Here is a 57,671-nt window from a genome sequence, read left to right on the forward strand (position 1 = left end):
CGACAAACAGTTAAAAACAAAAGTTACTATAGACCTAATTTATAAGATTCAAGAGATTAAACGTTTGTTTTCATAGGGTACGGATTAAAACGGGCTAAGGTTTCTACCTTGGCCTTTCTTATGTGTCTGAAGGTATTTGGTATCATCTGACTGATTTTAAGGATTATTAATACCCTAGGGCAGTTAGCTAACTGCCGCGCAACAGCAACTATTTGGCGACAAGCAGTAACTAAGTGCCGCGCAATAGTAACTAAGTGCCTACAAGCTGCTGCTAGGTAACAAAAATATAAAAATTGCTATATATTGATGGTAAAATGCTGTAATGAGCCAAGATTGCCTTACTGCGGAATCACTTCAAAGCGGTAACCTAATTTGCTAAAATGCGCTAACACTTTTGGTAATGCATAAGCCATGCGCTCATAGGCTTTTTCGCTATCGTGAAATACCACAATACTGCCTTGTTTGGTATTATTCACTACATTTTTTAGGCATTTTTCTTTGCTAAGTGTTATATCAAAATCGCCACTAAGTACCGACCACATAATGATGCTAAAATGTTCGGCAGTTTGTTGCTGTTTGGTAACAGGGTTGGTAAATGATAATTCCCAACCGCTTACAGTCAATTCTTTTATTTGCGTTTTAGACAAGCGGCCATAAGGTGGCCTGAAGAGATTTGTATGGATTTTAGTGGCAGCAAACGATACATCTTTTAAGTACACATATGTGCTTGTAGTACTGCCTTTTACATGGTGGGAGGTATGGTTACCTACGGCATGCCCCCCATCTACTATTTGCTGATAAACAGCTTTGTTAGCCATTACATTTTTACCTATGCAGAAAAAGGTTGCTTTAGCATTGTATTGCTGTAAGGTATTAAGTACAAAAGGAGTGATGGTAGGGTGCGGTCCATCATCAAACGTGAGATAGATGACTTTTTCTGTGGTAGGAATATCCCAGATCAATGTGTTAGGATAATAAGCTCTTAATAATTTAGGGGCAGTAACTAAATACATAAAGATTGTCTAAACTTGGATTTGGAATGATGGCAAAGATTTTATTGAAAACTTGCTGAGATTGAAACCAGTAAGGTTTTAAAAAAACCTCACTGGTCTTGCAATAGTACTAGAAAAATCCTTCAATGGTATTAATCTTATCAAATCCAAGTTTAGACGATGCTATTATTTCTTTTCGGCAATGGTAAGCCTGGTGAGGTTAGCGATGGTTTCGCGTATTTCTTTTACGCTGTAAAAACGGTACACTTCTGGCTCTTTGCCATCTACTTTTTCTAAAGATGTTACTTGGCGAAAGGGCCCTACTATGTAAGCATCTAGGTTGTCGGTAACTTTTACAGCCGTTAATGGTAAAATGAAGAAATTGCGGTTGGCGGCGCTGATATTTTTACCTTGAATAAGTTGCTCTAAAGAATCGATCGATTGTTTTAAGGCTTCTTGCGTAATCACGGTTTTGCTAGTTTTAACTGCACCATATACTTGGTAGCTACCTACAATGGTATCTTGTTTAGCATTTACCACATAATAACCATTGGTGGGTATCTCTATAGCGGCTTTGCCATTGGTGGTTTCTATGTTAATGGTTGTTTTTTCTTTGTCGTTAAGCACTAGTGTTTTTTCGTCGCTACCAGCACCGTCGGTGGTTGTAATGGTTTTGGTACTTTCGTTAATTGTGGCTGTGCCTTTAGCATATACCAATACTTTTTTTTGTGGTTTAGAACAGGCAACTGCCGATACAATAATGGCAAGTACAATTAGTTTTTTCATGATGAGGTGTGTTTATAATAAAAAATCCCGATAGACATTATCGGGATTGAAAGTAGGTATATTTTATTATTTCTTGTTCTTCCCTTTTGGAGAAGCGATGTTGTTATTTTGCTGCCGCAAAACGCTCTGCAACTTTTGCCCAATTGATAACATGCCAAATAGCTGCTAAGTAATCAGGACGTTTGTTTTGATATTTTAGGTAATAAGCATGTTCCCATACATCAACACCTAAAATTGGGGTGCCTTTTACTTCAGCAACATCCATTAAAGGATTGTCTTGGTTGGGTGTAGAACTTACTTCTAGTTTGCCATCTTTTACGATTAACCAAGCCCAGCCACTACCAAAACGTGTAGCACCTGCTGTTGCAAATTTTGTTTTAAACTCATCGAAGCTACCAAAAGCTGCGTCGATAGCTGCTGCTAATTCGCCAGTAGGTAATGCTCCAGAAGCTGCCGCTAAACTATCCCAAAAAAAAGTGTGGTTCCAATGGCCACCACCATTATTGCGTACTGCAGGTGAAATAGAACCAGCAATAGCTACCAATTCCTCGATGGTTTTACCCTCGTTTGGTGTTCCTGCAATGGCATTATTGAGGTTGGTTACATAAGCTTGGTGGTGCTTATCGTGGTGAATAGTCATCGTTTGTGCATCGATGTATGGCTCTAACGCATCGTAAGCGTAAGGCAAAGGCGCTAATGTAAATGACATAGTTTTTATTTTATTTGGTGATTAATTTATGCTTCGCAAATGTAACGCATGCGTTGGTACAACTTTTTTAATAAAAGCATTAATTGTTGTTGAATATTGGAATAAATGATAGTAGAATGCTTGCTGAAAATAAAAAAAATTGGGTCTTGTGTTTAAAAATGTATTAATACGTGGTTATTGTTGAAGCATTGGCTCTACAAAAAAGCAATAGGTGCCTAAATGTCTTACTTTAGCTTACTTCAATAAAAGGCTTTTATGCAACTACAGTATATTCTACTCATTATAGGTCTTTACGTCGTTTTTGGATTATTAGAAAAAAGGTATGCTGCGGAGAAAGGTCATACATTATCTGATAAGCTAACCAATATCTTTTATGGGGTTCTTTTATTATCGAGTGGTATTTTGATAGTGGGCTTTTTATATTCAATAATCCCTTTAAAAGCTCGTCACTTACCTCGTAATGGTACACTCTTTTCAATATGGATAGCCATTGTTTATTTCCTAGCCTCCGACTTTTTGTTTTATTGGTATCATCGTGCGCAGCATTACTTTAAATATTTCTGGGTTATTCACGAATTGCACCATTCTGATAGAGCGGTGAATGTAACAACAAGTATGCGCACTTATTGGTTAGAAAGGCCGCTTCAAACCTTTTTAATAATCGTACCCATTTATTATATTGTAGGCATAGATAGCCTTGCTGTGAAATTATATTTTAGTATATCTACTTTGTGGTTGTTTTTTACACATGCAAATTTAAAATTGCGACTTGGTATTTTAACGCCCATCATTGCTGGGCCTCAAATACATAGAATTCACCATTCTAATCTACCAGAACACCAAGGTAAAAATTTGGCGCAGTTTTTCCCTTTTTTCGACATACTGTTTGGTACCTATTATCACCCCGCTTATAATGAATTTCCTACTACTGGGTTAACAGAAAACGACACTCATAACTCGTTTGTAGATGTTTTATTAAAGCCATTTAAAACTTGGTTGCATGTGCCTTTTGGGAGTAATAAATAGCCAATGTATTTGTTTAATAATGTTGGAATCTGTTTACTTCGTTAATTTTTGTATAGGATATAATTGCATTGCAGATAAATCGCTTAATGGCTAAAACTTTTATAGGTCGCGTAAGTTTAATTGGTAAAATACTTCTAATGCCCGATAATTTCTATTTGGTAATACAGGATTTGTGCTATTTTACACATCATCACTCAAAAAAACTATTTTATTTGAAAAGGTTGCTACTTGTGGTTTTAATTCTAATAAGTGCTATAGCTGGTTTTGCAAGGCATATAAAAGGCGGTTGGGTACAATACGAATACCAAGGTGCAGGTACTACCGCCAATACATCTATTTATAAAATCACCGTTTACGTGTTTAGAGATTGCACCCAAAATGGTCCTATGCCGAGTTCTTTGGGCATTTACGATGCAGCTACCTATCAATCTGTACAAACTATTAGTAATACAAGTTATAGCAATATTAGCACGCCATCAAAAACCACTTTCGATCCTTGTTTAAGTAATCCACCTACTATTTGCTATTCTATTTATACTTATTCAACAACAGTAACACTACCAGATAATGTGAACGGCTATATTATTGCCGCTTCTGATGCCAATAGAGTGACGGGCATTGTTAATGTGTCTAATTCATCGGCTACTGGTATCAGTTTTACAGCTACCATACCGGGTACAATTAATAGTGTTGATTATCATAAAAACTCTAATCCATATTTTGAGTTTAAAGACACGGTGGTTATTTGCTATAATACCAATTTTAGTTACCAGTTTAAAGCAACCGATGTAGATGGTGATTCGCTTTCTTATAGTTTTGGAAATGGTATTAATGGTACACAAACATTAAGTGCGCCGCCTTATAATTCTATTCCTTACAGTGGTAGTTATAGTGGGTCATCGCCTTTAGGTAGCAATGTAACTATTGACCCCGTTACAGGTTTAATTTCTGGTAAAGCCCCAGCAACTACAGGCGAATATGTCATTGCGGTGTATGTATCAGAATGGCGCAATGGCATTATGATTAATTCCACTCGAAAAGAGTTGCAAATTAACGTGGCCAATTGTTCCTTATCAGCAGCAGCTTTAAAGTTATCCTATATCAATTGTGATAATTATGTGTTCACATTTCAAAATGAAGCAACTGCTTCTAACATCAATGCATACCTGTGGGATTTTGGTGTTACCACATCTATCAAAGATACTTCTACTCAAGCCACACCTACGTATACTTATGCCGATACAGGTACTTATGTATTGAAGTTAACAGTAGCCAATACTGGCGGTTGTCAGGATTCGGCAAAATCTATAGTGCGTGTATATCCTGGTTTTACGCCTGCATTCACTGTTGCAGGCAGTTGCTACCAATCGCCGTTTACATTTACAGACATATCTTTTACAAAATATGGGGTTATTAATAGTTGGTCATGGAATTTTGGCGACCCCAATAGTACTACCGATACCTCTGCACAAAAAAACGCAACCTACCAATATGGTGTTTCAGGAACTAATAGCGCTAGTTTAACCGTAACCAATAGCAAAGGTTGTAGTGGTACAGTCACTAAAATTGTGACGGTTAACAATAAGCCACAAATTACCTTGCCATTTAAAGACACGTTGATTTGTAGCATAGATAGCTTACCATTAATAGCGCAAAGCACAGGCACTTATAGTTGGTCACCTAACTATAATATCATTAACCCTACATCCAATAAGCCAATTGTTTTTCCTAAAGATACCACCGTATATACGGTTACCGTAGCCGATCAAGGTTGTATAGATTCTGCAACAATTACAGTGAACGTACTTGATTTTATTACAGTAAAATTACCAGCCGATACAGGAATTTGTAGAACAGATAGCATAACCTTAAGCCCCAAAAGCGATGCATTGAGTTATGTATGGACAGAAAGTGGTGGTGGTAACACATTAAGTAGCAAAACCGTAAAATATCCAAAAGCTGCGCCTTCTGCCGATTCAGTTATTTATTACGTTACAGCCAATCTTGGTTATTGCCAAGATAAAGCACAAATAACCGTGCATACAGCCGTGTATCCCACGGCAACAGTAAGTGCTGATACTAGTATTTGCTTTGGCAGTAGGGCTAATTTAAATGGTAGTTATACGGGTGCATTTTATAGTTGGAGTCCTACCACAACTTTGTACCAGGCCAATTCTTTACACCCAATTGCAGGGCCACAACAAACAACAAGCTATGTTTTAACTGTGGGCGATACGTCTTATTGTAAAAAGCTAGTAACCGATACCGTAGTGGTTACTGTCATCCCCCAATTTAATATTAATGCAGGTAACGATACATCTGTGGTAATAGGTCAGCCATTGCAATTAACAGCATCAGGCGATACAACTAGCTTGCAATATATATGGCAGCCGAGTAGCTATTTAAACAATAACACTATATATAATCCTATCGCAACATTTACAAATTCTGCCGTACCCGATATTATACCATTTACGGTAATTGCATCCACCAAAGAAGGTTGTACATCTACGGATATGGTAAATGTAAAAGTGTATAAAATGTTGCCTGATATTTTGGTACCAAGTGGTTTTACACCAAACGGCGATGGCAAAAACGATATACTAAAACCGATATTAATAGGCATTGCTAAGCTGCACTATTTCAACGTATATAATCGTTATGGGCAATTGGTATTTACCACTAGCGATGGCAGTAAAGGATGGGATGGGGCAATAAATGGTACATTTCAAGGTAGTAATACTTTTGTATTTATGGCAGAAGGTATTGATTACTTGGGCAATATTATTAGCAGAAAAGGGACGACTGTATTAATTAAATAAATAGCTGCTTTTTAGCGATAGATATATAGTAAAATAGGGCGCTTACTTGCAGTGATAATGGGATGTAAAGCTTCCAAAAAAGTGTAGGACACCATTGGGCAACCTAGACTATTGCAAATGGGTAAAGGATAAGACTGATTATTTGGTACACAACTATAGGCATGTAGTACCACATTGCGTTCAAAAGCATTGCTATTAGTGCTGTCTAGGCCAAATAACTTATAAGCTTTACCAAATTTACCATTGTATTGATAGCTTACTTTATACTTACCTAAAGATGTACAACCGCTGCTAATTTCATTTGAAAAAGTTGGTGTTTGGGTAAACTTACTATTGCCACTGCCATGTGCTACTAAGCCAGCTAATTCCACACTATCTTTTTGCATATTGTACACAAAGAATCTATTCTTACCACTTTGAATGCTCATATCTACAAGAAAACAGATGCGACTATTAAAATGGTTTGTATAAGCGAAAGTGCTGATTGTTTTACTTTGCTGCTTTAGCTTTTGTAATAATAAAGTATCGTTGTTGGGTATTGATTTTTCATGAAGCGCCTTGGTAGTTGTTTTTATAAATAATGTTCTGTATTGGTAAGCAATAAATAGTATGCTTAAACCAATCATTATAAATAGGGTGAGCCGTATTTTTTTCATGGTGGCTGAAGTGTTTTTAGTGCTTTAAGATGCAATAATGCATCATTTACACACAAACTATCTAATTGCGTAATGTTAAAAAATAGATAAAAGCAATCATTGTCTTTATGATGTTTTAAGTCTGGTAAGGCGTTTGTTTTGTTCTGAGAAAAAGCAATTCTTAAACACCAAAAACGTCTAACTATGAAAAGAACAATACACGTTTTGACCTTACTATTTACTGTAACCATTTTATTTTCAGGTTGTGTAAAATCGGTAGAAATATACAGTGACCCAATTATAGGTTCTTGGGTTTTAAATGATGCTTCTAAGGGTAACGCAAATGGCTGGCAGCCTTTATACACTGGCTTAGAAAATGGGGTATTTACATTTTATACCAATGGTGGGGCTAGTTACGATGATGGCTATCATTTATACCAAGGTAGTTGGTCTATAACCACAGTTTCTTCAGGCTATTATGATTATTATGGTAATTATTATGCTGATTATCACGATGCCATGCAAGTAATACTTCGCAGCAGTAATGGTGCTAGTATCAGCTTATATTTTGATGATGTGAATTTTAGTGGTGGCAATTATTTTTCGGCTACATATTATCGTAATAATTCAGTTGAGCGTTATGGTTTTAGGCGATATTAATGCGAATGGTAAAATTGAAATACATTTTTCAAGGTTAATACTATTAAAAAGCAAAAACCCCGCAATTGCGGGGCCTTTGTATTTCTCATGTTGCTAAAAAACTATCTTAAGAATAACATTTCTCTGTATTTAGGTAATGTCCATTCTTCATCATCTACCAAATGTTCTAATTTATCTACATGGTAGCGAATTTTATCAAAGTAAACACCTTTTACATCATCGCAATAAGCAATGGCTCTTGCACGTGTATCAGCAATATTATTAGCTACTTTTCTAGCTTCTACCATTGCATTTACTTGTTCGTATACAATGTTAATATGCTCGCTTACTTCATTTAAGATTGCAAGTTGGCTACGGTAAGTAGTTTCTGGTACACCTACAGCTTTAAGACTTTCAATGTTGCCAGCTAATTGCGTTAAGTATTTTACAGCAGCAGGAATAATGTGGTTTAATGCTAAATCGCCCATTACTCTCGCTTCAATTTGTACTTTTTTCAAGTATTTCTCAAGCTCAATTTCGTGTCTTGCTTCAAGCTCGCTGTGGGTATAGATATTATTGCTGGCAAATAAAGCTTTTGCCTTATCAGTTACCAATGCATCTAATGCCACAGGCGTTGTTTTTAAGTTTGGTAAGCCGCGCTTTTCAGCCTCAGCATGCCACTCTTCACTATAACCATCCCCTTCAAATAATACTTTCTTGCTAGCAACAATGTATTGTTGAATGGTTTGCATAATAGCAATTTCTTTCTTTTCGCCTTTTTCAATCAAAGCGTCAACATCTTTCTTAAATGTTTTCAAGGTTTGAGCCATGATGGTATTTAAGATAGTCATTGGGTTAGCACAGTTAGCAGTAGAACCAACAGCACGGAACTCAAATTTGTTACCAGTAAATGCAAATGGAGAAGTACGGTTACGGTCAGTATTGTCCATCAATAATTCAGGAATACTGCGGTGTAAATCTAATTTCAAGATTGCTTCATCTTGTTCGTCGAAGTTATCGCCAACACGTGTTTCAACTTCTTCTAATACTTTAAATAAGTATTGACCAACGAATACAGAAATGATGGCTGGTGGTGCTTCGTTTGCGCCTAAACGGTGGTCGTTTGGTGCAGATGCAATAGATGCTCTTAAAATATCAGCATAATCATGTACCGCCTTAATGGTATTAACAAAAAATGTTAAGAACATTAAGTTAGTCTTTGGCGTTTTACCAGGCGCTAATAAGTTAACACCTGTATCTGTAGCAAGGCTCCAGTTATTGTGTTTACCACTACCGTTTATGCCAGCAAATGGTTTTTCGTGCAATAATACTTTTAGTTTGTGACGTTTTGCTACGCGGTTCATTACGTCCATCAATAAAGTGTTATGATCAACCGCTATATTAATTTCTTCAAATATAGGTGCACACTCAAACTGAGCAGGTGCTACCTCATTGTGACGCGTACGTAAAGGAATACCTAGTTTATAAGCTTCGTTTTCGAAATCTCGCATGAAAGCATACACTCTTTCTGGGATAGTACCAAAGTAATGGTCTTCTAATTGTTGACCCTTAGCTGGCGCAGCACCAAAAACAGTACGACCACTTTGAACTAAGTCAGGACGTGCATTTGCCAATGCCTCATCTATAACAAAATATTCTTGCTCCCAGCCTAAAGTACCAGTTACTTTATTAACGTTTTTGTCGAAGTAATTACATACATCAACAGCCGCTTTGTTTAAAGCTTCTAAAGCTTTTAATAACGGTGCTTTATAGTCAAGAGATTCACCAGTATATGATACGAAGATGGTAGGGATACATAATGTTTTCCCATGGCCAATTTCTATAATAAATGCAGGTGAAGATGGATCCCAAGCAGTGTAGCCACGCGCTTCGAAAGTAGCTCTTAAACCACCGTTAGGGAAAGAAGAAGCATCTGGCTCTTGCTGAACCAATGCAGCGCCATCAAACTCTTCAATTGCTGTGCCATCGCTTTTTAAAGTAAAAAAGCTATCGTGTTTTTCAGCGGTAGTACCAGTTAATGGTTGAAACCAGTGTGTAAAATGCGTAACCCCTTTACTTTCTGCCCAAGCTCTTAAGCCGTTAGCTATTTGGCTAGCATTTGCTCTGTCAATTTTTTTGCCACCTTTAATACTGCCAACAAGACTTTTATAAGCCTCATCGCTTAGGTATTCACGTGCAGTCTTTAAAGTAAAGACACTTTCGCCAAAAATGGCGGTAATTTTAGACGATTTAGCACCTCCTGCTTCTACTTCGTCAGTTAGTTTGGTAATTGCCTCAAATCTTAATGACATGGTACTTTTATATTTAGATTAATAAGATAATTCATCAAAAGAACAATTTTTTTTGTTTTTCTCCAAAAAAATGCTTGCACTTATAATAAAATGTAAAAAAATTAACGCTTTCTGTGAAGAATTTTCCTAATTACGAATTAAAACAAAATATTAAATAAAAAAATATTGCAAAGTTATCTTTCCTAAGTATCTCTTCTTTGACGCAATAAAAAGAAATGCGATATTTTGTAATTGCTATTACTGTATTTCCTAGGCGTTCTTAATGCCTGCTTTTAGTTTTCTTTCCCAGAAATATTACATTGGAATTTTTTCAAACAAAGCCTTAATTTATTGTTGAAATTATCAATTAAATCATGGTTCCTTAATAAAAAATTAACCTTAAAAACATCTCGTTAATAAATTGTAAAATAAAAAATATGAAAAAATATTTTAAAAATTGATTTTTTTGAGTTTACCTTAGCAAAAAATAGGAATAGTTGAATTTTATTTAAAGTAAATGGAATTCTATGAAAAAATATCTTTTTGCTACTTTTTCTTTGTTTTTCAACTTGCTAATTTCCAATATATTTTTTTCTGTTTTAAAATTCAAACCATTCATTTATTAATAGGAAGTAGTAGTAATAGGCGATTGGTAAGTAGTGTAAAGCTAGTTACAAGATCATACAAACTGCCGCCTGCTTTCTAGTAATATTGGCCGATAAATATAACTATTTAAGTATATTATTTTTGCTAGCACCAATTAATATAAATTTTGTTAACCCTTTAAAACTTTAATGCAAAACAGATAAAATAAATCACCAAAACAGCAACCCAAGCAACCAAAACTAACAAGCAACATTTAAGCAACCAAAACTAAACACGATGTTCAAAAAAACAATGCTCTCGAGTATTGCACTTACTGCAATACTGTTTACAAATGCTCAACAGGTTAAAGAAAAATCAACGAGCCTCAATGAATCTACAGCAACAATATTAAAAAGTAGTTCTAATGTTATAGACGAGAAAACTGGTAAAAAAGTTGAAGAAGTATCACCTTCACCTAGCAATGTCTCTACAAATACAAGTGCTAATTTTAGTTTATTAGATAAAGGCTTCAGCGAATTCGCAAAAAATAATAGTATTCCTTTGTCTGCTAAGGGTTTACGAGCAAAGCAAAGAATGGCTACAAAAATGGGGAATGTAGCTGCCTTGGACTCTGTTCCTGCTGTGGCAGAACCTTCTGCTCCGTTCGCTTTTGCCGATTTTACATGGTTAAATGGAAATAATAGGCAAACAACTACTTTAATGGATGGACCTGTTTTTACACCAGATTTTACTGTAGATGTTAATTATACGAGATCAAACCAAAATCCTATTGATAATACTGTATTAGGTTCTACAGCTCTATCTAGAAACAATGAATCTACAGTATCTTTTGTTGGTATTGGTGGTGATTTTCATTGGCAAAATATTCGAGGTAGGCTTATGACCCAATTTGGTACAAGAGCAACCGTAGTACCAAGAAATGACTATAGTGGCTACAAAGGTCAGTACGATTTACCAGATGCATATAGATATTTATCTGAGGCTTATGCTGGTTACCATTTTAATAAATGGCATGGCATAAACGTTGATATGGGTATTTTCATGTCGTATATAGGCATGTTTTCTTATAATAATTTTGAAAATTGGAGTTATCAACCTTCTTACACTTCAGATAACACACCGTGGTTTTTCAACGGTATTCGTGTTCAAATGTTTCCCACCGAGAAAACAAAAATTGAGTTATGGTTTATTAACGGTTGGCAATCATATGCTACGTTCAATAAAATGCCAGGTATAGGTTTTTCTATTTTGCATAGGCCAAATGGTAACAATTCTTTTATTACTAATAATTATTATGGAACAGACGTAGCCGGCATACCTGAAGTTAAAAGATTCCATTCTGACAATACTTGGCAGCATAAATATTATGATAACCCTAAAGCAAAGGGTATTAAAAGAGCCGCATTTACTGTTACGGGTGATTTTGGCTTTCAATGGGGTACTGGTGGCGGTTACACATTTACGCCTTTTGGTGATTCCACAGCTTCAAACTTTATCAGTGGAATGGTTTATAACAGAGTTTGGTTTGGTAAAGATGCAAAATGGGGTTGGACAATAGGTGGTGGCTTTTTGCATAACCCAAGTAGATACCTCGCTTTGGTACCGCCGGGGCAAGCAACAGATAAATTCTTAAATGATGCTGTTCCTGGCGCTAAAATGGATGGTTGGGATGCTTCAACTTGTATTGATTACAGCCCAAACCAATTTATGACTTTAAGATTTGAGCTAGTGCATAGATATATGAGTATTCCGTATTTCAATGGTCCAGGCGGTGTTACTGGTCCTGGAGGCTATTCTGCTCTTCCTTCAACCTCGTTTAATCCCAATTCCTATATTCCTAGCACGTCAACATTTACACCAGATTTAGTAAAAGCAGAAACTAGAGGAATTATTGCTTTTATCGTAAGATTTTAACAGATATAAATTATTTAATATCAAATATGCTAATATAAAATATCAAAAGTGTAACTTTTATAATATATGCTCCTGCGTTTTAAACGTGGGAGTATATATTTAATTATAGCAAAAAATTAAAGTCTAAGTTTTGGCTAAAAGATAAGCCTATATAGGTCATAAGAATAGAATTCATATGTGCATTTAGATTATATATTGTTTAAATCATTTCGGATTGAATTTTTACTGACTGACACACTACTTTATACCTATGACTTATATATCGTAAGTATTTAGTCTAACAAATAGATTTTTAGATTATTTTGTTAATTTAAAATTTTATACATGACAATTGTATTTAACATTTCTGTTTTATTATTCATGATGTCTATTATTAGTTATGAAAAATATTCATCAAAAAAATTGGATACGCTTAAGAAAAAACCAAGAAACGTCAAATAAGTACTTATCAATTGGTTTTTAAAAAGAAGTTATTCATTAAGTATAAAATTATTTTATAAAATCTACTAGTTCTTTTAAGTAAAATTAATGGTAACAACTTTACTCGAATTCTATTTTTTCATAATTAAACCCCTATTCAAATGTTTTCAGCAACTTTAACCTCGCTAAGAGGATTGGGTAAAAGAAAAGCATATGCTGCCCCAACCTTACATCTTACCAAGGCACAGAAAATACGTTATGGTTTAACGTTTTTTGCTGGGAAAATACTTGGTGTGTTAATTATTTTGGCTGCAATGAAGGTATTGCCCGGTTTACTTGGTACAGAAGCACACGCACAAAGCGTTGATTCTTTAACAACCTCATTGGCCGATACAAAAAAGCAACTATTAGCTACCACTACCACTTTAACCAATACCGCCAATACTATCTGGACCTTAGTAGCTGCTTTTCTAGTATTTGGTATGCAAGCGGGTTTCGTGATGTTAGAAGCGGGGTTTGCTCGTCAAAGAGAAACAGTTAACGTTTTAATGGAATGTATTTTTGATACCTGTCTTTGTGGTCTATTATTCTGGGCTGTTGGTTATGCGTTTATGTTTGGCGAAGGCAATGCGTGGATTGGTTATCATGGCTTCTTTTTGCAAGGCGACCCAAATCCTTCAGCAACTGCGTCTGCTATTAAGGCGGGCGCGCCATTGGTAGCTGGTACTTATTTGGCTTATGGCATTCCTGTGATTGCGCATTGGATTTTCCAATATGCTTTTGCAGATACTTGCTCTACCATTGTATCTGGCGCAATGATTGGTCGTACTAGCTTCCGCGGTGATATTCTATATTCTATTGGTATTACAGGATTTATTTATCCAATTGTTGGGCATTGGGCTTGGGGGCCAGACGGGTTTTTAGCATTAATGGGTTCTGCAGGAAATTTCTTGCCATCACTTGGACAGGGTTTCCGTGATTTTGCTGGTTCTACTGTGGTACATACAATTGGTGGTGTTGCTTCTCTTGCTGGCGCAATAGTACTTGGCCCTAGATTGGGTAGAGTATTTAAACGCGACGGCGGTGGGCCAATGAGTGGGCACAATTTAACATTAGGAGCTGTAGGTACTTTTATTCTTTGGTTCGGTTGGTATGGTTTTAACCCAGGCAGTACTTTGTCTGCGGTAGATATGCAAGGTATTGGTCGTGTGGCCACTAATACCACTTTGGCAGCTTGTTCTGGTGGCATGGTTGCTATGTATTTAGCATTATGGTTTGGCGAATCAAAAGGAAAATTTGATTTGGGCTTTACTTGTAATGGTGTGCTTGGCGGATTAGTGGCTATTACCTGCCCTTGTTATTGGGTTGACCCTTTGGGCGCAGTAATATTAGGAGGTGTGGCAGGTCTTGTTGTGTATGTGGGCACACTTGCATTAGAGCATTTTAGAATTGATGATCCAATAGGCGCTGTACCGGTACATGGTTTAGCTGGTATTTGGGGTACACTTTCATTAGGTTTTTTTGGAGCGGGCAAATATGGTGTAACTGGTCCTACTGGCGCTGACAATTCTGCACCAGTAAAAGGATTATTCTATGGTGGTGATTTAAGTGTATTAAAAGCGCAAGCCATTGGTACATTTACTATTGCAATTGCCACATTTGTTATCACTTTTCTAATGATGTGGGTGATTAATAAATTACCAAATCCATGGAAACTACGTGTAGAACCAGAAGGTGAAACTTTAGGTTTAGATGTATTTGAACATGGTAGTGAGGCTTATCCAGCGTAGTTTCACAAGTTGAATAAATTAGTAACAAGGGCTTCTGCATACCAGAAGCCCTTGTTTTTTCACATTTAGTTACAAATCAATATTAAGAAAAAATTAAAAAATGATTAAAATTAGACAATAATAATTTTTGTATAATATGGCGCTTGTTAGCTAGAAAATAGTTTATTCTTATCGCTAGTGAAAGAATTTGTGCCACACAATTCAATAAATAATTTTTCCAGCGTTTTGTACTCAAATTTTGAGGGTTACTTTATTAATAATGAAATATGCCTTTATTATTGAATAATATTCGCCCCTTTTTCTCGTGTTTTGTCACTATTATTTGTATGTATTTACTGTGTTCCTTTGTTTTCTAATTGAATGAAATTAAACATAATAATTAAAAACAAACAATCATGAGTACTTTACAAATCATCGCTGCATTTGCAATCTTAGTAGCTACAATCGTACTTCCAGCTTTCAAACAAAGTCGTACAACTAAAGCATAATTAGTTATAAGTAAAATAAAAAACGGTCTGAATCATTGGTTCAGACCGTTTTTTATTTAAATTCACTCATAATTTATTATGAGCAAGCGCCTAATAGGGTTGACCAAACTGAAAACCCAAATTTTTAGCCCACTTCGAGATTTCTTTGCGGATAGTAGAGCCATCGGTATTGTTTTAATTGCTTGCACTGTTGTATCGCTCACACTATCTAATTATTCGCCTACAAGTCTTATTTATACTAAGTTTTGGGAGAATGAATTTCATTGGTTTGTGCATTTTTTACATCTGCCAGAAACGAACCTGCTGTTTATTAATGATGTTTTAATGACTTTCTTTTTCTTCTTGGTAGGCATGGAAATAAAAAGAGAGTTAACAATTGGCGAGCTAGCATCTTTACAGAGGTCATTATTACCAGTTTTTGCTGCATTTGGTGGCATGCTCTGTCCAGCTATTATATTCATTTTGTTGAATAATGGAACACCGTTTCAAAAGGGTTGGGGTATTCCTATGGCTACCGATATTGCTTTTTCTTTAGGGATATTATCTTTATTAGGCAAACGAGTACCTGTACAACTCAAAATATTTTTAACGGCTTTGGCAATTATCGACGATTTAGGTGCCGTTCTTACCATCGCTGTATTTTATTCTGCCAATATTAATTTCTTATACCTTGGGTTTAGTGCTGTAATAGCGCTAATAGTAATAGGGCTAAATAAATTTAAATTCAATAACTTATTGTTCTATTTAGTACTAGGTATATTGCTTTGGTATTGTATGTTTAATTCTGGCATACATGCAACTTTAGCTGGTGTTATTATGAGCTTCTGTATGCCTTTAAACCAATTGTCAAAACTTGAGCATAGGTTATTTCATCCAGTAAACTTTGTAATCATGCCATTATTTGCCTTGGCAAATACGGCTATTGTTTTACCTAAGAACATAGATTTTATAATTACGTCTACCGTCAGCTTTGGTGTTATTGCTGGTTTGGTTATTGGTAAGCCACTAGGTATTTTTTCTTTTTCATACTTGGCTGTTAAGTTTAAAATGGCAGCTAAGCCAGCTAATATCAATTGGAAGCAATTACTTGGCGTTGGGATGATTGGCGGTATTGGTTTTACAATGAGTATATTTACTGCTGCACTTGCTTATACAACACAAGATTTACAAATTATTGCAAAAGTGGCAATCATTATTGCCTCAATTATTGCAGGTATTTTGGGCTATATCATGTTGAGGTTTTATACGAAAATAGTTGTATTTCCACTTGAAGTAAGTGATCTAGTAGACTAGAATTTTTTATAACTGCTACAATGCGACACTATTGCAGAATTTTGGAAATTAAAGAGCCCGCTATCTAGTAATCTCTTTTATTTTGTTGTTACAAATACATATAATATTAAAAGTTAATACGTTTGTTAATCTTACTTTAATATTTTCGAATATTTTAACATGCTAATTTTATTACACAAAAAAGGAAGCTATAGAGCTTCCTTTTTTGTGTAATCTTGATAGATTTTTAGTATATTTTGTGGCTAATGTGCTGCCTCTTCTCTTAGACCATTGGCTGTTTTTACAAGTAATGTACCTTGTACATAATTTTCATCGTGTTGGCTAGCATCTAAACCTTCTTCTTCATCTTCTTCGCTTACACGAACTGGCACGATAAAATTAATAAATTTGAATATTAAATAAGATACCACAAAGCTGTAACCAACAGCACAAGCCATAGCTTTTAACTGGGTTAAAAAGAAACTAAAATTGCCATAGGCCAAACCATTATTGCCAAGGCTATTGACTGTTTTAGTGGCGAAAACACCTGTTAGTAACATACCTACAATACCGCCCAATCCATGACAAGGAAATACATCTAACGTATCGTCTAAGCTTGTTTTTGATTTAATAGTTACAGCAACATTTGAAATAACGGCTGCTAAAACACCAATAAAAATACTTTGTGGAATCGCTACAAAGCCTGCGCCTGGCGTAATGGCCACAAGACCTACAACCGCACCAACGCAAAAACCTAATACCGATGGTTTCTTACCTTTTAATACATCAAAAAACATCCATGACAAGCCCGCGGCTGCAGCAGCGGTATTGGTAGTGGCAAATGCAGAAACCGATAAGCTATTGGCGGCCAATGCCGAACCCGCATTAAATCCAAACCAGCCAAACCATAATAAGCCAGTACCAATTAATACATAGGGAATATTTGCAGGTACAGTTTCTTTGCTAATAAACCATGATTTTCTTGGTTTTAAAACTAGTGCACCTGCAAGTGCTGCGCAGCCTGCAGAAATATGAACCACTGTGCCGCCTGCAAAGTCAAGAGCACCCATTTTTGATAAGAATCCATCCGGATGCCAACTCCAATGTGCCAATGGTGCATACACCAATAACGCAAATAATACCGTAAATAAGATATAAGCTGTAAAGCGCATTCTTTCAGCAATAGCCCCCACTACTAAGCCAGGTGTAATTACTGCAAACATTAGTTGGAACATTGAAAACAATAACATTGGAATAGTTGGTGCCAAACTCCAAGGCTTGCCAGAAAGTACGCCTTTAAAAAATAAGAAAGTTGTAGGGTTACCAATAAAACCGCCTATCGAATCCCCGAAACATAGGCTAAAGCCTACAATTACCCAAAGCACGCTAACCACGCCTGCCGCTACCACGCTCTTCATCATGGTAGATAACACATTTTTACGATGCACCATACCGCCATAGAAGAATGCTAAACCTGGCGTCATTAAAAATACCAATGCAGTGGCTACAATAATCCAAGCAATATCTGCGGCGTTAAACTTGCCTTCATCATATATAGGTATACTTTTAATAAATAAAGCCGAGACGGCTACAACACATAGTATTAAAAATGGGGCTGCCGTTTTAAAGGTCAATTTTGACATGATATCTTTGTTTTGGTTAATGAAACTTCAAATATTTTTGTAAAAGTATAAAAATTATACAGTAACGTTAAATATTGTATACATTTATTAAATTTTAATTTGTATTTTCAATTCATTTGTTACTCAAAATAGTTTAGAATTCAAGATTTTTTAACTGAATATATATTTATTTTAAAAAATTATATTTTTTTGCCTTGGTGCTGATAATAAAAAAGCCGTTGCAATTTGCAACGGCTTTTGAATGGATTGTATTTAATATTATAAACTCATCATTTCTTTAAACTTTACCGTTTGCCGGCGACTTACTTCTATTTTTTCACCCCCTTTCAAATCTACCAATAAACCGCCATTAAAATAGGGTTCTATTTTTTCTACCCATCTTAAATTAATGATATGCTTTCTGTTGGCCCTAAAAAACATTCGCTCATCCAAGCGTTCTTCAAGTGCGTTGAGTGATTTTAAAATCAGGGGCTTATTGGCACCAAAAAATACTTTGGCATAATTACCCACACTTTCAAATAAGCGAATATCGCCTAGCTTTACGAACCAGCATCTCTCGCCATCTTTTACAAAAACTTGGTCGTTTTCATTGAGTGGTCCACGGTTATAATTGGCATTGCCTTCCGCTTTTTCCTTATTTAATTCGTCGTGAAATTTATTGATCGCATCACTAAGGCGTTTAGGCTCTACAGGCTTTAATAAATAATCCAAAGCATTTACTTCAAATGCTTTGATAGCATATTCATCGTAGGCTGTAGTAAAAATGACCTTCGGGGCTTTATCTAATTCTGATAATAAATCGAAGCCAGTTTTACCGGGCATTTGTATATCTAAAAATATCAACTCAGGATTGTGTTGTTCTATTTTTTCTAAGCCTTCGTCTACATTAGTGGCTTCATCTACCACTTCTATATCACTATGTTCTTGTAATAGTTTTTTTAGCTCGTTTCTAGCTAGTCTTTCATCATCAATAATAATAGCGCTTATTGCCATCGTACTTCTATTTTAGTAGTCAAAATTTGTTAAATAGGTATTGATACCCTTGCTTGTACCAATTTATTACCCGCATCGGTAAGTTCAAAGTTGGCATGTTTGCCGTAAAGTAGTTTCAATCTATCTTGCGTACTTGCAATACCAAAACCTTCCATATTGTAATCGCTGCTAAGTTCGCCAGTGTTCTCTACAATCAGTAAATGTTTTTGATTATATATTGTAGAAGAGATTTTTACCAAACCGCCTTGCTTTTGCTTGCCAATACCATGTTTAATCGCATTTTCAACCAAAGTTTGCAACATCATGGGTGGTACAGGTAAATTTAAAGTATCTTCATTAATATGGTATTCTACACGCAATCTATCTTCAAAACGAATATATTCTAGAGCTAAATAATCTTTCACAATACTTAATTCTCTTTCTAGTGGTGCAATTTCTATTTTTTCTATTTGCATACTGCTGCGCAAAATATTACTTAGTTCTGTAATAGCTGTTCTTGCTCGTTCAGGGTTTTCATCTACCAAAGCGCGAATACTATTTAATGCATTAAAAATAAAATGTGGATTAATGTGCGACTTAATGGTGCGTAGTTCCAAATCTTTTACAGTCGTTTCAAGTTTAATTTTATCAATCTCAGAATTGGTATTCATTTGAATATAATGCCAGAGATAATAAAAGCTTGTCCAAGCAAAAATGATAGGTGAGTCGCTGAATAAGTTGTAATAAGAGCGCTGTAATAATGTGAATTTACGTTTAGGATCGTAAAGTTCAAAAATCTCTACTAATGCACTATTAAATAGACCGTAGAAATAAGCGCCTATAACTGTACAACTTAGAATAAGCCACCATTTTTGTTTGATATGTGGTGGACGTAGTTTTAATTGAATGATTGCTAAACGTAGTAAGTGAGTGATGATTAAGCCAGTAAACAATGAAATGAATAATCTTGGGTAAAATCTAGTTGGTTCAAAGTTTTTCGCGAATTGTGGATTTGAATTTAATTGGCTAAGTGTGAAAAATAAAGAAACTAGACCGTAAAAAAGCCAGCCTCCTATTTGACAACGCCAATATAATCCTGATTTGTTTTTCATCGTAAGTAAAGGTAATATTGCCCTATTCTTAGTAAATGCTAAAAATTATTAAAGGCAATTAGGGTTTGTGTTTGGTAGAAAATAGTTTGCGCAAATAAACAAAGAATACTTCGCCGCGAACTACTTTTTATTAGCAATGAAAACAATAGATGGTAAAAAATTACTGCATAAAATTGACCTTGATATGCTTCAAAGATCATTATCATAGTTTTAAGCCTAATACAACAATTCTTTCTGTATTTTGTCTTCATTGTTTCTTTATGTGAAACCTGTCTAAAACACTAATTTTACAAAAATTACCACTTCATGGAAATTGTACCAGGCGCTTTACTTAAACAAATTAACTCACCCAACGATTTAAAAAACGTTAGCAGAGAACAGTTACACCAAGTTTGCGACGAATTACGTCAGTACATTATTGATGTGGTAAGCGTGCATGGTGGGCATTTTGCTGCAAGCCTTGGCGTGGTAGAACTGTCTGTTGCCCTACATTATGTGTACAATACACCTTATGATCAATTGGTATGGGATGTGGGTCACCAAGCATACGGTCATAAAATTTTAACTGGTAGAAGAGACGCATTTCCAACAAATAGAAAATATGGCGGGCTAAGCGGTTTTCCTAAACGTTCAGAAAGTGAGTACGATACTTTTGGTGTGGGACATTCTTCTACTTCTATTTCTGCGGCTTTGGGCATGGCGATGGCTGCTAAATACAAAGGAGAAAATAGAAAAAGTGTAGCCATTATTGGTGATGGCAGTATGACAGCAGGTATGGCTTTTGAAGCCATGAACCATGCGGGTGTAGCTGATAGTGATGTGCTGATAATATTGAATGACAATTGCATGAGTATCGACCCGAATGTGGGTGCGCTTAAAGAATATTTAACCGACATTACGACAAGCCCTACGTATAATAAATTAAAATCTGACGTTTGGAAAATAATGGGCAAACTGCCTGTGGGCAAAGGTTTTAGTCGTGCTATGGCTCATAAGCTTACCGAAGGTGTGAAAGGCATGGTAAGTAGTAGTAGTAACTTATTTGAAGCATTGAAGTTGCGTTATTTTGGGCCAATAGATGGACATAATATTACCAATTTGGTAGATACCTTAAAAGATTTAAGAGAAATTCCTGGACCTAAAATCCTGCACATTGTTACCGTGAAAGGCAAAGGATATGCATTGGCTGAACAAGATCAAACTAAATGGCACGCGCCAGGTTTGTTCGACAAAATCACTGGTGAAATAGTTAAGAAAACTTATAATGCCCCACAACCACCAAAGTATCAAGATGTATTTGGTCATACAATGATTGAGCTGGCTGAGATGAACGACAAAATCATGGGCGTAACACCTGCAATGCCAAGCGGCTCCTCATTAAAGTTCATGATGGAAAAAATGCCTAATCGTGCTTTTGATGTGGGTATCTGTGAGCAGCATGCTGTAACACTTAGCGCTGGACTGGCTACTCAAGGTATGCGTGTATTTTGCAATATCTATTCTTCGTTTATGCAACGTAGTTTTGATCAAGTGGTGCACGACGTAGCAATTCAGAAATTACCAGTGGTGCTATGTTTAGACAGAGCAGGTTTAGTAGGTGAAGATGGGCCCACACACCACGGCTGTTACGATATAGCGTATTTTAGATGTATACCAAACATGATTATTGTTGCACCGATGAACGAGCAGGAATTACGTAACTTGATGTATACAGCACAGCTAGAAAGTACCAAATATCCTTTTGTTATTCGTTATCCAAGAGGTGAAGGGGTAATGCCAGAGTGGCGAACCAAGTTTGAAGCGATAGAAATAGGAAAAGGTAGAAAGCTCAAAGATGGTGCCGGTATTGCTATTTTATCAATTGGTCATCCTGGCAATTTCGTGCAGGCAGCCATTAGAGAGTTAAGAACAGAAGGCTTAAATCCTGCACATTACGACATGCGATTTGTAAAACCGATTGATGAAGCCATGTTGCATGAGGTATTTTCTAATTACAGTAAAGTAATTACTGTGGAAGATGGTACAGTTGTAGGTGGTTTTGGCTCGGCGGTATTAGAATTTATGGCACAACATGATTATCAAGCATCTGTTAAAATTTTGGGTATTCCTGATAGATTGGTGGAGCATGGTACTTTAAAAGAGTTATATCGAGAATGTAGATATGATGCTGCAGCTATTGTAGATGCTACCAAAAAGATGTTCGAAGTGTCTTCTGAGCTTTCAGTGGGCTAAACAATACTTCTTATTTCGTATATCATTTTATTTAATACTTAAAAAGCGACCCCAATCTAGGGTCGCTTTTGTTTTGTTGTGATAGTTTATATACAAATTTTCTCATTATTTGGCTTAGTTGGTATCAAAAACTTAGCGTTTTTTATGTATTCGGGAAATCTTGTGAAAATGCAAGATGATGCAGCAATTTTTTGTTGCTGATGTCATTTATTTATTAAATTGCAATTTGTTAAAGTTTTATTAATTCCCAAAACATCAGATTTATGAGAAAACTCTGCACACTATTAATGTGCTTTCTAGTAGCTGTCACACAGTTATTAGCGCAAACAAAAACAATCACAGGAAAGATTGTAGATGAGAAAGGTACACCTGTCGTAAACGCTTCGGTTTTAGTAAAGGGTACTACCAAAGGCACTACTACTAGTCAAGATGGTAGTTTTACTTTATCTGTACCATCAACTGCAAAAGCTTTGGTTATTTCTTCGGTTAATTTTACAACACAAGAGGTAACCATTAAAAGTACTTCTGTAAACGTAACCTTACAATCATCTACTTCTAGTTTAGATGAAGTGGTTGTGGTAGGTTATGGTACCCAAAAGAAATCTAACCTTACTGCTTCGGTTGTTAATGTGGGCGGAAAAGTGGTTGAAAACACGCCGATGTCTTCGGTTGACCAAATGCTTCAAGGAAAAGTGGCAGGTTTACAATCTGTAGCGTCTACAGGTCAAGTTGGTGCCAATCAATTGGTAAGAATTAGAGGTGTTGGCTCATTTGGTTTAGGTTCTAGCCAGCCTTTATACATTGTTGACGGTGTTCAGATTAATAGCGGTGATTTGTCTAACGGCAATGGCGGTGGATTTAATATCAATCCAAGTACCAACGTATTAGCTGCTTTAAACTCAGATGATATTGAAAATATTTCTGTGTTAAAGGACGCTGCTGCCACGTCGATTTATGGTTCTAGAGGTTCTAATGGTGTTATCATTATCACTACCAAAAGTGGTAAAGTTGGCAAAACACAGTTTAGATTTGATACTGAAATTGGTAACAATACGGTTATTAAAATGCCTGAAGCTGGTAGACCTTTGGCTGCGGCTGACTGGTTTACTTTGTTAAGAGAGGGTTTGGTGAATTCTGGTGCTAGTCAAGCATCTATTGACGCTACTATGGCAAACTATGGTTATGGCAGTAATATTGATACCCACTGGCTTGACTTGGTAACCCAAACTGGTACCCAAGAACAATATAATTTAAGCGCCAATGGAGGTGATGCTAAAACAAAATTTTATTTATCTGGTGGTCTTTTCAAGCAGCAGGGTACTACCATTGCAACTGATCTTCAAAGAATTACTGGTACGTTAAAAATTACACATAATGCATCAGACAAATTATCATTTACAACCAATGCTAAGGTTGGTGATGTAGTGCAAAATTCTGCATTGGCGTCAAGTGGTATTTCTGGTGGCGGTGGTTATTTTGGTAACCCAGGTTATGTGTCATTGGTATTAAGACCAACACAAAATCCATACAACGCAGATGGTTCTTTCAATATCAGTACTAATAATAACTATGGCTTTCCCGCGCATTACAATCCTTTGTATGTTGCGGCCAATGATAAACGCTATTTAAAACGTTTAAGTTTAATTGGTGGTGAAACAGTTGAATATAAGATTATAAAAGATTTAAAGTTTACTAGTAATATAGGTTTACAATATACTAGTGATGAAGAGTATCAATATAATAACCCTTTTATGGGTGATGGTTCTGGTTCAAGTGGCGCTGCTACATCTATTAATACTAGAAATTTCTTATGGGACTGGTATAATCAATTTGACTATCATTTAGACTTAATAAAAAGTAAGAAGTTTGTCGTTGACTTAAAAGCAGGTTATGAAGCTATCAAAAACAGCAGAAGTCAATTAATAGGTTCCGTAAATAGTTTCCCGCCTAAAGTAGACTTATATTCATCTGAAAATGCGGCCACATCTACTCAGGGTAACCAATATTTATCAGATTATGCTTTTGCATCGATTTATTCTGGTGCAAATTTTAGTCTATTAGATAAATATTCATTATCTGCAAGTTACAGAAGAGACGGTTCTTCAAGATTTGGTAGTAATAATATCTATGGTAATTTCTATTCAGTTGGTGCATCTTGGAATGTGATCAACGAAGATTTTATGAAGAATGTAAAATTCATCACTGGCTTAAAATTGAAAGGATCATACGGTACGCAGGGTAACGCAGAAATTGGTAACTACCAATGGCGTCCTACTTATAGTTATGGTGCTAATTATAATGGCGTAGCAGGTGGTACATTCAATAATATCGGAAATGTTAATCTGACTTGGGAAAAATTAAAACAATCTAATATTGGCATTGAAGTAAGTTTCCTTAAAAGCAGAATTACTGTAAATGCTGATTTGTACAAACGTACTACTGAAGGTGCTTTAATTGGACAAAAAATATCTCCTACAACTGGTTTTAGTAGCTTTATCAATAATGCAGCGGGTATGGAGAATAAAGGGTTTGAAATATCTGTTAATTTAATTCCTGTTCAAGTAAAAGACTTTACATGGCAAATTAATTTCAATATTTCACACAATACTAATACCGTTACTTCTTTGCCAGCGGGTGATCAGGCGAATCCTCAGAGTAGTTCCTATTTACTGCGCCAAGGCCAAGATTTTTATGCATTTTATACAAGAGCTTGGGCGGGTGTAAATCCTGATAATGGTGCGGCACAATGGTATACAGATAGCACAAAAAGTACCATTACAACCAATCGTGCCAATGCTAAATTATTCTTAGTTGGCAAAAGTGCATCACCAAAATATTTTGGTGGCTTAGGTAATACGTTTACATTCAAAAACTTCTCTTTGTCATTTGACTTCTATTACAATTATGGTAATTACATTCAAGAAGGCTATGCACAATATTTCTTAGATGGTACTTACCCTACTCGTGGTAAATATGCTGAAAACCTTAAAAGATGGCAGAATAAAGGTGATATCACAGATGTACCAAAATACGTTTATGGTAATACAACCAACTCTTCTTCAGGTTCAGATAGATTATTGTATAAAGGCGATTATATACGTTTGAGAAATTTACAATTAGCATATAAGCTTGATAATAAAGCCATTTTAAGTAAGCTACACGTCTCAGCAGTTAACTTTTATGTAAGAGGCACCAATCTTTGGACTAAAACCTATGATGATCGATTGTTAAGTGATCCTGAACAAGGTGTATTAGGTCAAAGTAACCAATCGGTTTTGCCTTCTAAATCGGCAACTGTTGGTTTAAATATTACATTTTAATTAAAACGTGTACAATAAAATATATTTATCGATGAAACAAATATTAATAAAACAATTTTCAATATTTATTGCTGCAACAATGCTTCTGAGCGCCTGCAATAAAACTTTTCTAGATAACAAGCCTTACAACTCTGCGGTTTTGGGCGATGCTATTAAAAATGAAGCAGATTTAAGTGCTGCCTTAAACGGTCTTTACGGATCATTAAGGGCTACCGACTTCTATGGTAGAACTTATGTAGTTAAAGGCGATTTAATGTCTGATGATTGTTTTTTGTCAGTAGCAAATTCTGGTAGATACTTAGCATTTAACCAATATAATATGGTGTATAATGATGGTTATGCTACTGCCATTTGGGCAAATGCCTATACAGCTATTAAAAATGCAAGCTTTATTATTAATTCTGGATTTCCTGTTAGTACAGATAATGCCAGCCAAATGATGTCTGAAGCTTATGCTGTTAGAGGTATGGTATTGTTTGACCTTTGCAGAAACTTTGCTAAACCTTATACCGATAATCCAGATGGTTTGGGTGTACCAATCGTTACTACATTTGATCAATCATCAAAACCTGCTAGAAGTACTATTAAACAGGTATATGCACAAGTTTTATCTGATTTAAATCAAGCTTATACCTTGGCAAAATTCAACCAAGGCGCTACTATGGTTCTAGCAGGTTCTGGCGCTAATAGAACATTGAATTCTTCATTTATCTCTAAGTATGCTATAAAATGCTTATTAGCTCGTGTTTATCAAAACATGGGCGATTGGGCAAATGCTAAAGCAGCAGCTTTAGATGTATATACCAATGGCGGCTTCTCTTTAACAGCAAGTACCGCTTTGGTTGGTTATTGGAAAGGTACTACACCAAGAACTGATAAAGTGGAAACAATGTTTGAAGTTACTTCTGATGCTAATAATAGTGTAGCCGATGGTACTTTAGCAAATTTATTCGTTCCAAAAACAAATGGCGGTAGTTATGGTGATATCTTAGCTACACAAAGTTTTTATGATTCTTATGCTGCAAGCGATGTTCGCAAACAATTATACAACCCTTCAATTAGGTCTGGTCAATTAGGCACTGCCATTTATATTACCAAATATCCAATTGATTATGTGAATTATGATGATGTAAAGATTTGCCGTTATGCAGAAATTTTACTGATCCTTGCTGAAAGTTACTATAACACAGGTGATCCTACAAATGCTAATTTGTTCCTTAATATGGTAGCCCAAAAGAGAGATCCATCTTTTGCTGGTTATGCATCTACGGGCACACAAATTTTAGAAGATATTTTAAACGAACGTAAAAAAGAGTTTGCATTTGAAGGCTATCGTTTTTGGGATTTGTTCCGCTTAAAAAGAAGTTTTGTAAAAGTTCAAGCACAAGATGGAACATCTTCAGTTTCTCAAAGCATTACCGTAACGCCGTCAACTTTGAATATCATATTCCCAATTTCATTTGATGAAATGCTGGTAAATCCTAACATGGTTCAAAATCCTGGCTACTAGTAATCTCCTGCTTCATTAAATAAAAAAAGAACGTGCAATGCACGTTCTTTTTTTATTTAATAATTATACATATGAAACAGTAAAATATATGATACTATTTGATTAAAATCTATTTAAATCTTGCTCGTCTCAACTATTTATTAAACATATGTTATTATTGAATGTATTTTTTTAGGGTTTTAATCGCTTTTTAAGGCTTTTTTAATCTTTTTATTCCATGATTGAATTAGATTGCGGGAACTTTAACAATTTAGTAACCCCAAAACATGAGATTATGAGAAAACTGTGCACATTATTACTGTGCCTTCTAATAACTGCTACGCAGCTATTAGCACAAACAAAAACAGTAACCGGAAAGGTTGTAGATGACAAAGGCGCATCTGTTGCAGGTGCAACAATTTTAGAAAAAGGCACTCGAAATGGTGTAAGTGCCGCTTCGGATGGTTCATTTAGCATTAAAACCAAACCTGGCGCTAAATTGGTGGTAAGTGCCATTGGCTTTGAAAGTAAAGATGTTGCTACTACTTCAAGCGAACTTACAATTACCCTTGTTACAGATACTAAATCGTTAAGTGAGGTAGTTGTTACAGGTACAGGTACCGCAACAAGTAAAAAGAAATTAGGTATTTCTGTAGAATCAATAAAAGGCGATAAGCTTCCACAAGTACCTATTGCTTCTATTGATCAGGCATTGGTTGGAAAAATTGCTGGTGCTCAAATTTCATCAGTATCTGGTAACCCAGGCGACCAAGTGAATATCGTTTTAAGAGGTATAAACTCTATACAAGGTGGTACAAGACCAATGATTTTATTAGATGGCGTTGAAATACCATTCGCTAGTTTAACTACTTTAGATTTAAGTCAAGTTGAAAGAGTGGAAGTAGTACAAGGTGCAGCATCTTCTTCTTTGTATGGTGCACAAGGTGCCAATGGTGTTATTCAAATTTTCAGTAAAAAAGGTGTTAAAGGCGCTGCAAGTATCAATTTTACCTCAAGCATCTCTAATAATATTTATACAAACTCTGGCAATTTTGGAAAAGCCAATTTGCACCCTTATTTAACAGATGCTAGTGGTAATATTGTATCAGCAAATGCTTCAGGTGGATTTGCTGCTGGTGCTCCATTATCTATCGATCCAATATTAGGTAATATCCAAGGTTCTGGTTCTATTGCCTATACTTATGGCTCTAATAATGGTGGTACTGCGCCAGGGGAAACGCAAAACTATACGAGATATGGTATTTTGGATCCTAGAAATGTTTCGAATAAACCTTATACAGGTAACTTAAAGTACTATGATCAATTTGCGCAAGTATTTCAAAGTGCGCCATCGTTCAATAATTCGCTTTCTATAAGTGGTGGTGGTGATAAAACTGATTATAGTTTTTCTATATCTAATAACAGAACTTATTCTGCTTTATTGAAAGATAATGGCTTTGTTGACAGAACCAATGTAACAACGAACTTAGGTTTTGAGGTATTTAAAAATTTTACGGTTAGATCAATCACGAATTTGGCTTATACACAAAATACCTTGCATCCACATTTAGGTGCGCCAGGTGGTCCAGGTTTTGGTTATGGAACTAGCAATGCGGATGTTGGCGGTGTGTATGGTTTTTTAAATACGTCTCCTTTCTTCAACCTTCAAGATACTATTGCTGGTGGTGTACCTGCAGCTTATCAAAGAGCTAGTTTCTTGAGTGTTAATGCCTTCAACCCATTTTATAGAGAACATTATACCAAAGGCGATAGTAAGCGTTATGATATTACGCAAAGCTTTGATGTAAACTATAAAGTAAATAAATACGTTTCTTTAAATGGCCGTTATGGTATTACTTGGAGAAATGAAAATGATATTTGGACTTTTTACAATCAAAGTTTAAATGCTAACTCTAATTATTATGGCACTTGGACAAGTGAGTACAATGGCACAGATAATACTGGGGAATTAGATAATTTTCAATACAATTCAACTAAGCAAAATTTATTCCTTAAAGCTAATATCAATATCGATTTTGAAAAGGATTTACACTTAAAAATTCCGATTCAATCTACTACTTTAGTTGGTTACGATTATAGAAAGAACGTATACAAAGAACTAGATTTCTGGGGACAAACAGTACCTTTTGTCCAACCATTCTTATTCCCTTCTACAGCACAACAATATATTGCTAATCAGTACAATGAGACTTCTGTAACCTATGGTTATTTAGCAGAACAAAAATTTGATTATGGCAACTATGGTGGTGTAAGCGCTGGTTTAAGAACAGACTATTCCTCTGCATTTGGTGGTGGACATACACCTTTTACATTCCCACACTTTAACGGCTATGTAAACTTGCCGGCATTTAATTTTTGGGATGCTATAAAAAATACCCTACCTAATTTGAAAATTAGAGCAGCTTATGGTAAAGCTGGTATTCAGCCAGGTACTTATCAAAGGCAGCCAATATTAAATTCTCAACCAACTGGTAACCAAGTAGCTTATACTAATCTTACAAGTAGCATCAATCCAAATCTAGGTGTAGAAGTTTCTGCTGAAACCGAAGTAGGTACTGATTTCACGGTTAATACTAATAAGGGCAATTGGTTTAAAAATCTAAATTTCTCATTTACTTATTGGAGCAGACATACTGATAATGCGATTTATACAGTAAACCTACCACCTTCTACTGGTGCTCAAAGTATTACTGAAAATGCGATTACTTTATCATCAAAAGGATGGCAATTAGCGGTTAATGTTCCTGTTTTAACAACTAAAAACTGGAATTGGGATTTCACTGCAAATTTTGGACATCAGACTTCTACAATCGACAATATTGTTGGCGGTGATATTCCTATTACATCCGCTGCTGGTAGCTCTGGATTAATCTTAAAAGCTGGCGCAAAAATTGGTCAACTATATGGTTATAATGCATTAACAAGCATTGGTCAATTAAGAGCTGATGGCAAAACACCTTTTATTCCTGCTGCTTCACAATCTAATTATTCAATAGTAAATGGTCGTGTAGTGAATAATACTACCTACGCTATTTTCTTCTCTGACGAAGCAAAAGCTTTAGGCGATCCTAACCCAACCTTAACATCTTCATTTATCAATACAGTGACTTATAAAGGGTTTATAAGTTTTGGTTTCCAACTTGATTGGATTAATGGTTCTCACCTTTATAACCAAACCAACGAGTGGATGTACAGAGATGGTATTAGTAGCGATTTCACTAAGCCAGTTACTATCAATGGTAACACTGGTGCTTATACTGCTTACTATGCAAGTGCTTATTATGCGTTAGGTAATGTAGCTAAGGGTACTGGTAATAATGCTACTAAAGATTATTTCTATAACGATGCTTCTTTTTGGAGATTAAGAAATATTTCTCTTGGATTTGATTTCTCAAAATTTGCTAGTAAAAAATGGCTTAAAAAATGTCAGGTAGTACTTAGTGGTAGAAACTTATTTACCATTACTAACTATAAAGGCATTGACCCTGAAATCAGCTCTGGTGCTTCTAACTCCTCTTTCGATAGAGGTGTTGATCATAGCACTATTCCAAACTTGAAAGCTTATCAAGCTACGTTGAACATTAGCTTCTAAACTCAAACTAAACTTAAATGATTATGAAACATACAAATTATAAAATATTTAAAAAGTTGTTATCTAGCGCTGGCTACTTGACACTTTTTATTGCAATACTTTTTTCAACTTCTTGCAAAAAGGAGTTAAACCAAGTGAATCCAAATTCTCCAACATTAGCAGGAAACGTTACCAACGAAACTGGTATTGCTGCTTATGCTTTAGGAGGCGTTTATTGGAGTGGTTTTAATTATGGCGATGGCTGGTTAGGCGATAGTTATTTCTCTTTGCCATGGGGCTATCATGAATTAATGGGCGATGTGATAGGAGGTGGTCAAGGTTCTAATAACCAAACAACCACTATGGGTGTTCCTGATTATTTTATTGCAGACCCTACAAATGCATCAGCAACGACCGTGAACAACGCTAGTCCTCAAGTAAGCATTATTAGAAGTTTTAATACTACTGCTGCCACTGCTAATGCAAACAATGCGTTGTTTTATGAGTGGTCAAATATGTATTCTATGATTAATGGTATGAATACTGTTTTGATTCAGTTACCTAGTATTACTGGTTTGAGTGCTGATAAAGTTGCTACCGTTAAAGCATGGGCTTATTGGTGGAAAGGTTACGCTTATGCACAAATTGGAACATTGTATTATGCGGGTTTAATTGTAAATACGCCCTCTACAATTGTAAGTAACTATGTTAACCAAGCTGCTATTATTACAGAGTCTAACACACAGTTAAATAATGCGTTGACTGCTTTAAAGGGTATTTCAAATCAAGCGGATTATACAACCATGATTTCTGAATTGATTCCACTTCAGTGCCAAAAAGGTTTAGGTACCCCTTTATCTTCTGCACAGTGGATAAGAACAATCAATACTATGTTGGCTAGGAATATTTTATTGAATAAATTATCGCCGTTTGTAAATGGTAACCCTGCCGCAACTATTACAGGCGCTACAATTCCAACTATGAGTGCTGCTGATTGGGCTTCAATCGTTACTTATTGCAACGCTGGTATTCAAAGTGGCGATAAAGTCTTCACAGGTAGAACTTCTGGGGCTAATTCTTTCTTCTCTAATGCTGGTGGTTCAGTAGCTGGAATTTGTGCTTCAAGCAATCAGGCTACCACTTATAAAGTGAGTGAAAGATTAGTGCAATCATTTCCTGCTGGCGACAAGAGGTTGGCTAATTTCTCTACATCTAGTGGTACTTTTTATGGTGATGCGAACACCAATTCTACGCGTTATAGCTTAGTGGATGGCGTTACTGCTGGTTTATCTAATATCCCAATTTTAGGTACTAGACAAGTAGGTGGTCTTGAAATTTATATTGGTCCTACGTATGAAGAAAACGCCTTGATGTTAGCAGAAGCGAATATTCGTACAGGTAATATTCCAGCTGGCTTAGCATTAATTGATGCAGTAAGAAGTTACCAAGGCGCAGGCCTTCCTGCAGTAGCTGGTACTAGCTTAACATTGTCTCAAGCTTTAAATGTATTAACACAAGAGCGTATAGCTGCCCTTGCTTTCAGAGGTCTTTCTTTCTATGATTCAAGAAGATGGGGCTGGTCTTATGGTATCACTAAAGGAGGTGGTAGATATGGCAGCACAATCATCTACAACAAAAATGTATACACCAATGCAACTATAAACTACAACTTTATGGACTATTGGGATGTACCTGCTGATGAAATTGTTAAAAATCCACCTGCAACAGGTAGTTCAGCTGTTACTAATCCAAACTATTAGTAGTTAAAGTATTTATATTCAAAAAGAGGCTGTCACAAAATTTGTGGCAGCCTCTTTTGTTTTAGATTATACTACGTCCTAAAATAGGTTGACACTAAAAATGTTGTCACCTCGGTAAAACAGCAATAAATGTATATCGTCCAAAGGCATTTCTATTACCGCATAATATTCTTTTTAGCCGTGTTATATACATTTAAGAACTGTTGGCAAACCTCTTTGATTTAGTAGCTAGTGGCCAACTTTCTAATTGAAATTTATATTTAATATACTGCCTTATATCGGCTTCCCACTGAAAGATGTTGTTGTCACATACAATAAATCATATCTCTTTACTAAGTCTATATTTTTTCTACTTACCAATCGCATTTTAAATGCTGCCTTTTCTAGAATAAGCTGAAACATGCTGGTACATTATGTCCAATGCTTTTCCATGCAATTTATTTGAGTGATAGAATTATACCAAATCTTCCCAGGATTTTGGATATAATTGGTCAACTACCAAATAGCTTTCAAGACAATTTACTTACTAATATTTATCAGGGTTTTAGAAATTATATAGTCATCATCTTTTGGTCATATGTATTCAGAATACCAATAATTATCTCTTTTGTGAATAAGAAACACTATAATATAAGTGCTGCTTATTAAGCGTTTTATAACTAATAAAGGGAATATCAACACTTTCTAAGTTACGGGACAATGCTATGAATTGCGTGCATTTAGGCTATTTGTATAACCGATGTTTGTTTTCAAATAATAATGATATATGCTTTGTTTGTGAAAATAGGAACTATATTTTTCATACAATTTTTTTTGGTAGTTGTTAATTGGTTGTTATATTGCATTTTTTAATCGATTTTTAATCGATTTTTAATCATTTTTTAACGTCAAAAAAAAATTTAGATTATGAGAAAACTTTGCGCACTATTTATGTGCATTCTGGTAGCCGTAACGCAGCTATTAGCGCAAAACAGAACAGTTACTGGAAAAGTAACTGACGAGAAAGGTGCTCCAGTTGCAAATGCATCTGTTGTTGTAAAAGGAACTACAAAAGGTGTTACCACATCTGTAGACGGTAGTTTTAGTTTATCTGTGCCAAATACGGCAAAGACATTGGTGATTTCATCTGTGAATTTTTCTCCAGTTGAAATGAGTATTAAGGGCACGCCAATCTTAGTAAAACTTCAACCCGAAAATGCACTCTTAGAAGAGGTGGTGGTTGTGGGTTTTGGTATTAAAAATGTAAGAGAAGTTACTGGCGCAGTTTCTAAAGTTTCGGGAGAAAAAATCTTTAGTGAACCCGTTACGAGTTTCAACCAAGCATTGGCCGGAAAAACAGCGGGTGTACAGGTCAACTTATCTACTGGTTTATTAGCAGACAGAACAGCTATTAGAGTTCGTGGCGTTAACTCTATTTCATCTTCTTCTCAGCCTCTTGTTGTTGTAGATGGTATTCCACAGTTAAATACTACCAACTTAAATGGTTTTAATGGTGGTAATGGTAATAGATTCGACCCATTATCTCTTATAAATTCTGCCGACATTGAATCAATTGAAATATTAAAAGATGCAGGTGCTGCGGTTTTATATGGTTCTCAGGCTTCGAATGGTGTGATTTTAATTACAACAAAAAAGGGGAAAAAAGGAAATATGAAAGTTTCGTTTGATTCGAAATTATCTCAATCAACTGCTACCAAACAATTTTCTGTGTTAAATGGTGATCAATTCATCGCAATTTCTAATGAAAAAGCTGCGAATAGATATGGGGTATCTAATCCTGCGTTTGCAACACCTGCAAAAGAAAGTGATATAAATGGTGATGGTATCAATGATAGAACAGATTGGGTTAGTTTGTTGTATCGAAAAGCTATGATGACAGATAATTCTGTTTCATTTTCTGGTGGTGCTGATAAAATGACTGTTTTTGGTTCTGCTAGATACTTAAATCAAGAAGGTATTGTTGTTGGTAATAAATTAAGAAGTGGCCAAGCAAGATTAAATTTAGATATTACGCCAAAAACTTGGTTCAAGGCTGGTATATCTTTAGCTTATGTGCAAACATTAGCAAATGGTGTACTATCTGATACTTATATTTCAGGTACTACGGTATCTGGTTTGCAGGCACCTCCAACTTTATCACCTTACGACCCAACAAAAATACATGGGTATAATTTAACAACTGCTGGTGGTTTGTTATCCCTTGGTAATAATACGCCTGTTAGCCCTACAGGTGCCACATTGCTTCCAGGTGCAGCTTATTATTATAATTCTTTAGCCGTTCTTAATCAAAATAGAAATAATAACACGGCTACAGATACCAAAATATCAATTTATGGTGAAATACAACCTATCAGAGGTCTGAAAGTTACCACTAAGTTCTCTGAGCAATACCAAAGTAACTTTGAAGACCAGTATACATCACCATATCAAGCTGGTTTAGGTTTACCATATGGCGGTTTAGTGCAAGACCAGACTCAAAATTGGAATACATGGGTATGGCAGAACTACGCATCATTTGACAAAACAATCGCATCAGATCATAAAATAGGTATTGTAGCTGGTGCCGAATACCAAAAATATAACTATTACTATCGATATACAGGTGCTGGTAATTTTTCAGATCCTTTTTTTACCACCGTTGTTGATGGCGCATATACAAACACTCAGCCAGGTAGTACTGCCGTATTAGATTTTACAGGTGGTAATAATACCCAAAATGGTTCGATATCTTATTTCGGCAGATTAAACTATTCATTTAAAGGCAAATATTTTGTTGAAGGTGCTTTTAGAAGAGATGGTTTTTCTGGTTTTGGTGCAAATAACCAATTTGGTAACTTTCCAAGTGTATCAGTTGGTTGGGAAGCAACAAAGGAAAAGTTCCTGACTGGTGTAAGCTGGCTTGAATACTTAAAAGTTCGTGGTAGTTATGGTACAGTGGGTAATAGAAGAGGTGTTGGTGATTTTGCTGCTCGCAACCTCTATAGTGGGGCAGCATATACAAGTTTAACTGGTTTGGCTATCAGTCAACAAGGTAATGCGGGCTTGAAATGGGAAAGTTCAAATAAGCTTAATATTGGTTTTGAAGCCAACTTCTTAAAAGGCAAATTGGGCGTAGTTGTTGATTATTTCAATACAAATATAAATAACTTAATCCTATCTGCACCTACCCTATATACAGTAGGCGTACCTAATTCAAGTATTACTACAAATATTGGTGGTATGACCAATAAAGGGATTGAAGTAACTATCAATGCAACACCTATCTCTACCAAAAATTTTACATGGACTACCTCATTGAACTATACAAATATCAAGAATACGGTAAATGGTTTGGTTCCTTCAAATGGTAATGCTGACATCATTTCTGGTTTCCAAGTAGCTTCTGTGGGTAAATCATTAGGCTTGTATCAGTTGCCAAACTGGGCTGGCGTTAATCCTGCAAATGGTAATCCAATGTGGTATGCAGCTAATGGTTCCATCAAGATGTGGGATTTTTCTACCCAGAAATGGTTAGATGATAAAGGCAATGCTTCTACTGCACTAGCTTTTGCAGATTACCAATACCAAGATAAAACTGGTTTACCAAAATGGTATGGTGGTTGGGACAATACATTCAAATATAAAAACTTCGATTTGGGTATTTCTATTACTTATGCTGGTGGTAATTATATCTATAACACTACTAAAGCAAGTATGCTTACCAATTTCTTTAGTAACAACTTTACTGCTATTCTAAATCGTTGGACAAAACCTGGTGATGTAACCGATATTCCAAGATTATATCAATCTGATAATCAAGCAAATGTTTCATCTACAAGATTTCTTGAGAAGGGCGATTATCTGAGAGTTAGAACGATTACATTGGGTTATAATTTCCAAAAAAGCTTGTTAAATAAAGCAGGTATTGAAAATATCCGTTTCTATGTTCAAGCGTTTAATCCATTCACTATTACTAAGTATAGTGGTTTGGATCCAGATGTTAACTATAACGCATTTAGCAATATTGCTATTGGTATCGATAACAGGGCAACCCCTCAGGTTAAAACTTTAACAGCTGGCTTGAACATAACTTTCTAATTTTTTAATAGAAAAATTTAAACAATGAAATTGATAAAATTATTTAATATTTTGGTTGTTGCAGCAGGATTTTCTGCAGTTACATCTTGTACAAAAAAAGATTTATTTACAGAACCTACTAACGCAATTTCTGATGTAGATGCTTACTCAAATGCAAGTAGAATTGATAAATCTGCCGTTGGTATGTATGATGCTTTGCAAAATGCTAATTTTTTCGGTGGTAGAATTCTAGTATATGTGGACCAACGTGGATTAGATGCCAACCAAAATAGTTTTTTTGGTTCAATGGGAGCATATACTACTTTGAACGCAAATGATGCTACCGTAGCAAGTGCCTACCAAGGTGGGTATAGAACCATTTATACAGCGAATTTATTCTACCAAAGTTTTTTACCAAACCAAAGTTTGGTTCCAGTTGCTAAAGCAAATCAATACATAGGTGAGTCTAAATTCATTAGAGCACTTTGTTATTTTTATCTGGTAAATCTTTGGGCACAGCCTTATGGTTATACAGCAGATAATAGTCATCTTGGCGTTCCTTTGGTATTAACAGCCGCTACTGATCCATTCGCTCCAAGTAACAACTTGCCTCGTGCAACTGTTAAACAAGTTTATGATCAAATGGAAGCTGATTTGCTTGATGCAGAAGCTAAATTACCTGCTAGTTATCCAGACGCATTTACACAAGTTGCTAGGGCAACGCAAGGTTCTGCGAGAGCTTTACTAGCCCGTCTTTATTTGTATAAAGGGGATTATGCAAAGGCAAAAACTTATGCAGATTTAGTAATTAATTCTGGTAAATATGCACTTCAACCTAATATTACTTCCGTATTCAATACATATACTACTAATGAATCAATTTTCTCAGTTGCAATGAGTGGTGGCGATAATCCAAACACTAATAATTCACTTGGTCAACATTATGGTATTAATCCTGGTAGGGGTGATGTGAACATTACCAGTGATTACATCAGCTTAATGAATACTGCTGTTGATAAAAGATATTTAAGCTTAACTAAACTTTATTCAGGTACAAACTGGAGTTTGAAATATCCTGGCTTAACGGTAGATTATGTACCAGTTGTAAGATATGCGGAAGTATTATTGATTAAAGCGGAAGCATTGGCAAGAACAGCTGCCGCAGGGGTGGTAGACCCTACTGCTTTGGCTCTTGTACAGCAGGTAAGAGATAGATCTTCAGGTGGCTTACTTGCGGTTGCTACCCAACAAGATTTAATTAATGCTATCTTGAAAGAAAAACGAATTGAGTTAGCTTTTGAAGGACATAATTATTTGGATATGCAAAGAACTAAGCAAGATTTGCCTGCTCATGGTTTTGTTACTACCGTAATAAAATATGGTGATAATCTAAGAGTTTTGCCTATTCCAACTTATGATATTCAAAAGAATTCCAACTTGGTTCAAAACCCAGGTTATTAAACGCTTAGGTATTACCTAGAATAAGTTGATAGATTTTAAGATATCCCAGTTGCTTCGGTAACTGGGATTTTCTTTGTAAAATCTATTGGATTGAACAGATTAAGTTCAGAGCCAAATTTGGTTTATAATAGGGATAAATATAAACAGTAGCTTCTACCAATTGGTATTTTTTGTCTATAGTACAACAGCCTCCTAGGTAAAATTTATCGTTAATAATCTGTTCATTCTGTCAGCTAAAATGTAGTCTTTTGGGGTATCTTGGTATTCAAAACTGTCTTGCCTTCGTTGCAATGACAACAATTTTTAGCAACCATCAAAGATATAAGGATTCTCTGCAATAAAAAGACTGCCCTTTAGAGACAGTCATTTTTATTGATATACTTAAAAATATTAATAATCACCTAAAGTTTCAGGCAACTGTGCCAATGCTCTTGCTAACTGCTCATCGTTTGGTGCAATACCGTGCCATTCGTGAGAACCTTCCATAAAGTCAACGCCTTTACCCATGCTTGTTTTCATCAAAATACAAATAGGTTTGCCCAAGCCCACTAAGCTTTTCGCCTTGTTAAAACCTGCCAACAATTCATCCATATCGTTACCGTTTGCTACTTCCAAAACCGTCCAATCAAAGGCTTCAAATTTAGCTTTCAAGTTACCCAAGTTCATTACTTTGCTAGTAGGACCATCAATTTGTTGACCATTATAATCGATAGTAGCGATTAAATTATCTACTTTTTTGTGCGCAGCAAACATGATGGCTTCCCAGTTTTGTCCTTCGTCAAGCTCGCCATCACCATGCAATGAGTAAACAATGCGGTCGTCACCGTCCATTTTTTTTGCAAGAGCAGCACCTATTGCTACGCTCATACCTTGTCCCAAACTTCCGCTAGCGATACGTACGCCCGGTAAGTGTTCATGTGTAGTAGGGTGGCCTTGTAAACGTGAATTTAATTTTCTGAAAGTGGCCAATTCTTTTACATCAAAATAGCCTGAGCGTGCTAGAACTGAGTAGAATACTGGTGAAATATGTCCGTTAGAAAGAAAGAATATATCTTCTCCTTTTCCTTGCATGTTGAAATTCGTATCATGCTTCATGACTTCAAAATATAAAGTCGTAAGATAATCTGTACAACCAAGAGAACCGCCTGGGTGGCCACTTTGTACTGCATGTACCATTCGTACGATATCTCTTCTTACTTGCGAAGCAATGTTTTTAAGTTCTTGTGTTGTAGGCATATAAACTATTGTTAAGGTGGCTAAGTTACTCTTTTTAGGTGTTTAAAAATCCTTTTAGATTTTGACTAGCAGGGTTCATATTGTTACTTGTTAAGTATTAGTTGTCCTTAACACTACTATCTTTTGAATGGCTATTGGAAGGATTTCTTTTACCTATTGTTGAGTCTATTTTTACTTTTTGTTGCGCGCTATCCCTTTTTCGAGCAGCTATTGTATCCTGTTTTTCTTTTTCAATAGCTTGTCTAGCAGCTTTTTCTTTCTCTACTTGCTTATTGATAATTGATTTGATAAAGGCCAAACCTGAATGAGATGTATGTTGAGTGTTTGCTATGGTAGCCAATTCTTGTATTTGCGATAAGGGCATGGTCGCAAATGCTTTAGCTACTAAATAATACTGCAAAGCGGGGCTATTGGTATTTTTAAATGCATTCGTAATGGTTGTGTTTACCTTTTCCAATTGTTGCGCTTTTTCAAGCTTTACAACTGTTTTAATACTATCTGTTATACCTTTTTCTGATGCAATGGTATCTAGTCTTTGGCTAGTTGCCAACAGTTTTGGGTAGGCATTACTGTATTCATTCAAAAAGTCGTGTAGGGCTATGCTTGCTTTTGAGCCATTAATACTGTATTGCTTAAAATTTTGTTTATCTATATTCACAAACAATTTGGGGTTATCGTTAATTAGCAACACACTAGCAGTAGTGTCAAATACCAATTCGTATATACTTTCTTCGTTGCCGTAAGCGGTAGATAATACAAAGCTGCCATCTTTTTGTAAGCTAATAGAATCCACAACAATTGGTTTTTCAGCACCCCAAACTAAGTATTGCAAATACACTTTTCTAGCCGTGCTATTGGTTATTTTACCACTTACTTCAAATAGTTTGCGCTTGTTGTTGCATGAAGCAACAACACTTATTAAACCTATGATAATTAGTAATTTTCTCATGTATTTTGCGATAAAATCAGGGTAAATCATTTTCATCAAATCTATCAGCGATCTAGTTTTTCTTGCAGTAAAGCAGTTACCACTTTAGGGTCAGCTTTGCCTTTACTTATTTTTTTTACTTCGCCTACAAATAAACCAATTAAGCCCTTTTTGCCTTTTTTATATTCCGTCACTTTATCCGGCATTTTGCCAATAGCTTCATTTACCCAAGCTTCTAATTCGTTGCTATCACTCACTTGTAGCAAGTTCAGTGCTTCTGCTACTTGTAAAGGTTGCTTATTTTCTTTCAGTAAAACAGGGAAAATTTTAGACGATGCGACAGAAAAATTGACTTTGCCTTCTTCTATTAAAGCAATTAATGCAGCCAATGTTGCTGGCGCCAATGCTAAGCTAGCCAAGCTAGTGCCGCTATCATTTAGATATTGACGGATAGGCCCAGTAATCCAATTCACAATGGCTTTATACTGTTTGGTATGTGTGGCAGTAGCAAAAAAATAATCCGATGTGGTTTTGTCATCACACAACTGCGCAGCATCGTAAGCACTCAAGCCGTAATCTGCTTGATAGGTTTTAGCCAATTGCTGTGGTAATGCTGGTAAAGCTTGCTTTATCCCATTAATAAATTCGTTATTTAAATGAAACGGTGCTAAATCTGGGCAAGCAAAATAGCGATAGTCATTCGCTTCTTCTTTGTCTCGCATCGAAAAAGTGGTATCGTTATCGGCATCATAGCTTCTAGTCTGTTGAATAATGGTACCGCCATTTTCTACAATACCAATCATTCTATCAACTTCTAAGTCGATGGCTTTTTTTATATTCCGAATACTGTTCAGGTTTTTTACTTCTACCTTGGTGCCAAGTTCTGTAGCGCCTTTCAAGCGGATAGACACGTTGGCATCGCAACGCAAACTACCTTCTTCCATATTCCCATCGCATACATCTATCCATTGTACCAAACGACGTAATTCTGTTACATATTGGTAAGCTTCTTCGCTACTGCGTAGGCAAGGTTCTGTTACAATTTCTATTAAAGCCACACCAGCCCTATTAAGGTCTATACAGGTATTGGCGTCATCTATATCATGTATGCTTTTACCAGCATCTTCTTCTAGGTGAATCCTATTGAGTTGTATAGCTCTTGTACCTTCAGACGTGGTGATGGTAACATATCCACCTTTGCAAATAGGTGTGGTATGTTGCGATGTTTGATAGCCTTTTGGTAAATCGGGGTAGAAATAGTTTTTACGGGCAAAATAGTTGTTCTGTACTATTTCACAATTACACGCTAAACCCATTTTAATCGCATATTCTACCGCTTTTCTATTGGTTTTAGGCAAAGTGCCAGGATGCCCCATGGTAATAGCGCTGATATGTGTATTGGCTTCTCCACCAAAAGCAGCACTATCGCCACAAAACAATTTACTAGCGGTACTAAGTTGGGCATGAACCTCTAAACCAATCACTACCTCATATTTATCTGCAATACTCATCCAAAAAAATTATGGTTGCGAAAATACCGAAAACCAATTTCTGACGGTGCATTTAAATAAATCTCAAATCATAAATGCCAAATCTCAAATCGAAAATTCCACAATGCCTTTGCAGTTTATCTTTGCCACATGACAAAACCAGTTGTATATTATTGTTACGATGCCTATTGTGGTTGGTGTTATGGCTTTAGCAATGTAATGAAACAAATAGCCCAGCATTTTGAAAAAGAGATGGACTTTGATGTATTAAGTGGCGGTATGATTTTACCTGAAAAGCCAGTACATATAGGTGTTACAGCTAATTATATTCAAAAAGCCTATCACAATGTGGAGGAAATGTCGGGTGTAAAATTTGGCGATGATTATTTATGGCATATCAATCATCCCGATTTGAGTGATTGGTTTCCTAATAGCGAAAAGCCAGCCATTGCCTTGTGTATTTTTAAAGAGTTTTATCCTGATAGGCAAGTTGAATTTGCTGCCGATTTACAATATGCGCTGCATTTTGAAGGTAGAGATTTAACCGATGATGCAGCTTATTTACATTTATTAGAGAAATATAGTATTCAGCCTGAGAGTTTTTACCAAAAATTAAGCAGTGATGCTTATAAAGAAAAAGCTTATTACGAATTTCAGTTGTGTAAGCAGTTGCAGGTAAGTAGTTTTCCTACGGTTTTGGTACAAACCGCTGAGAGTAAATTTTATTTAGTAGCAAGAGGCTACACTAGCTACGAGAATTTAGAAACTAGGTTGAACAATTTATTAGCAGAAATTACGGCGCAGTAACAGAAATTAATAATGGATGCATCGTTAGCCCACTCTGTATTGTCTAAGAGGTCGTTTATGGTATAATGCATGCAATTGTTATCATTATTCTAAAAATAATATCAATCATCATTTTAACGCATTTCCCTTTATTTTGCAGCCTCTTAAATTAAAACAATGGAATATAGTAAGTTAATATCAATTACAGGCATGAGTGGTTTGTTTGAACTAGTAGGTAGTAAAACTGATGGCGCTATTGTACGTGGCCTAGAAGATAAAGTAACCAAATTTGTAAGCAGCCGTGTACATAATTTCTCTCATTTAGAAAGTATTGAAGTATTTACGATTCGTGAAAATGTGAACTTGGTAGAAGTATTTGTAGCCATGGATGCAAGCACCGAAACATTACCTTCTGAAAAAGAGCCGCAAGCTATAAAAGCCTATTTTACTAAGGTTTATCCTGATATGGATTTTGAAAGAGTATATGCGAGCGATATGAAGAAAATGGTAAAATGGTTTAACTTGCTGAAAGCAAATGATGTTGCATTTAAACTTAGCACAGCAGAAGAAACTGAAACCACTGAAGAGGCAGAAGCATAAAACCTGCTATATATTAAAAGATAGTTAAGCCGATAAGTCATCTTATCGGCTTTTTTGTAAGGTCAATATTTTGATCAATGAATTAGTGCACTATTGTATCCTAAAAATCTATTCATTATAATAAAACCTAAAATTGTTTTGAACAACAGGTTGCATTTTAAACCCGCTTTAACGACGGTATTTTGCAAAACCTTCCTTTGTTTTATAATTCAATTCATGTAAGACTGCTATCTTTAAAATAAATTCACCCTTAAAAATAGCATATGGAAGAAATAGAAGTTCCTACCGAGCATTTACACGAAACAATAGAAGAAGAAGTAAAAGAGGCAATTAAGGAAAATGAAAGAGGCTGGTCGATGTATGTAGCTATTTCAACCGCTTTAATTGCTGTATTGGCTGCGATATCTGCCTTGTTGGCTGGGCACCATTCTGATGAAGCAGTTATTGAACAAATTAAGGCATCAGACCAATGGTCGTATTTTCAAGCAAAAGGTATTAAAGCCGAAATCATGGCCATGCGAGTTGACTTAGGAAGAGGCGATTCTACTAAAATAATTACCTATAAAACAGAGCAAACCGCGATTGCCGAAAAGGCAGCAGAACATGAAAAAGAATCTGCTCTGCATGCTGAAAAGCATAAAGCTTTGTCTAAAGCCGTAACCTTTTTTCAAATTGCCATTGCCATATCCGCCATTGCCATTTTAACTAGGCGAAAACAATTATGGTTTATCAGTTTATTACTAGCATTGGGCGGGATTAGTTTTTTTATAACTGGGCTTTTATAACCTATCCATGCACATCTATTTATCATCGTATTAGCCAGCAAATAACTGCTGGCTTTTTTAATGAACAGTTATAAAAATTGTAGGCCTATTTTTTTACCAAAGCTTCGCCCTCAAATGCAATACCTGCCCAGCCATGTTGCATAAATTGTCTGATATTTTGGTGGTTGGTTTCGGTTGGTGTTGCAAGCACAGCTTGATAATGTTCTGCAAATAGGTATAAGGTATCGGCTGCGCTGAGATTGTGTAATTTGGCAAAAGCGAACACCTTCGCACTCCCTTGATTTTGAGTGGCTTCGTTGTAAGTATCCCCATTTTTAAATGCAGTAGGTTGGTGTGTATAATCTGCTTCTATCAAGGCTATTACCTCAGAAAATGTATGTTGATTGGCTTTTAGAGCTGTTAAAAAAGTAGAAAGTTGTTGCGTCATTACGTTGATTTTTTGTGGCGCTAAACTACAGTTATTTTTTACTATACCACTGTACCATCATTATTAACAATCAATACAATTTATGCGCCGCATTTAATAATTGAACGTAGAATGGATGCATGACACCCAATACATCCATTCGTATTCAGTAGATTGGATGCATCGCTTTCGAAACATCCAATCGTAGTGCATAGATTGGAAGGATGACATGCAATGCATCCATTCGTATTGGCAAGATTGGATGGATGTTTTTCGAAACATCCAATCGTAGTGCTTGGATTGGATAAATGACACTCAATGCATCCAATGACGTTGGGTGAGAAAGAAAATCCTGTTGTAAAAGTTCACCGCCCCATTACAACTTGGCTTATTGGTAGCAGTTTACGGTGTCATGGTATGCTTAAAGCAGCATACTTATGGTAGATAAGCCCTCCCATATTAATTCATGCTTCTATAATCTTGTGGTGACATTCCTACTTTCTGCTTAAATAATCTGGTAAAATGTTGTGGGTATTTAAAGCCTAGGTCATAAGCCACTTCGCTTATAGATTGGTTGAGGTTAAATATCCTTTCTTTGGCTACATCTATCACTTTGCTTTGTATGTAATCCTGTGCTGTTTTCCCTGTTTCTTTTTTAATTAAATCGCCAAAATAATTGGCGGATAAATGCAGCGCTGCTGCGCAATACGCTACTGAAGGTAAGCCTTCATTACTTGGTAGTTCGGAAGCAAAATAGTTGTTTAGAAGCGACTCAAATTTTTCCAAAATACCTTTATGTGCGTTGTCTCTTGTAATAAATTGTCTGTCGTAAAAGCGCGTACAATAATTTAAGAACAACTCAATATTTGAAGCAATTAGTGTTTTACTATGCTTGTCTATATTTTGCTGTAGTTCTAGTTCTATTTTGCTAAAACAATCTAGTACCAATTGGCGCTCTTTTTCAGACAGATGCAAGGCTTCATTAACATCGTAAGAGAAAAAAGAATAGTTGGCGATGTGCCTACCTAGCGATGTGCCTTTTATAAAATCTGGATGAAACATTAAAGCCCACCCTTTGGGCTCAAATGTGGTAACTTTTGGTTGCACTGCCATGACTTGGCCAGGTGCAATAAATACCAATGTGCCTTCTTGATAATCGTAGTTACTACGACCATATTTTAACTCACCACAGTTTAATTCTTTTAAGTAAATAGCATATAAGCCAAAGTTGAAGGTTTGGGCAGGCATTGGCTGTGCTTTGGATAAATCTATCACCGTAACAAGCGGGTGTAAGGTAGGTACACCTCGAAGGTTGTTGTAAGTGGTTACACTATCAATGGTTACAATATTGGCCATAAAATTTGCATTTGCTAATACGAATGTAGGTGATAAACAAAGCCATAATAACACCCAAAACCAACATCTGTAATAATGGTAAGTAAAGCAGTAATTGGTATAAAACCGTAAACCCCATTTAACATTCTTGTAAATGGGGTTTACGGTTGTTGCTTAAAGCTTACAAATGATATATGCTTAAATAATAAAGCCACCAGATACCTCAATTCTTTGTGCATTAATCCATTTAGAATCATCTGTACAAAGAAATGCTACTACGCTACCAATATCATCTGGCAAACCAACCCTACCTAATGCAGTTTGCGAAGCCAACATTTTTTGAAAATCTAAATTATCACGTACTGCGCCACCACCAAAATCTGTAGCAATAGCACCTGGCGCTACCGAGTTTACACGAATTTTTCTGCTGCCTAATTCTAAAGCTTGGTATCTAGAAAGTGAGTCAATAGCTGCTTTCATAGCACCATAAGCAGAATAACCTGCAAATGAAAACCTTGCCAATCCTGATGATGTGTTTACAACGCTACCACCATCATTCAATAGAGGCAATAGTTTTTGTGTAATAAAATAAGGGCCTTTAAAGTGAATATTGGTCATTGCATCTAGTTCTTCCTCGGTAGTTGTGCTAAATGCTGCATGAATACCAGTACCTGCATTATTTACCAATGCATCTAGTTTTCTACCACCCAATTGGCTGTCTAAAATGTGTTGAACAGCATCTTTAAACGCTTCAAAGCCTTTGGTAGAACTAATATCAAGTGGTAGTGCAAATGCTTTTTGTCCAATTGCTTCAATGTCTACAATAACAGCTTCGGCTGCTTCTTTTTTGGTTTGATAGGTTATAATAACGTCAAATCCTTTTTTTGCTAATTGTAAAGCCGAATCTTTACCAAGACCACGACTGCCGCCTGTAACTAAGGCGATTTTGCTTGCATTGTTTGCCATGTGTATAATGTTTTATTTACACTGCAAAATTGACAACAATACTTGACACCTCATTTGCGATAATCAAACGCATATTTGTAAAAATCAAATATTTATGCTCGAAACACCTGTGGCGATAGTTGGCTGTGCTTTTTAAAAAAGTTAGAAAAATGTGCCAATTCTTCAAACCCAAGCGTAAAAGCTATTTCTGAAATATTCCATTGTGTTTGGTTCAGTAATATTTTGGCTTCTTGAAAAATTCTGCTACCAATTATCTCACCAGTGGTTTTGCCCGTAGCTTCTTTTAAAACTTTGTTTAAATGATTTACATGTACACCTAAGTTACTTGCAAAGTCTTTAGGAGTTTTTAATTGGAGCACTTGGCTTGTATTTTCTATAGGAAATTGTCGTTCTAAAAGCTCTATAAATAATGACGTTGTTCTTGCTGCGGCTGTCTTGGTTTTTTCTAAGGGTGCTATAGGCTGTAGCTTTTGCCCGTAGTGTATTAGTTCCATTAAGTAATTGCGCAGCAAATCGTATTTATAAATATAGTCTGATGCAATTTCTGAATGCATTTTGGTAAATATGGCATTAATATCAGCATATTGAGCCGTCGAAATTTGGAAGATAAAATCGCTATTGGCAGAAAATACAGGTAGCTTATCTATCTCTAACCCCACCATCGATGGCGATAAAAAGTCTCTTGTAAACACAGCAAAATGCCCGGATTGTTTTGTGTCAAGCGGTGTGTAGTTATAAGGTATTTTGGGTGATGCAAATAATACTGCACAGTCTTTAATCTCAATGGTTTTGTTAGCATATTCTACCTTGTTATTGCCATTAATAAGACTGATTTTATAATAGGTTCTTCTATTATAAGGCATTTCGGGTTTAATCTTACAATGTATAGATAGCTCTGCAATGTCAAATACATTAAAATGGCCAATGTCTTTGTTAATATTATCGTTAAGAAATGCGTCAATATTTGTGCATGATTTGCCTAAAATATCTTGGTAAAATTCTTTAATAGTAATCCTAGTCATGTGTTTGCAAAAATCAAATGTAGTCTATTTACCTTGTTTTGTCGTACTACATACTTATCTATATTATTACAGCTTTATCGTACACCAAAACCAACATCTGTAATAATGGTAAGTAAAGCAGTAATTGGTATACCATCGCCTTCAAAAATTGTGGTGAGTTTTGCAACAGAAAATAGATAACAATGCAACATCTTCTTTTATGTAGTTTTTTAATCATAGCTTTTCAATCATTTTCACAAACCACCGCTGAAAAAGATATTTTGAAGCTTTCAGCAAACATATTTTCTTGGGAAGTAACCAATAAGATAGACTCACTAGAACAAGTTTTCGATGAGAGATTTGTGGTAGTGAGTGGTGACGGTTCTAGTCAAAATAAAAAACAATACATGGCTGTATTGCGCAGCGGCAATTTTATTCATAATAGTATTGATGTAACTGAAAGTATAGCCACTGTTGTAGATAATACGGCTACTGTAATAGGAAAAGGAACGTTTACTGTCACCATTTCTGGCAATAAAATTTCATTGCCGCTATCTTACATTGAAGTATTTACAAGGGCTAATAATAAAAGGGATTGGAAAGTGTTAGCCATGCATGCCACTGTTTTACAGAAATAATATCAGGGTGATTAAAGGTGTCATCTTATAACGATTGTTGCAATTGGTATTTATACAGAAGATAGCTACTACATTTTAAAAAAGATTAAAACAATTATATTATGCAAAAGCGACTATTGGGTAACAGCGGCTTAGAAGTATCTGCGCTAGGCTTTGGCTGTATGGGTTTAACATTTGGCTATGGCCCGGCCGTTAGCGAGCAAGATGGTCTTGCGCTTATTCGCAGCGCTTACGAACAAGGCGTTACATTTTTTGATACCGCCGAAGCTTATAGCCAAGGCGCTAACGAAGCCTTATTAGGCAAAGCTGTAAAGCCATTTAGAAAAGAGGTGGTGATAGCTACCAAATTCGGCTTTAAAGATGGCGATGCCACCAAAGGTTTAGACAGCCGTCCTGCGCGTATTCGAGCCGTGGTAGAAGCATCGTTACAATGTTTAGATACAGATTATATCGACCTTTTGTATCAGCACCGTGTAGACCCAAATGTGCCAATGGAAGAAGTTGCTGGTACCGTTAAAGATTTAATAGCTGAAGGTAAAGTAAAACACTTTGGCATGAGTGAAGCTGGCGTAGAGAGCATTAGAAAAGCACATGCGGTACAACCTGTTACGGCATTACAAAGTGAATACTCGCTTTGGTGGCGACAACCCGAAGAAGTAATACTACCAACACTTGAAGAACTTGGTATTGGCTTTGTACCGTTTAGCCCTTTGGGGAAGGGTTTTTTAACTGGTGCCATTAACGCAAATACGCAATTTGACCCTACAGATTTTAGAAACGTAGTACCCCGTTTTAGTGAAGACAATAGAAAAGCCAATCAACAATTGGTAGACTTACTAGCCAATATTGCTGCGCAAAAACAAGCAACACCTGCCCAAATAGCATTGGGTTGGCTGCTTGCACAAAAACCATGGATAGCGCCGATACCTGGCACTACTAAGTTGCATCGGTTAACTGAAAATATTGGTGGTGCAAGCATTACTTTGTCTACTGCAGAAATAAGTGATATAGATGCCGCCTTTGCAGCCATACCAGTACAGGGTGATCGCTACCCTGCACACTTACAAAGTAGAGTAGGTAAATAGATCGGATTTAATCATCATTCTTCACGAATAAAATTATCAAACAATGCAGCAGCAAAACCGTAGAAATTTTCTAAAAAATGGCACAGCACTTACCGCTTCTGTTGTGGCAGCTTCTATACTTAATATTAAACCAAGTACTGCAATGGCTTCGGTAAATACTTATAACCCCCCTAAAAAAAGTGTACGCACACTTGGTACTGGCAAGCACAGTGTAGAAGTGGCTTATGGTATAGGTTTAGGTTGTATGGGTATGAGTTTTAACCGCAGTTTTATACCAGAAAAAGCGCCCATGATAGCGTTAATTCGCAAAGCTTATGATATGGGTGTTAATCTGTTTGATACCGCAGAGGCTTATGGGGCTTTTACCAATGAAGTGCTTGTAGGCGAAGCCATTGCACCATTTAGAAAAAATATTACACTGTGTAGTAAGTTTGGCTTTGATATACAAAAAGGTAAACTCACTGGTGGATTAAATAGCCACCCAAAACATATACGTGAAGTTGTAGAAGCGAGTTTGAAGCGCTTAAATACAGATGTGATTGACCTTTTGTATCAGCACCGTGTAGATCCTAAAATACCAATAGAAGATGTTGCTGGCACGGTAAAAGATTTGATAGCTGAGGGAAAAGTAAAGCACTTTGGCTTAAGCGAAGCTGGTGTAGAAAACATTAAAAAAGCACATGCTGTGCAGCCTGTAACGGCCTTGCAGAGCGAGTTTTCGTTAATGACACGTGATCCACTCACAGATGTAATACCAGTTTGCGAGCAATTAGGTATTGGCTTTGTGCCTTATAGCCCATTAAGTAGGGCTTATTTAACTGGCTATATTAACGAACGAACAAAGTATATTGCAAGCAACGATAACAGAGCATCGTTACCACGTTATAAGGCAGATGCCATTGTGGCTAACTGGGCAATCATTGATGTGCTTACCGCATTTGGCAACCAAAAAGGCTATACCGCCGCACAAATTGCATTGGCATGGTTAATGGCGCAGAAGCCATTTATTGTACCAATACCAGGCACAACCAAGCAAGCCCATTTACAAGAAAACTTAGGTGTAGCCAACATTGTACTGTCTGCTGAAGAGCTGCAACAGCTTACCACCGCAATTAATAGCATAACTATTATGGGTGACAGATATGCAACACCACAAACCAAATAGGATAATGAAGAAAGTAATAGTGATAGGTGCTACAGGTAGCCTTGCTGCTTATGTGATTGAAGCGTTAAAAGCAATGGATAATGTAGCACTTACTTTATTTGCTAGAAATACCAATAGATTATCGATATGGGCAAATGAAGGTTGCACATTCGTTCAAGGTGATGCAATGAATTTTACTGATGTAAAAAATGCCATCATCGGGCAAGATATGGTGTATATAAACCTCGCAGGTAATCTAGAGGTAATGGCTAAAAACATTGTACAGGCTATGCAGGAAACTGGTGTACAAAGAATTATTGCAATCAGTTCTATTGGTATATACAATACGCCTTTAAAACCAATTCTTAAACCCTATCGAGCATTAGCAGATGTAATTGAAAGTTCGGGATTACAATATACCATTTTACGGCCAGATTGGTTTACCGATGCCAATGAAATTGGCTACGCCATAACGCAAAAAGGGCAACCTGAAACAGGTACGGCTATTTCACGGAAAAGTATCGCCGCTTTTGTAGCCAATATAATTATGAATCCTGAGTCGCATCTAAATGACAACTTGGGTATTAGTAAACCTATCTATTAATGGAATGGCGATACATAGGTGCAAAGCTTTTTTTATTGAGATTTAATAACGTAAGCGAGTGGTACCTCTACGCTTAAAGTGCTTCCATTACCTATGGATGATTCTATTGTAAACCGACCGTTAAATACTTCGGTCCGTCTTTTAATATTGGCCAAACCTATGCCATGTTTTACACGCTTAGCATCAAATCCTACACCATTATCCGTAATGGTAAGTACCAGTGTATCTTTTGTAATACTCCCATTAACGGTAATGATAGTGGCATGTGCATATTTTACAATATTTCTAAATTGTTCTTGCAAAATGCGGTAGAGTGTTAATTGAAATTCTTGCTTACAAGGAAATTGCTTAAAGGCATCGTCGAATTGCAAACGAATATCGTATTGCTGCTCTATGTCTATCGAGTTGATAAGTCCCTCTATGGCTTCTTCTAATGTTGTATCTTCAAAAAATACGGGGGCTAAACGGTGGGATAAGTTTCTAATTTCTTGTGTTGCATTTTGAATATACTTGGCTCCTTGCTCGTACCAAACAATGTCTTTATTGGATAAATTATTTTTAAGCATTTTAAACGACATATGGCTAGCAGTAAGAATTTGGCAAACATTATCATGTAATTCGGCGCCTATCTCGTAACGCTCATTTTCTTGCGCTTGAATAATAGCTCTGGTAATTTTCTGCTCGTACAAGTTTTTTTCGGTAACATCTACGGTCATTACCAATGTGGTTTTTTTATTGCCAATAATTAGTGGCGTGCTAAAAGTTTGTGTGTCTAACAACTGTCCTCCTTTTGTGTATACTTTAAATTCTCCCGTGTAGGTATTGTTCAGTTGTCTATTTTGATTTTCAACATGCGTCATGATAGCAGGCACCACTATTTTAGGTACTAAGTCTAACAAAGTCATGTTTAAGAACTCACTATAACTATAGCCATATTGATTAATAGCGGCTTGGTTCACATAAATGATTTTGTAAGTATCCGTTTCGTAAAGACACATTGGCTGTGGACTTAACTGGAACAAATCGCTATACTTCTTTTCTGATTCTGCAAGCTGAGTGATGTACTTCTTACGTTCTATCGCATATAAAATACTTTTATAAAGTACAACACTACTAAGTTCATCTTTTAATAAATAATCAGAAACACCTTTCGAAATAGATGCAATACTAAAATGTAAATTATTAGATCCTGTAAGTATTATTACTGGGCAATTGCCAGCTAGTTCTAATATGTCTGATACCAGTTTTTCGCCACTTTTATCTGGTAGGGTTAAATCCAACAAAATCACATCAAAACCCGTGGTAGTGTCGGTAAGCGAGGTGACGGCTTTTTTAAATGTATTTGCACAAGTGATATTAGGCTGATGCAACTGCTCCTTTAGCAGTTCATCTACAATGGCGCAATCGCCAATATTATCTTCAATTACCAAAATATTTTGAGGCTTTAAAGGGGTCATTACTAGAATTTTAGAGTATAGCAGTGATTGGTAATTGTACGATCGAAAACCAAAAAGATTTGATGCTAGCGACAGCATTCATAAAGTCTTTTACTTCTACTGGCTTAGTGATGTAGCAGTTGGCATAGCTTTTATACGATTCTATAATATCTTTTTCGGAAGACGAAGTGGTAAGCATAATAACGGGTAAGTGTTTTATGTTCTCGTCTGATTTGATAAAATGTAATACTTCATAGCCATTTTTTTTAGGCAGGTTTATGTCTAGCAATACAAGGTGTGGCATAGCCACGTTGGTATAGGGGGCTTTTTTACTTAAAAAATTGATGGCCTGTTTCCCATCTTTTACAATATCTATTCTATTGGTTATTTTTCCTTCTTCTAGTGCTTCTACAGTAAGCAAAATATCGCCTTCATTGTCTTCTACAAGTAAAATATTAATTGGTGTCATAATAATTTTATTTAATTGTGTTATTATTATTATTTCGGTAGAGTAAAATAGAACGTACTACCAATATGTTCAGTAGAGCTTACCCATATTTTGCCGCCTAGGTTGTCAATGATTTTTTTAGTAATTGCGAGCCCCATGCCAGTGCCGGCGTAAGCTTCTTTGGCATGCAACCGTTGAAAAATGATAAATATTTTGTCAAAATATTCGGCTTCAATACCTATCCCATTATCAGCAATACTAAATTGCCAATAATCTGCACAATCACAGGCGCTGATGGTTACAATAGGTGCTATATCGGGCTTACAATATTTTAAGGCATTCCCAATAAGATTCTGAAAAACTAGTTGCAGGGGAACAGCAAATGTGTGTAGTTCGGGCAAATCTTTGTAATCTAACGTTGCTTTTTTGTCTTCTAATTCTTTGGTATACAATACTTTAATATTGTCAATGAGCGCCATTGTAGACACGATCTCCATAGGTGTTTCTATTCGGCCTATTCTCGAAAATTCTAATAAGTCTAATATAATTTGACGCATGCGTTTGGCGCCATCTACTGCAAAATCGATATACTTTTTACCCCTTTCGTCAAATGCATCTGCATACTTATTATTTAGCTGTGTAAGAAAGCTTGTCACCATTCTCAATGGTTCTTGTAAGTCGTGCGATGCTACATAGGCAAACTGTTCGAGCTCTGCATTCGATGCTGCAAGCGATTTGGCCTTTTGTTCTAAACTTGTATTCAAGGCAGCTAGTTCTTCGGCGGATTGGGTAAGTGCTATATTTTGTTGTTTCAGTAAAACATCGGTCAATTTTTTTTCGGTGATGTTGCGTACTATTTTTGAGGCACCAATTACTTCACCACTTGCATTTTTTATGGGCGATACAGTTAGTGACACATCGATAAACTGCCTGTTTTTAGTGATACGAACTGTTTCGTAGTGCTTTATATGTACCCCATTTTTTATCTGCAATACAATATTTGGCTCTTCGGCTATAAATAGTTCTGGGGGAATAATAAGGCCAATGCTTTTTCCAATTGTTTCTTCGCTGGTGTAACCAAAAATTTGTTCGGCACCTTTGTTCCAACTGGTAATAATGCCGTCAAGTGTTTTACTAATAATCGCATCTTCACTTGAGTTAATGATAGAAGCAAGTAATGATTCACGTTCAATGGCGATGCGTCTTTCTGTAATGTCTTTTAAGTACACACTTAAACCTATATTAAATGGATAGGCAGTTACTTCATACCAAAGCTGTAACTCTTCTGAGAAGATGTCAATATACTGCGTTTTACCCGTTTCAATCGCAGCCAAATAAAAGTTATAGATGCTCTCAAACTTTGATTTGTCAAAATAGTGCCACAAATTTTTACCTACAATGTCTGCGCGTTTTACGTTCCAAATCTTTTCAGCTTGTAAGTTGAGGTATAACACAGTAAAGTCATTAGCTATCGCAAAAAAGCCATCGCTTAAATATTCAAGCATTACAAACTCTTGGCCACGTAATAAGTTTGGTATTTGTGAAAGGAAATCACTGGTGGTAACAGTATAAGTAATAGACAAAACAGTGCCCTGCGTATTGGTAATTGGTTGAAGGATAACGGTATAGTTGAGATGTGTAAGATTTTGAAAGTAATTACAAATAACAATATGTTGGGGTATTCCAGTGCTGATGGCCTGTTGTAAACTTTGTAACAATAAGCTTTTATCCGCATTGCTGATAAAGGCATTGTTCTGAACATGATCCTTAAAGCTCATGTTTTTAATAGCGCTAATTGGTTGATTAAATGCTGTAGCGTAAGCTGTATTCACTGCCACAATAGTTGGGATAATACCTTGCATGTCTATTACCACAGATGGTAATAGAGCCATATTAAAGGCTGCTTCTAAACTCGAAACCTCAAGCATATCATACCGTTTTAAAAAAGGATTGCTAGGTGCCTTAAGGGTTCAATTTGTTTAATGTTTTATGATGGAAAGATAGGAATAAAATCAACGAAACTGCCCAGGAATCATAAATATTTTGAAAGATTAATTTTCCATAAAATTAAATTTTTTTGAAGCCTGTAATTAAAATTGGTTATAACATATTAAGCCAATTGGGTAGCTATTGGGTTTATCATTTAATTTAACTGAATAATCATTTATCGCTTTGTCATTTTGTATCTCAAATGGGTTGTTAGTTTGGATGATATGACATCTACAATGGTGAGATCAAATTTGTGTTTGTCAATGCCCTCAAAAAGACGAATACCGCTGCCTAAGAAAACAGGCGCAACATGAATAAAAAATTCGTCTATAAGCCCCGCATTAAGAAATTGTTGAATGGTGTTAGCGCCGCCCTGTATTCTTACCGCTTTTCCATTAGCAGATTGTTTCGCTTTTGCCAAAGCGCTGTGTATACCATCATTAATAAAATAAAAGGTAGTGCTGCCTTTTTGAATCCAAGGCGCTCGCTTCTCTTGCGTTAAAACATATACATCTGCTTTAAATAAATCTTCTGGCCACACGGCTTCGCCTTCTTCAAACATTCGTTTACCCATAATATAGGCGCCTGTTTTGGCAAATACCGCTTCAATTAGTTTACCGTCTGCGCTGTCTTCCTCGCCCCCCGCCATGTTAAGGTGTTTCCAAAATGCTTTTTGTTGAAACATCCACTTGTGAATGTCTCCCGAAACGCCGCCCATGGGGTTACTTGGACTTCTATTATCACCTGCGAAAAAACCGTCTAATGAAATACCGCAGTCAAAAATAATCTGGCTCATAAGCGCTTATGTTAAAGTTAATGATTGTCTAATAATTTGGTCGTTGCCCCACTGTAGGATCAATACATCATTTTTGTTGCTGGCGAAGTGTTTTATGGTTAGTTTCTAGTTGCTACGATTTGTTGATTTATTGTTTCAAACGCTTTTTTAAAAGGGTATCCATAATTTTCTTTGACGTAACGCTGATAATAATGATCCAAGTTATTATCTGGAAATTTTCTGTAATAAATGTTATCAGCAAAATGATTAAAAAAATAATCGTTGTAAATAATGTGTCTGAAGTGAATGTTATTTTTTCTTGTATTGCCATTTCAAAAGACATTTCTTTATGTTTTATGATTGCCATCCAATAAAATGTATAGATGGCTAAGCTGGATAAAATATTATTCAACAGAAATAAACGAAGTGCTAGAATAATTACCTGCTTATTTTCTGAGCTTTCAGCAAAAAAGGCGGTTGTAAATGGGAAAAAAATGATCGGCAATAGCACAAACATATCTGCAATTAAGGTCTTCCTATTGTAATTATGAATATGTTTAAATAAGAAGTGGTGTCTAATCCAATAGTTCGCAATCAGTGTGAAGCTTAGTAAAAGCGCAAAAAAACTATATCTTAAATCAACAAGTTGTACCCAAACAGTTTCTGAGGTACTGTCTTTGGTTATTTTAGGAACTTTTATGTCTATTATCAGCAATGTAATTGCAATAGCAAAAACCGCATCACTAAAAAATGCTAAGCGTTCTACCTGAAAATCTTGTTTTGGGTGTTTTTCATGGTTAGCATGGTGTTGTTGAGCTGTATCAAGTTTAGGTGTCATAAACGATAGCTTATTTATCGGTAAGGCATATAATGCGTTTATAAAATTCGGCGGATTACGAACGGCGCTTTAGCATACTATTGTTTGTCTAAAGCCTTATACAGTAATAAAAGTACAGTTTTACAAGTAAAAGACCAACTCAAGCAGTACGCTTGGATTTTGCACAGCTAAGATGGCATGAAGTAAGTGTTAGCGCTATTAATGAGCTTTTGCTCCGAGTATGGATAGTAATATTTGGTTTGTAGCCAATCAGGCTCAGCCAATGTTTCTAAGATGTAGCTGACTTTATAATTCGTAGCCGTTTTTGAGCCCTTTTTTTTCATACCAAATTTGATGTATTCTAAAATAGGTCGTCAATATTTATTCTTGAACGCATGTGTGCTAAATGGAAGGCCAAAAAGCTCTTTGTTGTTTGTCTGTTAGTAAATAAAGCTATGCCTAAAATATTTTAAAAATAAAGATGATATAAGAAAAAACTCAAAGCAGCTGAAAGCAAATGATTTTTGACCGTTTTGCTGCATCTAAGTCTACCAATCTTCGTCTTTAATTGGTTTTATCCCTTCCGTTTTTAAAGACAAGATAATTTTAGATACAGTCTCATCAATCTGTTTAAAATCTGACTTTTTTGTAATAGAGCCGTAGTTGCCCTCAATATCAATTGGAAGTGTATTTGCAAATTGTATTTCAAAATTTGATAGTTCTAGTTTATAGCGTCCGTCTTTAATTTTAATTGTTAGGATATGCCATACCCTAAAATTCCCATAAGTAAAGTAACCTTTACTTATTAGTAATTCCTGGTTATCAAATTTAGAAAATTCGTAATTATAAGCTAACCATAATCTTAATCGTTTATAAATTTCACTCTTTGATAAGCCATCCACTCGCACAACTTCAGAATAGGTCACCTTACCATTTTTTAATGGCAGTATACCTTTTAGATGTTCTTGCGCAGCAGCTCTAAATGCGAAACTCAATATGAGTAATACGATAAAAATATTTTTCATTATTTAGGTTGTTATGTATGTAGGCTCCACATTTTTAGTACGACTTAAAAGTAGATTATTTTATCATTTTAATAATCAGTTTGCATCAATCTGTTGGGTGTAGCGTAACGGAGCCCAACAGATTGAACGTTTTGTTTCCGATACCTAATT

The 57,671-nt window shown here is 35.9% G+C and carries 43 protein-coding genes (1 of these 43 only partly in view); 20 read left to right on the forward strand and 23 right to left on the reverse strand.

The annotated features are described in order from the left end of the window. Positions 1-338: 338 nt before the first annotated feature. The 3 genes from ACFOW1_RS16120 to ACFOW1_RS16130 form a co-directional block, all read right to left on the reverse strand. Positions 339-1,013, reverse strand: a complete 675-nt coding sequence (locus tag ACFOW1_RS16120; protein ID WP_379015700.1) for a polysaccharide deacetylase family protein — start codon at positions 1,011-1,013, stop codon at positions 339-341. A gap of 165 nt (positions 1,014-1,178) precedes the next feature. Next, a complete protein-coding gene (locus tag ACFOW1_RS16125) occupies positions 1,179-1,778 on the reverse strand; it encodes a hypothetical protein (RefSeq protein ID WP_379015702.1) in 600 nt (199 codons plus the stop codon). 103 nt (positions 1,779-1,881) lie between these two features. Continuing rightward, positions 1,882-2,487, reverse strand: a complete 606-nt coding sequence (locus tag ACFOW1_RS16130) for a superoxide dismutase (RefSeq protein WP_379015703.1) — start codon at positions 2,485-2,487, stop codon at positions 1,882-1,884. 255 nt (positions 2,488-2,742) lie between these two features. Between ACFOW1_RS16130 and ACFOW1_RS16135 the strand changes: the two genes are divergently transcribed. After that, complete coding sequence (locus tag ACFOW1_RS16135; protein WP_379015704.1) at positions 2,743-3,513, forward strand: sterol desaturase family protein; 771 nt, start codon at positions 2,743-2,745, stop codon at positions 3,511-3,513. 86 nt (positions 3,514-3,599) lie between these two features. Then, positions 3,600-6,335, forward strand: coding sequence for a PKD domain-containing protein (locus tag ACFOW1_RS16140; RefSeq protein WP_379015705.1), 2,736 nt, complete (start codon positions 3,600-3,602; stop codon positions 6,333-6,335). Positions 6,336-6,346: 11 nt separating this feature from the next. On the opposite strand, the gene ACFOW1_RS16145 is transcribed toward ACFOW1_RS16140, so the two are convergent. Next, positions 6,347-6,991, reverse strand: a complete 645-nt coding sequence (locus tag ACFOW1_RS16145; RefSeq protein ID WP_379015707.1) for a murein L,D-transpeptidase catalytic domain-containing protein — start codon at positions 6,989-6,991, stop codon at positions 6,347-6,349. A 183-nt stretch (positions 6,992-7,174) separates the two neighbouring features. On the opposite strand from ACFOW1_RS16145, the gene ACFOW1_RS16150 reads away from it, so the two are divergent. Then, positions 7,175-7,630, forward strand: coding sequence for a hypothetical protein (locus ACFOW1_RS16150; RefSeq protein ID WP_379015708.1), 456 nt, complete (start codon positions 7,175-7,177; stop codon positions 7,628-7,630). Positions 7,631-7,731: 101 nt separating this feature from the next. Here the strand turns inward: ACFOW1_RS16150 and ACFOW1_RS16155 are convergent, their stop codons facing one another. After that, on the reverse strand, positions 7,732-9,921 hold the full coding sequence (locus ACFOW1_RS16155; protein WP_379015709.1) for a glutamine synthetase III family protein: 2,190 nt from the start codon (positions 9,919-9,921) through the stop codon (positions 7,732-7,734). A gap of 861 nt (positions 9,922-10,782) precedes the next feature. On the opposite strand from ACFOW1_RS16155, the gene ACFOW1_RS16160 reads away from it, so the two are divergent. The 3 genes from ACFOW1_RS16160 to nhaA all read left to right on the forward strand — a co-directional run bounded on the left by ACFOW1_RS16160 (position 10,783) and on the right by nhaA (position 16,411). Beyond that, a complete protein-coding gene (locus ACFOW1_RS16160; protein WP_379015710.1) occupies positions 10,783-12,420 on the forward strand; it encodes an outer membrane beta-barrel protein in 1,638 nt (545 codons plus the stop codon). A gap of 581 nt (positions 12,421-13,001) precedes the next feature. Further along, complete coding sequence (locus ACFOW1_RS16165) at positions 13,002-14,630, forward strand: ammonium transporter (protein ID WP_379015711.1); 1,629 nt, start codon at positions 13,002-13,004, stop codon at positions 14,628-14,630. A gap of 566 nt (positions 14,631-15,196) precedes the next feature. After that, the gene (gene nhaA / locus ACFOW1_RS16170; protein ID WP_379015712.1) at positions 15,197-16,411 is read left to right on the forward strand and encodes a Na+/H+ antiporter NhaA; all 1,215 of its coding nucleotides are present in this window, start codon (positions 15,197-15,199) and stop codon (positions 16,409-16,411) included. A gap of 242 nt (positions 16,412-16,653) precedes the next feature. Here the strand turns inward: nhaA and ACFOW1_RS16175 are convergent, their stop codons facing one another. From ACFOW1_RS16175 to ACFOW1_RS16185, 3 genes are all read right to left on the reverse strand, one after another. Continuing rightward, positions 16,654-18,033: an ammonium transporter gene (locus ACFOW1_RS16175; RefSeq protein ID WP_379015713.1), complete on the reverse strand. Its 1,380-nt coding sequence runs from the start codon at positions 18,031-18,033 to the stop codon at positions 16,654-16,656. A gap of 258 nt (positions 18,034-18,291) precedes the next feature. Beyond that, positions 18,292-19,026: a LytR/AlgR family response regulator transcription factor gene (locus ACFOW1_RS16180; protein ID WP_379015715.1), complete on the reverse strand. Its 735-nt coding sequence runs from the start codon at positions 19,024-19,026 to the stop codon at positions 18,292-18,294. Positions 19,027-19,055: 29 nt separating this feature from the next. Then, a complete protein-coding gene (locus ACFOW1_RS16185) occupies positions 19,056-20,117 on the reverse strand; it encodes a sensor histidine kinase (protein ID WP_379015717.1) in 1,062 nt (353 codons plus the stop codon). A 306-nt stretch (positions 20,118-20,423) separates the two neighbouring features. Between ACFOW1_RS16185 and dxs the strand changes: the two genes are divergently transcribed. From dxs to ACFOW1_RS16220, 7 genes are all read left to right on the forward strand, one after another. Next, a complete protein-coding gene (gene dxs, locus ACFOW1_RS16190; protein WP_379015718.1) occupies positions 20,424-22,349 on the forward strand; it encodes a 1-deoxy-D-xylulose-5-phosphate synthase in 1,926 nt (641 codons plus the stop codon). A 263-nt stretch (positions 22,350-22,612) separates the two neighbouring features. Then, complete coding sequence (locus ACFOW1_RS16195) at positions 22,613-25,669, forward strand: SusC/RagA family TonB-linked outer membrane protein (RefSeq protein WP_379015719.1); 3,057 nt, start codon at positions 22,613-22,615, stop codon at positions 25,667-25,669. A 31-nt stretch (positions 25,670-25,700) separates the two neighbouring features. Beyond that, positions 25,701-27,179 carry a RagB/SusD family nutrient uptake outer membrane protein gene (locus ACFOW1_RS16200; protein ID WP_379015720.1) on the forward strand — a complete coding sequence of 493 codons (1,479 nt, stop codon included), beginning with the start codon at positions 25,701-25,703 and terminating at the stop codon, positions 27,177-27,179. Positions 27,180-27,453: 274 nt separating this feature from the next. Then, positions 27,454-30,771 carry a SusC/RagA family TonB-linked outer membrane protein gene (locus tag ACFOW1_RS16205; protein WP_379015721.1) on the forward strand — a complete coding sequence of 1,106 codons (3,318 nt, stop codon included), beginning with the start codon at positions 27,454-27,456 and terminating at the stop codon, positions 30,769-30,771. 23 nt (positions 30,772-30,794) lie between these two features. Beyond that, complete coding sequence (locus ACFOW1_RS16210) at positions 30,795-32,510, forward strand: RagB/SusD family nutrient uptake outer membrane protein (RefSeq protein ID WP_379015723.1); 1,716 nt, start codon at positions 30,795-30,797, stop codon at positions 32,508-32,510. 906 nt (positions 32,511-33,416) lie between these two features. Then, positions 33,417-36,587, forward strand: coding sequence for a SusC/RagA family TonB-linked outer membrane protein (locus ACFOW1_RS16215; protein WP_379015724.1), 3,171 nt, complete (start codon positions 33,417-33,419; stop codon positions 36,585-36,587). Between the two features lie 24 nt (positions 36,588-36,611). Beyond that, positions 36,612-38,027, forward strand: coding sequence for a RagB/SusD family nutrient uptake outer membrane protein (locus tag ACFOW1_RS16220; RefSeq protein WP_379015726.1), 1,416 nt, complete (start codon positions 36,612-36,614; stop codon positions 38,025-38,027). Between the two features lie 390 nt (positions 38,028-38,417). On the opposite strand, the gene ACFOW1_RS16225 is transcribed toward ACFOW1_RS16220, so the two are convergent. The 3 genes from ACFOW1_RS16225 to gatB all read right to left on the reverse strand — a co-directional run bounded on the left by ACFOW1_RS16225 (position 38,418) and on the right by gatB (position 41,702). Continuing rightward, positions 38,418-39,263 carry a transketolase gene (locus tag ACFOW1_RS16225; protein ID WP_379015728.1) on the reverse strand — a complete coding sequence of 282 codons (846 nt, stop codon included), beginning with the start codon at positions 39,261-39,263 and terminating at the stop codon, positions 38,418-38,420. Positions 39,264-39,360: 97 nt separating this feature from the next. Then, positions 39,361-40,212, reverse strand: coding sequence for a DUF4369 domain-containing protein (locus ACFOW1_RS16230; protein WP_379015729.1), 852 nt, complete (start codon positions 40,210-40,212; stop codon positions 39,361-39,363). 44 nt (positions 40,213-40,256) lie between these two features. Then, complete coding sequence (gene gatB / locus ACFOW1_RS16235; RefSeq protein WP_379015730.1) at positions 40,257-41,702, reverse strand: Asp-tRNA(Asn)/Glu-tRNA(Gln) amidotransferase subunit GatB; 1,446 nt, start codon at positions 41,700-41,702, stop codon at positions 40,257-40,259. A 129-nt stretch (positions 41,703-41,831) separates the two neighbouring features. Here gatB and ACFOW1_RS16240 point away from each other — a divergent pair, with 129 nt between their 5' ends. From ACFOW1_RS16240 to ACFOW1_RS16250, 3 genes are all read left to right on the forward strand, one after another. Beyond that, positions 41,832-42,488, forward strand: coding sequence for a DsbA family protein (locus ACFOW1_RS16240; protein ID WP_379015732.1), 657 nt, complete (start codon positions 41,832-41,834; stop codon positions 42,486-42,488). 156 nt (positions 42,489-42,644) lie between these two features. Beyond that, entirely contained in the window at positions 42,645-43,067 is a 423-nt protein-coding gene (locus ACFOW1_RS16245) for a DUF5606 family protein (RefSeq protein WP_379015734.1), read from the forward strand. Between the two features lie 263 nt (positions 43,068-43,330). Beyond that, the gene (locus ACFOW1_RS16250) at positions 43,331-43,852 is read left to right on the forward strand and encodes a DUF4337 domain-containing protein (RefSeq protein WP_379015735.1); all 522 of its coding nucleotides are present in this window, start codon (positions 43,331-43,333) and stop codon (positions 43,850-43,852) included. 85 nt (positions 43,853-43,937) lie between these two features. On the opposite strand, the gene ACFOW1_RS16255 is transcribed toward ACFOW1_RS16250, so the two are convergent. The 4 genes from ACFOW1_RS16255 to ACFOW1_RS16270 form a co-directional block, all read right to left on the reverse strand. Then, positions 43,938-44,279, reverse strand: coding sequence for a HopJ type III effector protein (locus ACFOW1_RS16255; protein ID WP_379015736.1), 342 nt, complete (start codon positions 44,277-44,279; stop codon positions 43,938-43,940). A 438-nt stretch (positions 44,280-44,717) separates the two neighbouring features. Further along, positions 44,718-45,614, reverse strand: a complete 897-nt coding sequence (locus ACFOW1_RS16260; RefSeq protein WP_379015737.1) for a helix-turn-helix domain-containing protein — start codon at positions 45,612-45,614, stop codon at positions 44,718-44,720. A gap of 177 nt (positions 45,615-45,791) precedes the next feature. Next, positions 45,792-46,559: an SDR family NAD(P)-dependent oxidoreductase gene (locus ACFOW1_RS16265; protein WP_379015738.1), complete on the reverse strand. Its 768-nt coding sequence runs from the start codon at positions 46,557-46,559 to the stop codon at positions 45,792-45,794. 92 nt (positions 46,560-46,651) lie between these two features. Continuing rightward, positions 46,652-47,581, reverse strand: coding sequence for a helix-turn-helix domain-containing protein (locus tag ACFOW1_RS16270; protein ID WP_379015740.1), 930 nt, complete (start codon positions 47,579-47,581; stop codon positions 46,652-46,654). A 182-nt stretch (positions 47,582-47,763) separates the two neighbouring features. Between ACFOW1_RS16270 and ACFOW1_RS16275 the strand changes: the two genes are divergently transcribed. From ACFOW1_RS16275 to ACFOW1_RS16290, 4 genes are all read left to right on the forward strand, one after another. Then, entirely contained in the window at positions 47,764-48,198 is a 435-nt protein-coding gene (locus tag ACFOW1_RS16275) for a nuclear transport factor 2 family protein (RefSeq protein WP_379015742.1), read from the forward strand. Between the two features lie 101 nt (positions 48,199-48,299). Next, positions 48,300-49,283 carry an aldo/keto reductase gene (locus tag ACFOW1_RS16280; protein WP_379015743.1) on the forward strand — a complete coding sequence of 328 codons (984 nt, stop codon included), beginning with the start codon at positions 48,300-48,302 and terminating at the stop codon, positions 49,281-49,283. Between the two features lie 43 nt (positions 49,284-49,326). Next, on the forward strand, positions 49,327-50,448 hold the full coding sequence (locus ACFOW1_RS16285) for an aldo/keto reductase (protein ID WP_379015745.1): 1,122 nt from the start codon (positions 49,327-49,329) through the stop codon (positions 50,446-50,448). A gap of 4 nt (positions 50,449-50,452) precedes the next feature. Continuing rightward, positions 50,453-51,031: an NAD(P)H-binding protein gene (locus tag ACFOW1_RS16290; RefSeq protein WP_379015746.1), complete on the forward strand. Its 579-nt coding sequence runs from the start codon at positions 50,453-50,455 to the stop codon at positions 51,029-51,031. A 32-nt stretch (positions 51,032-51,063) separates the two neighbouring features. On the opposite strand, the gene ACFOW1_RS16295 is transcribed toward ACFOW1_RS16290, so the two are convergent. The 8 genes from ACFOW1_RS16295 to ACFOW1_RS16330 form a co-directional block, all read right to left on the reverse strand. Beyond that, the gene (locus ACFOW1_RS16295) at positions 51,064-52,488 is read right to left on the reverse strand and encodes a hybrid sensor histidine kinase/response regulator (RefSeq protein ID WP_379015748.1); all 1,425 of its coding nucleotides are present in this window, start codon (positions 52,486-52,488) and stop codon (positions 51,064-51,066) included. A 10-nt stretch (positions 52,489-52,498) separates the two neighbouring features. Next, entirely contained in the window at positions 52,499-52,936 is a 438-nt protein-coding gene (locus ACFOW1_RS16300) for a response regulator (RefSeq protein WP_379015749.1), read from the reverse strand. A gap of 29 nt (positions 52,937-52,965) precedes the next feature. Continuing rightward, positions 52,966-54,843, reverse strand: a complete 1,878-nt coding sequence (locus ACFOW1_RS16305) for a sensor histidine kinase (protein ID WP_379015751.1) — start codon at positions 54,841-54,843, stop codon at positions 52,966-52,968. Positions 54,844-55,079: 236 nt separating this feature from the next. Continuing rightward, positions 55,080-55,700: a dihydrofolate reductase family protein gene (locus ACFOW1_RS16310; protein ID WP_379015752.1), complete on the reverse strand. Its 621-nt coding sequence runs from the start codon at positions 55,698-55,700 to the stop codon at positions 55,080-55,082. Positions 55,701-55,827: 127 nt separating this feature from the next. Then, positions 55,828-56,517, reverse strand: coding sequence for a TMEM175 family protein (locus ACFOW1_RS16315; protein ID WP_379015753.1), 690 nt, complete (start codon positions 56,515-56,517; stop codon positions 55,828-55,830). A gap of 167 nt (positions 56,518-56,684) precedes the next feature. Continuing rightward, positions 56,685-56,840, reverse strand: a complete 156-nt coding sequence (locus ACFOW1_RS16320) for a hypothetical protein (RefSeq protein WP_379015755.1) — start codon at positions 56,838-56,840, stop codon at positions 56,685-56,687. A 204-nt stretch (positions 56,841-57,044) separates the two neighbouring features. After that, complete coding sequence (locus ACFOW1_RS16325) at positions 57,045-57,521, reverse strand: hypothetical protein (protein WP_379015756.1); 477 nt, start codon at positions 57,519-57,521, stop codon at positions 57,045-57,047. Positions 57,522-57,589: 68 nt separating this feature from the next. Further along, on the reverse strand, positions 57,590-57,671 hold the 3' portion of the coding sequence (locus ACFOW1_RS16330) for an integrase core domain-containing protein (protein WP_379015767.1). The gene runs 128 nt beyond the window's last position; only the last 82 of its 210 coding nucleotides appear in the window; its start codon lies beyond the right edge, outside the window; it ends in the stop codon at positions 57,590-57,592.

The organism is Parasediminibacterium paludis (genome assembly GCF_042651445.1).
Lineage (GTDB): Bacteria > Bacteroidota > Bacteroidia > Chitinophagales > Chitinophagaceae > Parasediminibacterium > Parasediminibacterium paludis.

Bases quoted from the DNA above. Each gene is read 5' to 3' on its own strand.
- ACFOW1_RS16165 (WP_379015711.1), top strand. From the start codon at position 13,002: ATGTTTTCAGCAACTTTAACCTCGCTAAGAGGATTGGGTAAAAGAAAA.
- ACFOW1_RS16155 (WP_379015709.1), bottom strand. From the start codon at position 9,921: ATGTCATTAAGATTTGAGGCAATTACCAAACTAACTGACGAAGTAGAA.
- ACFOW1_RS16315 (WP_379015753.1), bottom strand. From the start codon at position 56,517: ATGACACCTAAACTTGATACAGCTCAACAACACCATGCTAACCATGAA.
- ACFOW1_RS16325 (WP_379015756.1), bottom strand. From the start codon at position 57,521: ATGAAAAATATTTTTATCGTATTACTCATATTGAGTTTCGCATTTAGA.
- ACFOW1_RS16290 (WP_379015746.1), top strand. From the start codon at position 50,453: ATGAAGAAAGTAATAGTGATAGGTGCTACAGGTAGCCTTGCTGCTTAT.
- dxs (WP_379015718.1), top strand. From the start codon at position 20,424: ATGGAAATTGTACCAGGCGCTTTACTTAAACAAATTAACTCACCCAAC.
- ACFOW1_RS16255 (WP_379015736.1), bottom strand. From the start codon at position 44,279: ATGACGCAACAACTTTCTACTTTTTTAACAGCTCTAAAAGCCAATCAA.
- gatB (WP_379015730.1), bottom strand. From the start codon at position 41,702: ATGAGTATTGCAGATAAATATGAGGTAGTGATTGGTTTAGAGGTTCAT.
- nhaA (WP_379015712.1), top strand. From the start codon at position 15,197: ATGAGCAAGCGCCTAATAGGGTTGACCAAACTGAAAACCCAAATTTTT.
- ACFOW1_RS16200 (WP_379015720.1), top strand. From the start codon at position 25,701: ATGAAACAAATATTAATAAAACAATTTTCAATATTTATTGCTGCAACA.
- ACFOW1_RS16285 (WP_379015745.1), top strand. From the start codon at position 49,327: ATGCAGCAGCAAAACCGTAGAAATTTTCTAAAAAATGGCACAGCACTT.
- ACFOW1_RS16175 (WP_379015713.1), bottom strand. From the start codon at position 18,033: ATGTCAAAATTGACCTTTAAAACGGCAGCCCCATTTTTAATACTATGT.
- ACFOW1_RS16250 (WP_379015735.1), top strand. From the start codon at position 43,331: ATGGAAGAAATAGAAGTTCCTACCGAGCATTTACACGAAACAATAGAA.
- ACFOW1_RS16205 (WP_379015721.1), top strand. From the start codon at position 27,454: ATGAGAAAACTGTGCACATTATTACTGTGCCTTCTAATAACTGCTACG.
- ACFOW1_RS16145 (WP_379015707.1), bottom strand. From the start codon at position 6,991: ATGAAAAAAATACGGCTCACCCTATTTATAATGATTGGTTTAAGCATA.
- ACFOW1_RS16160 (WP_379015710.1), top strand. From the start codon at position 10,783: ATGTTCAAAAAAACAATGCTCTCGAGTATTGCACTTACTGCAATACTG.
- ACFOW1_RS16280 (WP_379015743.1), top strand. From the start codon at position 48,300: ATGCAAAAGCGACTATTGGGTAACAGCGGCTTAGAAGTATCTGCGCTA.
- ACFOW1_RS16300 (WP_379015749.1), bottom strand. From the start codon at position 52,936: ATGACACCAATTAATATTTTACTTGTAGAAGACAATGAAGGCGATATT.
- ACFOW1_RS16270 (WP_379015740.1), bottom strand. From the start codon at position 47,581: ATGACTAGGATTACTATTAAAGAATTTTACCAAGATATTTTAGGCAAA.
- ACFOW1_RS16125 (WP_379015702.1), bottom strand. From the start codon at position 1,778: ATGAAAAAACTAATTGTACTTGCCATTATTGTATCGGCAGTTGCCTGT.
- ACFOW1_RS16225 (WP_379015728.1), bottom strand. From the start codon at position 39,263: ATGCCTACAACACAAGAACTTAAAAACATTGCTTCGCAAGTAAGAAGA.
- ACFOW1_RS16185 (WP_379015717.1), bottom strand. From the start codon at position 20,117: ATGAAAAACAAATCAGGATTATATTGGCGTTGTCAAATAGGAGGCTGG.
- ACFOW1_RS16210 (WP_379015723.1), top strand. From the start codon at position 30,795: ATGAAACATACAAATTATAAAATATTTAAAAAGTTGTTATCTAGCGCT.
- ACFOW1_RS16320 (WP_379015755.1), bottom strand. From the start codon at position 56,840: ATGAAAAAAAAGGGCTCAAAAACGGCTACGAATTATAAAGTCAGCTAC.
- ACFOW1_RS16265 (WP_379015738.1), bottom strand. From the start codon at position 46,559: ATGGCAAACAATGCAAGCAAAATCGCCTTAGTTACAGGCGGCAGTCGT.
- ACFOW1_RS16130 (WP_379015703.1), bottom strand. From the start codon at position 2,487: ATGTCATTTACATTAGCGCCTTTGCCTTACGCTTACGATGCGTTAGAG.
- ACFOW1_RS16305 (WP_379015751.1), bottom strand. From the start codon at position 54,843: ATGCTTGAGGTTTCGAGTTTAGAAGCAGCCTTTAATATGGCTCTATTA.
- ACFOW1_RS16180 (WP_379015715.1), bottom strand. From the start codon at position 19,026: ATGGCAATAAGCGCTATTATTATTGATGATGAAAGACTAGCTAGAAAC.
- ACFOW1_RS16240 (WP_379015732.1), top strand. From the start codon at position 41,832: ATGACAAAACCAGTTGTATATTATTGTTACGATGCCTATTGTGGTTGG.
- ACFOW1_RS16215 (WP_379015724.1), top strand. From the start codon at position 33,417: ATGAGAAAACTTTGCGCACTATTTATGTGCATTCTGGTAGCCGTAACG.
- ACFOW1_RS16140 (WP_379015705.1), top strand. From the start codon at position 3,600: ATGGCTAAAACTTTTATAGGTCGCGTAAGTTTAATTGGTAAAATACTT.
- ACFOW1_RS16230 (WP_379015729.1), bottom strand. From the start codon at position 40,212: ATGAGAAAATTACTAATTATCATAGGTTTAATAAGTGTTGTTGCTTCA.
- ACFOW1_RS16260 (WP_379015737.1), bottom strand. From the start codon at position 45,614: ATGGCCAATATTGTAACCATTGATAGTGTAACCACTTACAACAACCTT.
- ACFOW1_RS16310 (WP_379015752.1), bottom strand. From the start codon at position 55,700: ATGAGCCAGATTATTTTTGACTGCGGTATTTCATTAGACGGTTTTTTC.
- ACFOW1_RS16220 (WP_379015726.1), top strand. From the start codon at position 36,612: ATGAAATTGATAAAATTATTTAATATTTTGGTTGTTGCAGCAGGATTT.
- ACFOW1_RS16135 (WP_379015704.1), top strand. From the start codon at position 2,743: ATGCAACTACAGTATATTCTACTCATTATAGGTCTTTACGTCGTTTTT.
- ACFOW1_RS16120 (WP_379015700.1), bottom strand. From the start codon at position 1,013: ATGTATTTAGTTACTGCCCCTAAATTATTAAGAGCTTATTATCCTAAC.
- ACFOW1_RS16245 (WP_379015734.1), top strand. From the start codon at position 42,645: ATGGAATATAGTAAGTTAATATCAATTACAGGCATGAGTGGTTTGTTT.
- ACFOW1_RS16150 (WP_379015708.1), top strand. From the start codon at position 7,175: ATGAAAAGAACAATACACGTTTTGACCTTACTATTTACTGTAACCATT.
- ACFOW1_RS16195 (WP_379015719.1), top strand. From the start codon at position 22,613: ATGAGAAAACTCTGCACACTATTAATGTGCTTTCTAGTAGCTGTCACA.
- ACFOW1_RS16295 (WP_379015748.1), bottom strand. From the start codon at position 52,488: ATGACCCCTTTAAAGCCTCAAAATATTTTGGTAATTGAAGATAATATT.
- ACFOW1_RS16275 (WP_379015742.1), top strand. From the start codon at position 47,764: ATGCAACATCTTCTTTTATGTAGTTTTTTAATCATAGCTTTTCAATCA.